This window comes from Yersinia artesiana (assembly GCF_902726545.1).
GTDB lineage: Bacteria > Pseudomonadota > Gammaproteobacteria > Enterobacterales > Enterobacteriaceae > Yersinia > Yersinia artesiana.
The window spans coordinates 1-48,457 of sequence record NZ_CACVAD010000035.1; the positions used below are offsets into that span (position 1 = coordinate 1).

Sequence of the window (48,457 nt, forward strand, 5' to 3'; positions counted from 1 at the left end):
TCTTTAATATCATGCTGGATATTAAAATAGACAAACTTGAATAAACAGCATGAGCAATTGATATTAGATCAATAACTGTCATTCCATTTCGCTGCGTTCAGAAGAAAGTGAGCGAAATACCTGCGGTGTCACGTTGTAGGTCTGACGGAACACTTTGCAGAAATAGCTGGTCTGGGAAAAACCCAGATTCTTGGCAATGCTGGCAATGCTCCAATCGCTGTGTTGTAACATCTCTCTGGCATTGGCCATCCGCTGCTGATTGACCCAGGCATTAAATCCGATGCCCTGATATTTTTTAAACAATTTGCTGAAGTAGTACGGGCTGAGATACACCTTGGCCGCCACTTCTTCCAGCCGTAGTTCTTCCGATAAATGCGTATCAATATAGCGCAATGCTTTTTTCATTTTGCTGTCATGGGGGTGAACTGGCCGTATTCTGCCCGGTTCTTTGCTGCCCATATTGTCGTTGATCACCACAAAATTGAGATGTTTTTTGAGGCAATTCTCAACAATCAACTTCAATAAATCTGCCGATGCAATCACTCGTGAAAAATCCATAACCGGCACATTATGGAACTCATCCATCAGTGCCGGGTTCTGCTGCCAGTGATTATCGACATTAAGTATATCAATCAGATAAACATCTGAGTGCAACCGCACCTGACCGCATAACACAAAACCCACTAAATGACCGGCAATAACCAGCGGAATAGAGAAATCGGTTAACCCAGCATGACAGCGATAAATGCAAGGCTCATTTGATTTTGAGGCTTCAAGGCCCCCGCAACGATCACTCATTCGGCAACGAAGATGGTTCACCGGGTCCTGGCGCATCAACTGACAAAATGGCGTAAAGTTAAAAAGATCAGAAATCTCTTCGCCGTGAATATTCACTACCACCACGGCCAGCCCTGTGGCCTGAGCAAAATCCTGCGCGATTTTATTTATGAGCTCTGAGTTTAGAGAACTGGCAGAAATCATGATAAAACCTCTCAGTTAATTTTAATTTATTGTTATTAAATTTCGCTTGTTGCTATAAATCATCCCTGCAATAAACCCTATGTTACTAATTTGTTATATTTACATTCCTATCAGCAAGTGGAAAACCTATTTCCCTGTGAAGGTTTAGCCTCTGGAAAAAATGAAGGAAAATAACAATTCACCTTACCAGAGTCATAATCAACAGGGGACTATAATCCGTCCATTAACCAGAATAGATCACGAAATTTCCTCATCTCGTTTCATAGATTCAAGATGAGGAAACTCACATTGATTTATAAACTGGCTTTTTCATCCTCTAATTTACAGGTATTGCAAGGCAGGTTTTTGCCAATGAAGAAGCGATAAACCGCCGCACCGAGGCAAGCACCAATAATAGGGGCGACAATCGGGATAATGAAATAAGGGATATCACGCCCACCCGTCATTGAGATTTTTCCCCAGCCGGCAAAGAAGGTAAATAATTTAGGGCCAAAATCACGCGCCGGATTCATGGCAAAACCGGTTAATGGCCCGGTTGAAGCCCCTATCACCGCCACCAGGATACCAATCAATAGCGGCCCTAATGCACCACGCGGTACCCCATTACCATCATCCGTCAACGCCATAATCAGCCCCATCAGAATGGAGGTAATAATGATTTCAACAAATGCGGCTTGCCATACACTGATAGCCGGTGAAGGGAAGGTACTGAAAATACTGGCCAGTTGCAGACTTTCCAGACTGCCACGTACCATCTGATGGGCGGTTTCAAAATCAGTAAATAAGTTGTGATACAACATATAAGACAGCGCCGCACCACCAAAAGCACCGGCAATCTGTGCAATGCTATAGGGAATGACTTTGCGCGCGGGGAAACAGGCAAACAACCATAAAGCAATGGTAATCGCGGGATTGAGGTGAGCACCGGAAATACCCGCGGTCAGATAAACTGCCAGTGAAATCCCCAACCCCCACACAATACAGATTTCCCACAAACCAAAACTGGCACCTGCCACTTTCATCGCCGCGAGGCAACTAATACCAAAAAACAAAAACAGCCCGGTGCCGAGAAATTCTGCTACACACTGAGCCTTAAGTGAGTCGTTCATAGGGTTACCCTGCTTGCGGTTAAATTAATACGTTATATACCCTAAATAATTCGAGTTGCAGGAAGGCGGCAATTGAGTAAATCCCCAGGAACTTACATAAGTAAGTGACTGGGGTGAACGAAAGCAGCCAACGCATATGCAGCTTGAAGTATGACGGGTATGGTATTGCACGGCCCTTGACCTGATCACTATAAAGAGACGGAAAATGAAAGTGTTGTCGTGATTAGCCATTAATTAAACAAAAAATAGAGTTCCTATAGCAAATTATTGCTATTACCTGGCCCAGAACCCCCTCAAAACCCGGTAAATAAGCAACTTATTGTCTAATTAATTAATGTGACTTTCTTGTCATTTATTCTTTCCGTTATTGTTATCAAGCTCGCAGTTTCTATTTTAATGTGAGCCAGCTTTCATCTTTATATTTGTGTGCGCGGGTAGCAAATAAAACAGGCGTTGTCACCGACTTATTTGTAATTATGAATATGCAAAAACCAATTATTATCACCAATCCATTAATAAATAGGCTTATAAAATAATCAGTTAAATGTTTTCATGACAATATTTTGTTATTTCGTCACTAACCATTCCCGCCAGTAAATTCAATACAGCCATTCTTTTTCATTGCTTGTTTGTATATTCAGTCTCAGCACGAACCTGACAACGTTATTACTGAATATAACAACATTATTTTTGAACATGCTATTTGTCGAGGTACTTATGCAACAAGAAGCACTAGGAATGGTGGAAACCAAAGGGCTGGTTGCAGCCATTGAAGCTGCTGACACCATGGTGAAATCGGCCAATGTGACGTTGGTAGGCTACGAAAAAATTGGCTCAGGTCTGGTCACTGTCATCGTCCGTGGTGATGTGGGAGCGGTTAAGGCAGCCACTGATGCAGGCGCTATCGCCGCTGCCAACGTCGGTGAAGTGAAATCAACCCATGTGATCCCACGGCCACATACCGATGTTGAGGCCTTTCTTCCCAAGGGAAACTTACCAAAGGGAAATAGCTAATGAAAAGCAATGACCTGGTCGACCAAATCATGGCGCAGGTGATAGCAAAAGTCAGTGAACACGCTCCGGCGTCTTCCGCACAACCATCTTATAAACAACCATCCTATAAACAACGAGATACGGCTATGGCTGAGAAAACTTGCAGTTTAACGGAATTTGTTGGAACCGCGATCGGTGACACGGTCGGACTGGTGATCGCCAACGTCGACAGCGCCCTATTGGACGCAATGAAGCTAGAAAAACGCTATCGCTCCATTGGTATTTTGGGCGCTCGCACCGGTGCTGGCCCGCACATTATGGCCGCCGATGAAGCAGTAAAAGCCACCAATACCGAAGTGGTCAGCATTGAATTACCGCGCGATACCAAAGGCGGTGCCGGTCATGGCTCGCTGATTATCTTCGGTGGTGATGATGTTTCCGACGTGAAACGTGCCGTTGAAGTGGCGCTGAAAGAGTTAGACCGCACATTTGGTGATGTTTACGCCAATGAAGCGGGTCATATCGAATTGCAATACAGCGCGCGTGCCAGCCATGCACTGGAAAAAGCATTCGGCGCACCGCTGGGCCGTTCTTGCGGCGTAATTGTCGGCGCACCGGCTTCCATTGGTGTTCTGATGGCCGATACCGCAGTGAAATCCGCCAATGTTGATGTGGTGGCTTACAGCTCTCCCGCACAGGGCACCAGCTTTAGTAACGAAGTGATTCTGGTTATCTCCGGCGATTCTGGCGCAGTCCGTCAGGCAGTGATTTCTGCCCGTGAGATCGGCAAAACGGTATTAGCAACGTTAGGTGCTGAACCGAAAAACGACCGCCCTTCTTATATCTGACGCCACAGTGAGGCTGTTTCATGAAATCGAAAAGATTTGAAGCGTTGGCGAAACGCCCGGTTAATCAGGACGGCTTTGTCAAAGAGTGGATCGAGGAAGGCTTTATTGCCATGGAAAGCCCGAATGATCCGAAACCTTCCATCAAAATTGTGAATGGTGTGGTGACTGAACTCGACGGTAAACCACAAAGCAGTTTCGACCTGATCGACCACTTTATCGCGCGCTACGGTATCAATCTGGCCCATGCGGAAGAAGTGATGAAAATGGATTCCATCAAGCTGGCCAATATGTTGTGTGACCCAAATGTGTCGCGCCGCACCATTGTTCCGCTGACGACCGCCATGACACCGGCCAAAATCGTCGAGGTGGTGTCGCACATGAACGTGGTGGAAATGATGATGTCGATGCAGAAAATGCGCGCTCGTCGGACACCATCACAACAAGCTCACGTCACCAACGTGAAAGATAACCCGGTGCAAATTGCCGCCGACGCGGCGGAAGGCGCATTCCGTGGTTTCGATGAGCAAGAAACTACGGTAGCGGTGGCTCGTTATGCGCCATTCAATGCCATTGCGCTGTTGGTCGGTTCGCAAGTTGGCCGCCCAGGGGTGCTGACTCAATGTTCTCTGGAAGAGGCCACTGAACTGAAACTGGGGATGTTGGGCCACACCTGTTATGCCGAAACCATCTCGGTTTATGGCACTGAACCGGTGTTTACCGACGGTGATGACACTCCGTGGTCGAAAGGTTTTCTCGCCTCATCCTATGCATCACGCGGTTTGAAAATGCGCTTCACCTCCGGTTCTGGCTCCGAAGTACAAATGGGCTATGCCGAAGGCAAATCCATGCTGTATCTCGAAGCGCGCTGTATTTATATCACCAAAGCCGCCGGGGTTCAGGGGCTGCAAAACGGCTCCGTCAGTTGCGTAGGTGTGCCGTCTGCGGTGCCATCGGGCATTCGCGCCATTTTGGCCGAAAACCTGATTTGCTCCGCGCTGGATTTGGAATGTGCATCCAGTAACGACCAAACCTTTACCCACTCGGATATGCGCCGTACCGCTCGCCTGCTGATGCAGTTCCTGCCGGGCACTGACTTCATCTCCTCTGGTTATTCCGCGGTGCCGAACTACGACAACATGTTCGCTGGCTCCAACGAAGATGCCGAAGACTTTGACGATTACAACGTTATGCAGCGCGACCTGAAAGTCGATGGCGGCCTGCGCCCGGTGCTGGAAGCCGACGTCGTGGCAATCCGCAATAAAGCTGCGCGCGCTCTGCAAGCAGTATTCGCCGGAATGGGCCTGCCGCCAATTACTGACGAAGAAGTGATTGCGGCGACCTACGCCCACGGATCGAAAGACATGCCGGAACGCAACATCGTTGAAGACATCAAGTTCGCGCAGGAAATCATCAGCAAAAACCGCACCGGCCTGGAAGTGGTGAAAGCCTTGGCGCAAGGCGGCTTTGAAGATGTGGCGCAGGACATGCTCAACATCCAGAAAGCCAAAATTGCCGGCGACTACCTGCATACCTCGGCGATCATCAAAGGGGATAACCAGGTGCTGTCAGCGGTGAATGACGTCAATGACTACGCGGGGCCAGCTACCGGTTACCGGCTGGAAGGTGCACGTTGGGAAGAAATTAAAAATATTCCAAACGCGCTTGATCCGAATGAGCTTGGCTAAGGGGTTCACGAAATGGTGGATATTAACGAAAAACTGTTACGCCAAATTATTGAAGGCGTATTGCAGGAAATGCAGGGAGACAACCATACCGTCTCCTTTAAGCAAGATACCCAACCTACGGCAACGGCTGCCGTGGCGTCAGGGGATTTTCTCACTGAAGTGGGTGAAGCCCGCCCCGGTACCCATCAGGATGAAGTGATTATTGCTGTCGGCCCGGCATTTGGCTTGTCGCAAACAGCCAATATTGTCGGCATTCCGCACAAAAACATTCTGCGTGAAGTGATTGCCGGTATCGAAGAGGAAGGGATCAAAGCGCGGGTTATCCGCTGCTTTAAATCCTCCGATGTGGCTTTTGTTGCCGTCGAGGGCAACCGCCTGAGTGGCTCCGGGATCTCTATCGGTATCCAGTCAAAAGGTACCACGGTCATTCATCAGCAAGGCCTGCCGCCACTTTCTAACCTGGAGCTGTTCCCACAGGCCCCGCTACTGACGCTGGAAACCTATCGGTTGATTGGTAAAAACGCCGCTCGCTACGCCAAACGGGAATCACCACAACCGGTTCCGACCCTGAATGATCAAATGGCACGGCCGAAATATCAGGCCAAATCCGCGATTCTGCACATTAAAGAAACCAAATATGTGGTGACCGGCAAGAATCCTCAGGAACTCCGGGTGGCGCTTTAACAAAGGAAAACACAATGAATTCCGAAGCTATTGAATCCATGGTTCGCGATGTGCTGAGCAAGATGAACAGCTTGCAAGGCCAAACGCCAACTACCGCTTGCGCTCCAGCGGCCAGCTCGCGCAGTGATGCCAAAGTCTCTGATTATCCATTGGCGAATAAACACCCTGACTGGGTGAAAACCGCCACCAATAAAACACTGGATGATCTGACGCTGGCGAACGTTTTAAACGGCAGTGTGACTTCACAAGATTTACGTATTACCCCGGAAATCCTGCGTATTCAGGCATCTATTGCCAAAGACGCAGGCCGCCCGCTGCTGGCAATGAATTTCGAACGCGCAGCTGAACTGACCGCCGTGCCGGATGACAAGGTACTGGATATCTATAACGCCTTGCGCCCATTCCGCTCAAGTAAAGAAGAGCTGAATGCTATCGCCGATGATCTGGAACAGACCTACAAAGCGACCATTTGTGCCGCCTTCGTGCGCGAAGCCGCCGTGTTGTATGTCCAGCGCAAAAAGCTCAAAGGCGACGATTAATCAATTTCTCAGAGGGTTATCACAATGTGCCCATGGCAGAGAGAACAGGCAGATCGTAAAGACGCCGTAAACCCTTTCCTGGGGGCTCGAGCCGCGCCGTCCTGGCGCGGACGCTTTACTCTTCTGCCTATCCTCTCTGCTCCAGATCGAGGCCTCGGAATATGTCAGCAGTATGGATTAATCAATTGGCCAATTGTTATACCCAATAGATTTCGTGTTGCAGGTAGGCGGCAAGGGAAAGCATCCCCAGGAGCTTACTCAAGTAAGTGACTGGGGTAATTGAGCGCAGCCAACACCGCTGCAACTTGAAAGATGAAGGGTATAGAGGAACGGGATATGGATTACATCGTCGGAGTCGACATCGGCAACTCATCAACGGAAGTGGCATTGGCACAATGTGCGGCTGAGGGTCAGTTGCACTTTGTTACCAGTACCCTAACCGAAACCACCGGTATCAAAGGGACGCAGCGCAACATCTTTGGCATCACTAAGGCGCTGAATATGTTGGTGGAAAAGGCCGGTATCGCACTCAGCGATATCAATCTTATCCGCATCAACGAGGCGACCCCGGTCATTGGTGATGTGGCGATGGAAACCATAACTGAAACCATTATCACTGAATCCACCATGATCGGTCACAATCCTAAAACTCCCGGTGGACTGGGGTTAGGTGTTGGCCTGACCATCACGATTGATGAGTTAGTCACGCGAGACCCTAACCAGCCTTACATTCTGGTGGTGCCCTCTGCAGTTGATTTTGCCGATGTGGCGGCCGTGGTCAATGCGGCTAACGGCGCTGGATACCGCATTACCGCGATTATCCTGCAACGGGATGATGGTGTACTGGTCAGCAACCGCCTCACACACCCCCTGCCCATCGTCGATGAGGTGCTGCATATCGACCGTATCCCAATGGGGATGTTGGCAGCGGTTGAAGTTGCCATGCCGGGTCAGGTGATTGAAACCCTCTCTAATCCTTATGGCATTGCCACGGTGTTCGGGCTGAGTGCAGAAGAAACCAAAAACATCGTTCCGGTGGCACGGGCTTTGATTGGCACGCGCTCTGCGGTGGTGGTGAAAACCCCAGAAGGCGATGTTAAAGCCCGCGCTATTCCGGCTGGGCATCTGGAGCTATTTGCTAACGGCCGCACAGTACGGGTGGATGTCGCCACCGGTGCTGAAGCCATCATGACCGCCGTCAACAGCTTCCGACATCTGGATAATGTCAGTGGCGAAGCGGGCACGAATATCGGCGGCATGCTCGAACACGTCCGTCACACTATGGCGGAACTGACCAACAAACCGACCAATGAGATCTTCATTCAGGATCTGCTGGCCGTTGATACTGCGGTGCCGGTCAACGTCATTGGTGGCTTGGCGGGTGAATTCTCGCTCGAACAGGCGGTGGGTATTGCCTCGATGGTGAAATCTGACCGCTTACAAATGGCACATATCGCCAGTGAAATCGAAAAGACGCTGAATATTGATGTACAGGTCGGGGGAGCGGAAGCCGAAGCGGCGATACTCGGCGCGCTGACCACGCCAGGGACGCGACGGCCACTCGCCATCCTCGATTTAGGGGCCGGTTCTACCGATGCCTCAATCATCAATGCACAAGGTCAAATTGTTGCCACCCATCTGGCGGGTGCTGGCGATATGGTCACGATGATAATCGCCTCTGAGCTGGATCTCCAGGACCGCTATTTAGCCGAAGACATCAAAAAATATCCCTTAGCAAAAGTGGAAAGTCTGTTCCACCTGCGCCACGAAGACGGCAGCGTTCAGTTCTTCCCACAACCGCTACCACCTGAAGTTTTTGCCCGATTAGTGGTGGTTAAACCGGAAGGGTTGGTGCCACTGCCGGGAGATTACGCACTGGAAAAAGTACGCAATATCCGCCGCAGCGCGAAAGAGCGGGTGTTTGTCACCAATGCGCTTCGCGCGCTACGTCAAGTCAGTCCGACCGGCAATATCCGCGATATCCCCTTCGTGGTGCTGGTTGGCGGCTCGTCGCTGGACTTCGAAATCCCGCAATTGGTCACCGACGCCCTTTCTCACTACAAGCTGGTGGCCGGTCGCGGCAATATCCGCGCCAGTGAAGGCCCGCGTAATGCGGTCGCCACCGGATTGATTCTGTCCTGGCAACGGGAGAATCACGCATGAACTTTACCCAAGATGCACCCGCCATTGTTATCAGCCTGACCTCGCCAACACCCGAGGCGGTCTGGCACCAAGTGTTACTAGGGATTGAGGAAGAAGGCATTCCCTGGCAGTGGCAGCAAGACGATGACACGGATGCCATTCTCCGCGCCTGGCAGGCGGCGACCCGCTCCCCACTATTGGTAGGGCTGGCGTGTTCTGCCGACGAAGTTATCGTGCATTTTCGTCATTTACCCCCCGCCAGCCCGCTGTTCCGGCAGCCACTGGCACAAGACGGAGACCCATTACGGCGGCTAGGCAACAACGCCGCCCGATTAGTCAAAGGCTTACCGTTTAAATAAGCACTTTCAAATAGCAGGGCGTTATCGGTGCAGGCAGTTTGGACTCGGCCAGCGCACAGCCACCGGAGCGTACACCTGGTGTTGTAAAAGCCAAGGTACGTGAGGATGGCGAGCACTGCACGTGTTCAAAATGGCAAACAAGATAGCCCTAACTTAATTATAAGGAACTCATATCTATGAACAACGCACTGGGACTCATCGAAACCAAAGGGCTGGTCGCTGCCATCGAAGCGGCTGATGCCATGGTCAAATCTGCCAACGTACAGCTCGTGGGCTACGAAAAAATCGGCTCCGGCTTGGTGACGGTCATGGTTCGCGGCGATGTTGGCGCAGTTAAAGCGGCGGTTGATGCCGGTTCTGCGGCAGCCAGCGCAGTGGGTGAAGTGAAATCTTGCCATGTGATCCCACGCCCACACAGCGATGTAGAAGCCATTTTACCGACCTCTGCCTAAGGGTAAGAAGAGGAGCACCGCGTGAAAACGTCACTGGGTTTACTTGAAGTTAGCGGTCTGGCGCTGGCGATTGGTGCAGCGGATGTCATGGCAAAAGCGGCATCCGTCACCCTGATTGGCATAGAAAAAACCAACGGCTCCGGCTGGATGCTAATCCGTCTGACCGGTGATGTGGCTTCCGTTCAGGCGGCAATCAGCACCGGAGCCGCCTTTGCCCAACTGCATCAAGGGCTGGTCTCAAGTGCGGTGCTGGCCCGTCCGGCAGATCCCCTAATGGCGTATTGGCAAGCGCCACACATTGAGCCAGCCGCTACTGAAACCACCACCTTGAGCGAACCTGCGCAACAGGTTGTCGCCGAAAGGGTTATGACAGCAAGCCCCACCATCGACGAGTGCGATGAAGCAGAAGCCCCACGACCTGCCGCTACCGCCACCGACGATGAACCAGAAATTGCCTTGGGTGTGGCAATAATGGATTTGGATGTCGCAAGACAAAGTGCAGAAAGTGAGGCCCCGCCAGCTCCTCGTGTGAGCTGCAATCTCTGCCTCGACCCGGCTTGCCGACGCCATAAAGGTGAGCCTCGCTTTCGCTGTCTTCACTTGGGTAAACGAGGAAAAGTCTGATGGAAAAAGCGTTACTGGAACCCGTTGTCAGTAAGATCCTCGACGAAATGCGTCTTCGTCCGATCCCGCTTGGGGTTTCCAATCGACACCTGCACCTCGCGGTGCAGGATTACCAACAATTGTTCCCCGATCAGCCGCTGATTGAGAAAAAAGCACTGCTCCAGCCCGGCCAGTTCGCCGCAGCTCAGACGGTGACCTTGGTTGGGCCGAAAGGCAGCTTGAAGAATGTCCGTATTCTGGGGCCACTGCGCAGCCAGAGCCAGGTTGAGATCTCCCGTACCGACGCCCGCACACTGGGTATCAATGCCCCTTTGCGGATGTCGGGCAATCTGGACGACACGCCCGCTATCCGGCTGGTCAGCCCCTATGGTGAGCTGGAATTGCCACAGGGTGTGATTGTGGCATTGCGCCATATCCATATGTCGCCACTGGATGCCCTTATCTATCGGGTCAAACATGGCGACCGGGTGCAAGTGGCCATCCACGGCAGTGGCCGTCGGTTGATCATGGATGATGTTGCTATCCGCGTTTCACCCCAAATGAAACTGGAAATGCACATTGATACCGACGAGGCCAATGCCGCCGGAGCCGATGACCCGGCGGCTTTTGCGACGCTGCTCCCCCCTGCACGGACAACGCAGCCATGAATCTGACTCAGGCGCAAACCGAACAGCTGGTCAGCCAGATTGTCACGCGGTTGGCTGAGCGCGAACGCCGGGTTCACGCCCTGTTATTGCCTCAGCTACGCGCCGGGCTGGATACATCGGTATTCCTGCACCATGCCACGCTGCATTTAATGTTGCCGGATTTGGCGTTTATCCATCAGCTGGCGCAGTTCGATACCACCTGTCCAGCGGTGCTGGCCTTGAACGAGGCCTGGTCGTGGGGCATGAAAGTGCATATCAGCCTGCACCGTCAACTGCTACCCGCCCTGCCCATGACGGCACTGCGCCCGTTGCCGCTAACTTTCAGTGACAACCAAGGTCTGGCGGTACGGCTACATACAGGCAAAGTATTGAGTTATCGCGATATTGCCACACTTGACCCCGGCTGGTTGCTGATTGCCAGCTCTACGTTGGTTACACCGCTGGCGCAGGAAACACTGTCAGCCCGTCACATTCAACTGTTAAGGCAGGAGTAAATCATGCAACTGGCCCGAGTGGTAGGTTCGGTGGTTTCAACACAAAAGTCGCCGACGCTGATCGGTAAGAAACTACTGTTGGTGCGCCGTGTCGCCGGTGATGGCTCACTGCCTCCGGACAGCAACACGCCGGATGAAGTGGCGGTCGACTCTGTTGGCGCAGGTCAAGGTGAACTGGTGCTGCTGTCCGGTGGTTCCAGCGCGCGGCGCGTTTTTGCCGAACCGAATGATGCCATCGACCTGGCGATTGTCGCTATCGTCGATGAATGCTCTTACTGATTACGCGGTGATTTTATGAGCATCTATACCAAAACAGGTGATGCGGGCACTACCGCCCTGTTCACCGGTCAACGCGTCAAAAAAAGTCATCCTCGGGTGGAAACCTACGGCGCCCTGGATGAACTGAATGCGGCACTTAGCCTGTGTGCCCGCGTGGCACAAGGTGAAGAAAACCTTCAGTTACTCGATGCCGTACAACATCAGCTGTTTTATTTCAGCGCCGAACTGGCCAGTGAGGGCAGCGAAACCCCACCCAGTGGGCGAAAAAGTATTAGTGAAACCGATATTCAAGCACTGGAACAGGCGGTGGACCGCTGCATGGCGCAACTGCCACCGGTGCACGGTTTTATCCTGCCCGGTAACACTGAAGCTGGGAGCCGCTTACATTTTGCCCGCACCTTGGCGCGGCGCTGCGAGCGGCGGTTAATCGAACTGGCCGAGCAAGTGCCGGTGCGTCCGGTGTTATTGCAGTATCTCAACCGGCTATCGGACTGCTTGTATGCCCTGGCCCGCGATGAAGACCAACGCCAGACATTGCAACAAACAGCACAAACCGTGCTGGCACGCTATTTAGCCGCAACCACGGAGAAACCCGTAGCGGCCATTCAGCCCGCGCGCGCTGGACTGGGATTTTCTGATGTTCATCAACTGGTTAAGTTAGCGGTTGAAGCCGCCATGCAATTACAAATTGCCGTAGTGGTGGCACTGGTCGACCGCCACGGCAACATGATTATGACCTACCGTATGCCAGATACCCTGCTGGTCAGCAGCGAGCTGGCACCGAAAAAGGCCTGGACCGCTGTCGCCATGAAAACCGCTACCCACCAACTCAGTGCAGCCATTCAACCGGGTGCCGACCTATTCCAGTTAGAAGCCAGCACCGGCGGCAAAGTGGTGAGTTTTGGTGGCGGCTACCCACTGTGGCGTGACGGCCAATTGGTGGGAGGTTTAGGGATAAGCGGCGGTAGCGTCGAACAAGATATGCACATAGCAGAAGCGGCCATATCGGCTTTACATCTGAGGAATGAATAATGAATACCAATGACCTTGAATCGCTCATTCGCACTATCCTCACCGAGCAACTGACGCCGGTCACGGCCCCTGCCTCCAGCGCCATTTTTGCCAGCGTGGATGAAGCCATTAATGCCGCTCACCGCGCGTTTTTACGCTATCAGCAAAGCCCGATGAAAACCCGCAGCGCCATTATCCGCGCTATCCGTGAGCAATTAAAGCCACAACTTGTCTCTCTGTCCGAGCGCGGTGCCAGTGAAACCGGCATGGGTAATAAAGAAGATAAATTCCTGAAAAACAAAGCGGCACTGGAAAACACTCCGGGTATTGAAGACTTATCTACCACCGCCCTGACCGGTGATGGCGGCATGGTGTTATTCGAATATTCACCCTTCGGCGTTATTGGTTCAGTCGCCCCCAGCACTAATCCAACCGAAACCATTATTAATAACAGTATCAGTATGTTGGCAGCGGGTAATGCCGTCTATTTCAGCCCCCACCCCGGTGCTAAAGCCGTGTCATTGGATCTCATCGCCCAAATTGAAGCGATCATTTTCAACAGTTGCGGCATTCGCAATCTGGTGGTGACAGTAAAAGAACCGAGTTTCGCAGCCACCCAACAGATGATGGCACACGACAAAATTGCCGTACTCGCTATTACTGGTGGCCCGGCCATTGTGGCGATGGGCATGAAAAGCGGTAAGAAAGTGATTGGTGCCGGTGCGGGTAACCCACCTTGTCTGGTGGATGAAACCGCCGAGTTAGTTAAAGCGGCGCAGGATATCGTGGCGGGCGCTTCATTTGACTACAACCTGCCGTGCATTGCCGAGAAAAGCCTGATCGTGGTGGAAAGTGTTGCCGACCGTTTATTGCAACAGATGCAGGCCTTCGATGCATTACTGATAAGCAATCCGCAACAGGTCGACAGCTTACGCAAAACCTGCCTGACGCCGCAGGGTCATGCCAATAAAAATCTGGTGGGTAAAAGCCCCATTGAACTGCTGAAAGCCGCTGGCATCACCTGCCCGGCTAAAGCCCCGCGCCTGTTGTTGGTCGAAGTGGCTGGTGATGATCCACTGGTCACTACCGAACAATTGATGCCGCTGTTACCGGTGGTGCGGGTAAAGGATTTCGATGCGGCCCTGACATTGGCACTGCACGTCGAGGGCGGCCTGCATCATACCGCAACCATGCACTCGCAAAATGTCTCGCGCTTGAATCTGGCTGCTCGTTTGTTGCAAACCTCCATTTTTGTCAAAAATGGCCCGTCCTATGCCGGGATAGGTGTCGGCGGTGAAGGCTTTACCACCTTTACTATTGCCACCCCGACTGGTGAGGGTACTACCTCGGCGCGTACCTTTGCACGTCAACGCCGCTGTGTACTGACTAATGGCTTCTCTATTCGCTGAGCGAGGATGTATGAAAACTTTTTTCCTGCAAACACGCATTTATAGCGGGGAAGGCAGCCTCAAGGTGCTGCAACGCTTTCATCAGCGCAAAATCTGGATAGTTTGCGATGGCTTTTTAGCCACCTCTCCGCTGCTGGATAAACTGAGACAAGCCTTGCCCGCCGACAACCAGATTACCCTGTTCAGCGATATCACGCCGGATCCGAATATCGCCACCGTGGTGAAGGGGATTGAGCAGATGCAAGCGCTGCGCCCCGACATAGTGATCGGTTTTGGTGGTGGTTCGGCACTGGATGCCGCCAAAGCCATTGTCTGGTTTAGCCGTAAACAAGGGCTGGAGATAGAAACCTGTATCGCCATCCCGACCACCAGCGGCACTGGCTCTGAGGTCACCAGCGCTTGTGTGATAAGTGATCCGGAGAAAAGCATTAAATATCCCATCTTTGACGATGAAATTTATCCTGATATCGCCATTTTGGATGCCGCACTGGTGGCGAGTGTGCCCGCCGTCATTACCGCCAATACCGGATTGGATGTGTTGACTCATGCGCTGGAGGCCTATGTATCACCGCGCGCCAGTGATTTTACCGATGCACTGGCAGAAAAAGCGGTGCAACTGGTATTTCGCCATCTGGCAACCGCCTGCCGTAAAGGTGACTGCCTGATAACCCGCGGCAAAATGCACAATGCCTCGACGCTGGCCGGCATAGCATTCAGTCAGGCGGGTCTGGGTATCAATCATGCCATCGCCCACCAATTGGGGGGGCAATTCCACATTGCTCACGGCTTAGCGAATGCCCTGTTGCTGGTGCCGGTGATTCGCTTTAACGCCGCAGATGCGCGAGCGCGTAAGCGCTATGCAAGATTGGCGAAGCTGTGCCATTTCAGCCCGGCCAATGGCGATGATCGCAGTGCAGTCAATCAGTTGGTTCACCAAATTGAGCAGCTAAAACGCCAGTGCGGGTTACCTCAGCCGTTGGCGGCAATGAAAGTTAATGAGCGCCAATTGCAGCAACATCTCCCCGACATGATTGCAGCAGCCCTTGCCGACGTGACATTGCGCACCAACCCGCGCCCAGCCAGCGACCAGGATATCCGTGGGATTATCGAGGCGCTTTATGAGTGATATGCAGATGCCAGAGGCCAACATGCTGCGCTCGCCGCCCACTTATGGCGAACTGACGCCCTGTGATGCCGCGACTATCCAACAGCGTGTGCGTGACGCCGGTGTGGTCGGAGCCGGTGGTGCCGGGTTCCCCACCGCGGTGAAGTTACAGGCACAGGCCGAGATTTTCCTGGTCAATGCCGCTGAATGTGAACCGATGTTGAAAGTGGATCAGCAATTGATCCCACGTCAGGCGGCACGGCTGGTGCGCGGCGTGCTGTATGGCATGAAAGCCACCGGCGCATGCGAAGGCATCATTGCGCTGAAAGCTAAATATGAGGAGGCCATTGCAGCGCTGACGCCGCTGCTGCCACCACAGATTCGGCTGCATATTTTACCCGATGTTTACCCCGCCGGAGATGAAGTGATCACCATCTGGCTGGCAACCGGTCGCCGGGTTCCACCTGCGGCGCTGCCCATCAGCATTGGGGTGGTGGTGAATAACGTGCAAACCCTGCTCAACGTGGCCCGCGCCGTTGAACAGCAGTGGTCGGTCACCCGCCGAACGCTCACAGTGAATGGTGCCGTAGCCCGGCCATTGACCTTGACGGTGCCACTGGGCACGTCACTGCGGGAAGTGTTGGCTTTGGCGGGTGGCGAGACCATTAATAACCCTGCTTATATTAATGGTGGCCCGATGATGGGCCATGCCCTGCATGACCTTGATCAGCCCGTCACCAAAACCACTGGCGGCCTGCTAGTGTTACCCGCTGACCATCTGCTGATCACCCGCCGCGCCCGCAGTGATAAGGATGTGCTTGCCATCGCCCGCACCGTCTGCGAACAGTGCCGCATGTGTACCGAACTCTGCCCGCGCCACCTTATCGGCCATGAATTACCGCCGCACCTGTTGGTACGGGCGATTATCTACCAGCAAGTCGCCACGCCAGATATTTTGCTCAGCGCCCTGACCTGCTCGGAATGCAGTCTGTGTGAAAGCTATGCCTGCCCGGTGGATATCTCGCCGATGCGCATTAACCGCCTGCTGAAAACTCAGTTACGTGCGCAGGGTGCCCGCTATCAAGGGGAGCTGCGCGCAGCTGACCCGATGGCGAAATACCGCATGGTGCCAACAGCTCGGCTGATCGCCCGCTTGAATTTAACCGACTGGTATCAGGCGGCACCCTTTAGTGAGAAGCCCTATCAGCCACAACAGGTGATATTGCCATTGCGCCAGCATATCGGCGCTGCCGCAGAGGCCATCGTCGCAGTGGGTGATCAGGTAGAACAGGGCCAATTAATTGGGCAAATCCCGCATAACGCCTTGGGTGCACCACTGCATGCCAGTATCAGCGGCGTGGTTACTGCCATTAGTGGCAGTGCCATCACGATAAGTCGCGGCTGACCGTGTTTTTTAAAGAGGAATCGGCATGTCACAAGCCATTGGAATTGTTGAATTAAGCAGTATTGCCAAAGGGATGGAAGTCTGCGACCTGATGCTAAAAAGTGCCAACGTCGACCTGTTGGTCAGCAAAACCCTGTGCCCCGGCAAGTATTTGCTGATAGTGGGAGGTGATATCGGGGCGGTAACTCAGTCGGTACAAAATGGTGAACGGCACAGCGGTCACTTATTGGTCGACAGCATCGTTTTGCCCAATCTTCATCCGTCAGTATTGCCCGCCATCAGCGGCCTGAACCCGGTGGAAAACCGTCAGGCGGCAGGTGTGGTGGAGACCTGGAGTGTTGTGGCCTGCATTACCGCCGCCGACCGTGCAGTGAAAGCCGCCAATGTCACTCTGGTACGTATTCATATGGCTTTTGGTATCGGTGGCAAATGTTATCAAGTGCTTAGCGGTGACATTGCCGATGTGCAAACCGCCGTCGAGGTCGCCAGCCAATGTGCTGGTGAAAAGGGATTATTGATATACAGCTCAGTTATCCCACGGCCCCATGAGGCGCTGTGGCGTCAGTTAGTTCAGGAGGCATGATGGAAGCGAATAGCACCCCCGAGCGCGTGATCCAGGAATATGTGCCCGGTAAACAGATAACCCTGGCGCACCTGATAGCCAACCCTAACAAGGCGCTTTATAAAAAACTGGGGCTAAACGATGTCAGCAGCGCCATTGGCATTTTGACCATTACCCCCAGTGAAGCCTCGATTATTGCCAGTGATATCGCCACCAAATCCGGCGCAGTCGAGATTGGTTTTATTGACCGATTTACCGGTGCCGTGGTGTTTACCGGCGATGTTTCCGCGGTGGAATACGCATTGAAACAGGTGATTCACACCTTGGGTGACATGATGAAATTCACTGCCTGCCCGATGACCCGGACCTGATGCCATGCAACGCATCATGTTGATTGGCCCCAGTCAGTGCGGCAAAACCTCGCTGATTCAGCGCTTACGCGGCGAGACGCTGAATTACCAGAAAACCCAGTCCATTATCTGGCAGGACAATGCCATAGATACGCCGGGTGAATATCTGGAAAACCGCTGTTTATACAGTGCGTTATTAGCCAGCGCTTGTGAAGCCGATGTGGTGGGGTTGGTACAAAATGCCGATGCCACGCAGAGCTGGTTTGCGCCAATGCTGGCGCAGGTTTTCAACAAGCCGGTGATTGGCATCATCAGTAAAGCCGATACCGTCAGCCACACCGAGCAACTGGGCTGGGCGGCGGATTGCCTGACCCAAGCGGGCGCACAACATATTTTTATCACCTCGGCGCAAACCGGCGAGGGGTTAACTGACCTTATGACTTATTTAAAACATTGTGGAGCGTCGCATGCCCGGTAAGATTATGGCGATTAACGCCGGCAGTTCTTCGTTGAAATTTCAGCTATTTTCCATGCTAAATGAACAGACCGGCCAACATCACGAGCAGGTGCTATGTCAGGGATTAATTGAACGCATTGGGATGGATGATGCGATATTTAACCTGCGAGTCGGTGATGTACAATGGCGAGAAACCTTACCCATAGCGGATTGCCGTCAAGGCGCTGAATACCTGCTTAGGGCGCTGATTGAGCACAATATTATTGACTCATTGGACGAAATCATTGGCGTCGGTCATCGTGTCGCCCACGGTGGTGAAACCTTTGCCGATTCGGTACTGATTACCCCGCAAGTGCTGGATAAAATTGAACAGCTTGGCACATTAGCGCCGCTGCATAACCCGGTGAATGCATTAGGTATTCGCGTGTTCCAGCTTGCCCTGCCCCATGCCAGCGCCGTGGCAGTATTTGATACCGCATTCCATCAAACATTGAGTCAGACCTCATACCTATACCCGCTGCCGTGGCGCTATTACGAAGAGTTGGGCATTCGTCGTTACGGCTTTCACGGCACCAGTCATAAATATGTCAGTGCGGTCTGTGCTGAGCGGATGGGCCAGCCCTTGGCAGCGTTACGTATTGTCTCCTGCCATCTCGGCAATGGTTCCAGTATTTGCGCTATCGGCCACGGGAAGTCCGTCAATACCTCGATGGGATTTACCCCCCAGGCAGGGGTAATGATGGGCACCCGTAGCGGCGATATTGATCCGTCAATCCTGCCTTTTATTCAGCAAACAGAAGGCAAAAGTGCGGTTGAAATTAACCACCTGATCAATAACCAATCCGGTTTGCTGGGTATCTCCGGTATTTCTCATGATTATCGTGATGTAGAACAAGCCGCCGATAACGGCAACCGCCGTGCAGCATTGGCTCTTGAACTGTTCGCTGAGCGGATCCGCGCCGTGATTGGCAGCTATATCGTGCAATTGGGGGGAATTGATGCGCTGATCTTTACCGGCGGTATTGGTGAAAACTCACGCAGCGCCCGCCAGCAGATATGCCGGGAGCTGGCATTCCTGGGGATTGAACTGGATCAAGAGAAAAACATGAGAAATCAGTTCTTTATTCAGCAAGACACCGCACCGGTACAAATTGCCATCGTCAATACCAATGAAGAATTAATGATCGCCCGTGATGTCCTGCGCGTGGCACTGAACCTGCCGGTACAACCGGCCCTCGCCACACAATGAGAGGCAATATGAAAAGTGGAAAAGTTTGGCTAGTCGGAGCGGGGCCAGGGGATGCAGCGCTGATTACAGTAAAAGGCTTACAGGCCATTCGTCGTGCTGAAGCGCTGGTCTATGACCGGTTAGTCTGTGCGGAATTATTGGCCGAGGCACCAGAGGGTTGTGAAATGATTAATGTGGGCAAAACCCCCAACCATCATTTGGTGCCACAACCGCAAATCAATGAAATTTTGGTGGATTGTGCTCAACGCGGCTTGAATGTAGTGCGGCTAAAAGGCGGCGACCCTTATGTCTTCGGCCGTGGCGGAGAAGAAGCCGAAGCACTGGCTCTGGCGGATATTCCGTTTGAAGTGGTGCCGGGAATCAGCTCCGCCATCGGTGGATTGGCCTATGCGGGTATCCCGGTGACCCATCGTGATTATGCCTCCGGTTTTCATGTGGTTACCGGCCATTTACGTCAGGGCAATGAGCCACAGGATTGGGCAACACTGGCAAAACTGGAAGGTACATTGATTATTCTGATGGGCATGGCGCAACTGACCACCATTTGCCAGCAACTGATTGCTGGAGGCAAAGCGCCCACCACACCTGCGGCGGTGGTGATGTATGCCAGCCACCAGCAGCAGCAAGTGGCCAGTGGCACTCTGACCACGTTAGCTGATCAAGTTGCGGCGCAAGGATTATCAGCCCCGGCACTGATTGTTATTGGTGATGTGGTGCGCCTGCGCGACCTACTGGCATTCACACCAGAAGTGTTGGCGCTAAACTCAATTCCCTCGCTTATGGTAATCTAAATGCACAACCTAAATAGGGGAATAACGCAGCAATGAGCGAACATGGCGGGAATGTGCTGGAAATGGCACTGAAAATTGGGACAAACGCAGAGAATATCATCGATTTCAGTGCCAATATTAATCCGTTGGGAATGCCAGACTCCCTAAAAATCGCCATTGTTGAACAGTTAGTGCGCGCGGAGCGCTACCCCGATGTGGAATATCGCCAGTTGCATGATGCACTGGCCCGCGCTCACCATTGTTTGCCGGAAAATATCATGGCAGGCAATGGTGCAACCGAACTCATTTATGCCGTAGTGCATTATCTGCAACCACGCACGGCCCTGCTGCTGACACCGGGTTTTGCTGAATACCGTCGCGCCCTGCAACGGGTCGGTTGCCAGATTGATGATTATCAGATGAGTGAAGCTGATGGCTATCAGCCCGATGAGCGGCTGCTGGCGGTATTAGAACAGCAGCGCCCTGACTGCCTGTTTCTGGCAACCCCCAATAACCCGACTGGATTAATGCCAGATGCTGATCTGCTGCAAGCTATTGTACGCTGCTGCCATCAATACCAAATTGCGTTAATTGTTGATGAAGCTTTTATTGATTTCCTTCCTGATGCGCCGGGACTTATCCCACAATTAGCTGATTTCCCGCACCTTTATGTATTGCGCTCACTGACCAAGTTTTTCGCTATTCCGGGGTTGCGGTTGGGATATTTGCTTAGCGGCGATTTGAAGGGCATCGAGCAGATGAAACAACAGCGCGAACCCTGGACCATCAATGCCTTCGCCGCGCTGGCAGGTGAGATTATTCTCGATGACCAGCCTTATATTCAAGCCACTCATGAATGGTTGGCACAGCAGCAGCATTGGCTATATCAGCAATTATGCACCATTCCCACATTGCAGGTGTGGCAAGGTTGCGCCAACTATCTTTTCCTGCGCTGTTTGATGCCGGAAATAGCGCTACAACCGGCATTATTACAGCACCATATTCTGATTCGCCATTGCGCTAATTACCCCGGACTGACCCGCGACCACTATCGTGTGGCCATCAAAAGTGCAACGGACAATCAACGACTGGTCACCGCGTTACAACAGGTTTTTAGCCATGGCTGAGGCCCGTTGCCCCGCCTCCTGTGGTGAGTTGATTCAGGGCTGGATACTGGGTGGGGAGAAGCTCATTTCTTGCCCGATAAACTGGTTTAGCACGGTATCAGTGACCGATGGTGTGCCGGGCAGCCACGAACGGCCACGGATGCGCCAAATGCTGAAAGCTGTATTGGCTTATTTTGACCAACCAGCAGAGATGGCCCGTGGCCTGCATATCAATTTTGATTCCACCATTCCGGTGGCAAAAGGGTTAGCCAGCAGCACCGCAGATATTGCCGCCACTGCTCTGGCAACCGCGCGTCACTTGGGGGAAACACTGGATGAAGCTGCACTGGCTGCCCTGTGTGTCAGCCTTGAACCCACTGACAGCACCCTGTTTCAACGGCTGACCCTGTTTGATCATCAAACCGCCGCCACACAAATTGCTTATGATTGGCAACCCAGCGTGGATATTCTGCTGCTGGAAAGCCCACAATGCCTCAACACCGAGGATTATCATCGTCGACACCGCCAGACAGCCCTACTGGCAAGCGCCCCATCGTTAGAACAAGCATGGCAACTGTTTACGCAGGCCGCTGAGCACCATGATTGCGCCCTGCTAGGCCAGTCCACCACACTTAGCGCACAGGCCAGCCAACATCTGCTAGTTAAACCCAACTTCTGCGCTCTGCTGGAATTAGTCGAAGAGCTGGATTTATATGGACTGAATGTGGCACACAGCGGCAGTGTGGTGGGGTTATTATTAGACCGTCAACTCCATGATGTAGAACAGCTTTATTGGCAATTACAACAGCGCAATATCACACAAAATTACCCAAACCAACACTTATTAACTATGGTGCCCGGCGGGGTGCGGTAACCCCATTTGGCTGCCGTTTAACACGGAAAACCATCAAACCAGAATGTCCATGTAAATAGCGCTGTTATTACCCTTTCCCCTACCATTTTTATGCAACTCTCGTTGTCTTTCCCCTCAGAATCATGACGCCAGTCACAAACAGGGAAAGCAGCTATTTTATCCATGTAAATAGCATTTATAGATATGGGGAAAATGGCTATCGAGGCAGTAGAGTCCACCTACGGGAAATGTAGTGCAGATGTGAAATTTGCTTCCCGCTAAATCTTCACTTTTTTAAAAACATAAATAAAACTTAATTAATACAGAATATTACGCCAACACCTAACTACGATAACCTCAACCTACATTAGCTCCGGGAGCCTTAGATGAAAAAACTGAGTGTAAAAACGTTATTGGCGGCCAGTCTGTTTAGCATGATGGTGTGCTCAGGCAGTGCTTTGGCGCAAGAAGTCGAAGTCGTCAATATTTCGAAAATAGCCGGAATGCCTTGGTTCAACCGTATGGGCGAAGGGGTAGAACGTGCCGGTAAAGATCTCGGGATCAAAGCCTATCAAGTCGGCCCATCCAGCACCGATGCCCCACAACAAGTGAAAATCATTGAAGATTTAATCGCCAAGAAAGTCAGCGCCATCAGTATCGTGCCAAACGATGCTGATGTGCTGGAACCAGTATTCAAGAAAGCGCGCGATGCTGGCATCGTGGTATTAACCAACGAATCTCCGGGGCAGCCTAGCGCTAACTGGGATATCGAAATCATTGATAACGCCAAATTCGCTGCCGACAACGTGGAAGAAATGGCAAAAGCTATGGGTGGTAAAGGCGGCTATGTGATTTATGTCGGTAGCCTGACCGTGCCGCAACATAACCTGTGGGCCGATTTGTTTGTTAAATACCAGAAAGAGCATTACCCGGAAATGTTTGAAGTGACCAGCCGTATGCCTGTTGCCGAGAGCATTGATGACTCACGCCGCACCACACTGGATTTGATGAAAGCGCATAGTGATTTGAAAGGTATTGTGGCTTTCGGTTCACAAGGCCCGATTGGTGCAGGCCGTGCAGTGAAAGAAAAACGGGCGAAAAATAATGTCCATGTGTTCGGCATGATGATCCCATCTCAGGCTGCATCGCTGGTTAAAAGTGGCGATATCGCCATGGGCGTAACTTATGACCCAGGTTCTGCTGGTTATGCCATGACTGCCGTGGCTGACAAGGTACTGAAAGGCGAGAAAATCGAAACAGGCATGGAGATCCCTGGAGTAGGTAAAGCGGAAGTTGATCAAGCTAAGCACCTGATTCAGTTCCACAATGTGTTGCGAGTTACCAAAGATAACGTGGATTCGCTGTATTGATTCACTGAGTTATTGCAGAGCCTGGCTCCAGTTTGGCTCTGCAATTAATAAAAAAACCAGCCAATAAGTTTAGAAGATAGAAGGGGTTAACGCTCCCAGGGGCACTCCGGCGGCTTACGCCGCTACGACCCCAACGGAACGCTTCCCCTTCAATTAATATTGCTACAGCCTCATTGCTGCAGTGCCTTGTCTGGTTTTTATGGTTTAGGTAGTATCTATTTGTATCCAGAGGATCTATGCAGCCATTTATTACCCTGGAAAATATCAGTAAAACCTTCTATGGCGTCAAAGCGCTGGATAAGGTGGCTATGACCCTGTTACCCGGTGAGGTGCATTGCCTTGCAGGACAAAACGGTTGCGGCAAATCCACACTGATCAAGATTATCTCCGGTGTTTATCAACCCGATACCGACGCCACGATGACTATCGATGGCAAAACCTATTCCACCCTGACTCCCATTGAATCTGTCCGGTTGGGGATTCAGGTGATTTATCAAGACTTATCGTTATTCCCCAATTTGACCGTGGCTGAGAATATCGCCATGAACCATTATCACCATCATCTGTGGGTGAACAAACGCCAGATGCGGGAAACTGCCGAGCGTGTCATCAAGAGCATTGGTGCCCATCTTAATCTGGATGAATTGGTTGAAGACCTCCCCATCGCCCAGAAACAGTTAGTCGCCATCTGCCGTGCGCTGGCGCAGGATGCCCGGCTGATTGTGATGGATGAACCCACCGCATCTCTAACCCGGCAAGAGGTTAACGGCTTGCTGCGGGTGGTGCATGAACTGAAATCACGCAATATCTGCGTGGTATTTGTCAGCCACCGGTTGAGCGAAGTGCTGGAAATTTCAGACCGTATTACCGTGCTCAAAGATGGTCATTGGGTCGGAACTTACCCTGCCGCTGAAGTTGATAATGCACGGCTGGCCTGGCTGATGACCGGTATGAAGTTTGATTTTCAGGTGCTGCCACCCTATAGCGCCTCACTTGCACCCGTGCTGGCAGTGGAAGAACTTTCCCGTGGCAATGAATATCACGATATCTCACTGACATTGCATCCCGGTGAAATTGTCTCACTGGTTGGCTTACTGGGTTCTGGCCGCACAGAATTGTGCCTTAGCCTATTTGGTTTGACTACACCAGAGTCAGGCACCATTCGTATCAATGATAAACCGATGTATTTTACCAGTAACCGCGATGCTATTGCCGCTGGCGTGGGTTATGTCTCAGAAGATCGCATGAGTACCGGACTGATTATGGAGCAATCAATCCGTGACAATATCAGCGCCACTGTTTTACATCGGCTTAAAAACACTTTCCACCTGATGCGTACCGAGCGAGTCGATACATTGGTCGAAGACATGGTTAAGCACCTGTCTATCAAAATTGGTAATAGCGATTTGCCGGTCAATACCTTATCTGGCGGTAATGCACAGCGTATTGCTATTGCCAAATGGCTGGCAACCGACCCACAAATATTGATTCTCGACTCACCAACCGTTGGAGTAGATATCGCCAATAAAGCCGGTATTTATAATATTATCAATGCACTGGCAGCACGGGGAATTGCGGTATTAATGGTTTGCGATGAAATTGATGAAGCCTACTTTAACAGCCACCGTATTTTAGTAATGCGGTCTGGGCGGCTGGTGCAGGAGTTCTTGCCAGGTAACAGCAGCGAAGCAGCCATTGCGGAGGTAGTAAATGGCTAATCCCCATGCACTTAATAAACCTGATGTCGGTAAAAAAAGTTTATTCAATAAAGAACATCTGAAACGCCATGAAGTGATGCTGGCTTTCACTATATTGATTATTTCGACTTATCTTGCTTTCACCAGCCCAGATTTTCTGACGCTCGCCAATATTTATGACTTGATAAATAACTATGCCATGTTGACCATCTTGGCCTGTGGTTTATTTATCGTATTGATTTCTGGCGGTATTGATATTTCATTCCCGGCGATGACCATTATCTCGCAATATGTCATGGTGACATTAATTGTGAAGTTTGGTGGCAACTTCCCGGTGGCTTTCGCACTAGCCGGTGGTATCGGCTTATTATTAGGGTTAATTAATGCGCTGTTGGTTAATCGCCTGCGCGTACCGTCTATCATTATCACCATTTCCACGCTGAATATATTCTACGGATTACTGCTGTATCTCAGTCGTGGTGTCTGGCTATATACCTACCCGGAATGGTTCGAACATGGGCCGATGCTGTTCTCCTTCACCGCCGCCGATGGCTATGACTATGGTCTTTCGTTACCCATATTGACATTGCTGGCGACCATTATTGTCACGGCTCTGCTGATGACACGCACCAGTATTGGTCGGCAAATTTATGCATTAGGCGGTAATCAGGAAGCAGCTTCCCGTATGGGGTTCAGCATCCTCAAGCTGCAACTGTTTGTTTATGGCTATATGGGCTTTCTATCCGGCATCGCCGGTGTGGTGCAATCCTATACCGTCTTGACGGTAGCGCCCGACTCATTGCTCGGTTATGAACTCACCGTGCTGGCCGCCGTGGTGCTGGGTGGCACCAGTATTGTTGGCGGACGCGGCACCCTAACCGGCACTCTGCTGGGGGTGATTTTGCTGGCAATATTGCAAAATGGTTTGAATTTACTGGGTATTTCGTCGTACTGGCATACCGTGGTTATCGGTCTGGTGATTGTCATCAGTATCAGTGTGACCGCCTGGGGCCAACGTCATAAGGTAGGGATATAACCATGTCGAAAACAACTCAACGTGATCATACCGAGCACTGGTTACTGGCTTTATTGGTGCTGGTTTCTATCGGGTTTAGCCTGTTTATTCCTTACGTGTTCTGGTCGACGGCTAACTTTCAATCTATCGCTTCACAAATCCCGGTCGCCGGAGTATTAACACTGGCGATGGCGATTACCATGCTGACCGGCGGTATCAACCTGTCAATTATTGCGACTGCGAATGCCAGTGCACTGGTAATGGCCTGGGTGTGTACCCATCTGGAACCCACATTCAGCTCAATGGTATTGATGTTGCTGGCAGGAGCTTCGGTCGCTTTGGTGGTGGGGCTTATCAATGGGGTGCTTATCTCGGTGGTGCGGGTCTCCCCTATTTTGGCGACACTGGGCATCATGACCTTGCTCAAAGGCGTGAATGTGCTTATTTCCAAAGGATCGGCGATTTCTAATTTCCCTAACTATGTGCTGGCGTTGGATCGTAGCTATTTTCTCGGGGTTCCGGTACCACTTTATCTGTTTGCTGCGGTGGCGTTGCTTATCTGGCTTATTTTGGCCAAGACCCCGCTTGGCCGCCAGGTATACCTGTCCGGCTCCAATGAAAAAGCCACTTTCTTCTCCGGAATTAATACTCGCCGCACGTTGATTTGGGTGTACGTGATTTCATCATTACTGTGCGCCGTCGCGGCCTTATTGATGATGTCCAAGCTCAACTCCGCTAAAGCCTCCTATGGCGAGTCACTGTTACTTATCACTATCCTGGCAACGGTGTTAGGTGGGGTTAACCCTGATGGCGGGTTTGGTAAGATTGTCGGCATTGTGTTAGCGCTGTTCCTGCTGCAAATGCTGGAGAGTGGGCTGAATATCATGGGCGTGAGTAGTTATATCACCATGGCCCTGTGGGGTTCATTACTGTTGGCATTTATCTTTGTCAAAGGTGCGAAGATCCCAGCGTTTCGTTTCTTACGGCAAAATAAACCGTCAAACTAAACACAATTTAGCCAAAAGAAAAGGCTGGCGATTAATGCCAGCCTTTCTATTAATAGCGGTAAAATACGCTATTTCACGTTGCGCTAAAGTTACTTAACTTCGCCCATCGCTTTCAGTTTTTTCGACAATTCACGGCGTTCTTTAGACAGATCTGCGTTTTTGATGATGTATTCATCGACACGATCTTCGTAGTCAACACGCATGTTAGCGATAATGGCTTGAACCTCTTCGATGCTCATCCCTGGCTTGATGTATTCACTCAGGTTATCGAGCAACAGAACGCGTTTTTGGTTATCACGAATTTTCTTTTCGTTATCAACGATTTCACGCTGCAACTTGTTTTTGCGACGGAACATACGCACAAACTCCAAAACGTCCTGGAAAGTTGGCTTACTTGCATTATCCATTTTCACACCTTCACTTAAGTTTTACACAAATTCAATTGCTGGTGACCAGGCTAGGTGAACCATACCGCTTTGTTATGCCTGATGACAAGATTCATTGGCTAAGCTTATCTTACCTGCTTTACCCGCCAGACAGAAATATCATCTGCCTTATAGCTCGACTGATTACCTGCTTAAGGTCATATTAATCAGATCGTCCAACTCCTCAAGCTGTTTGGTTAACTCCATACTCAACCAAACATAGCCATAAATCGGCGTTTCTATCTGCTGCTCTTGTGTCACGGCCAACATCAATGATTTCAGCTCAGTAGAGATTTCACTCAACTCAGCGGCCACCTCCCGTTCACGGGCAGGAGATCCATCACGCAAGCTGTCACTTAATGTATTCAAAGTGCGGATCGTCATCAACTGAGTACTGCGCAAGCCTTTGGCATTGAGCATAATAAAATGGCTTTCCCGCGATGACCAATAAGCATCCACCAGCAATTCCAGCGTGCAGATCAGGTTGCGGCTCAGTGTCTGAATAGCCTCAAAAACGTCTTTATTAATATGGGATTCTTTACTGGCAGGCGCAATAAAAGTACGCATTTTAACCGACTGACTGAGTGCAGCTTTTAATTTAGGTTCTAACCGTGGACGCTCGATAACATTGGGCGATAAATATGCCGCATAGATTTGGCTGATGGCCCGCAGATTATCACTCATCTGCATACGCCAATGGGTGAAGGCACGTTGTGGATAGATACTGGTGAAGACCAATGCCAATAATGAACCAAAAATAACATCACCGCTGCGCCACAGGGCGGTGGTCATATCCCCCGGCGCTGACCCACAAACCACCGCCAAGGTAATACCGATGAGCAAAGCCATATAGGGGCGCTTGCCCAACGTTAGGTAGCCGCACAAAAACATCACAACCCCACACCAAGCCAGCATAAGTGTTAAGGAATAAGACTCCAGATACAGAGCAATCAAGCCGGATATCGCACCAAAAACAGTACCGCCAATACGCTGCATCGCTCTGGTCAGCACATTGCCCCAATAGGATATCGGCCCCATCACCACCACTAATGTGATCAGCGGCCAGGTACCTTCCGGAATAGCCAGTAAGCGAATAATCAGAAATGTTAAGATAAACGCTAATGTAATACGTAAAGCGTGAGTGATGCGGTAATGGGTGTAGATCAAGTTATCCAATGGCGATATTTTTTTATTCAGGCGCACACATACCTACTTCCAATAAGATACCAAAATCTAAGTTTAGCTGAGTTATTACCCGCTGGCATCGGATTAACCGTTACCAAAAGTAGCAGGAATAAATGGGGGGAATAAGTATTCCCCGGTTGCCAGTTGGGAAATAAGCTTATTTAAAGTCAACCGCCATTTGTTGCACAATAGACATGCCCAAGCTGGACTCGACACAACAAGCAATATAATCGGTGAAGCGTGGCGACGGCGGCATTCCCAAGCGGAGCAAACGTTCATTACTGAACCGCACGTTAAGCAGGGCAAATGCACCATATAAGCGCATGGCTTTGAGCATTAAACGCTCATTACAGGGGCCAAAAATCCCTTTCAGTTGGTTACGCATTTGTACCAATGCACCGTATTCTACCTGGCAATAATCCGCCCCCATAGGTTTCTGCCGGGCAGCAGTTGACATCGCCTGATCAATCTGGGCAAAACTGACACTGCCCTTCTCTCCGGCTGAAATATGATAGATATTTTCGGGTAAGTTTGGATGCAGTAAAATACACACTAAAGCATCCGCACAATAATCGACGGGAATAACATCGATATAATCATCCAGAGAGCACATGAACTTGCGTAGCATTAATGCCATGCGAAATACCCAAAAAATGCTGCTGGATGGCTGACAGCCCAGCCGGGTATGACCAACCACAATCGATGGTCGGGCAAATACCAAGGGTAGCCCAGGGCATTCTTCAGCTAATAAGCGCTCAATTGCTGATTTAGATTTAGTGTATTCCACCAAATGCGCGTCGTCCTTTGCGGATAAAACCTGCTCGCTCACCACAGAATCAGCATCAGGCGTGCAAGACATGGCGGTTCCCACATGGATGAATCTTTGTAAACCAGCAACCTGCGACATTCTTTTGCCAAAGGCTAATGTGCCATCGACATTCACTTTCCAGATTAGCGGGTTATTACCGAAGGACGCGACAGCAGCACAATTAATAACATGCGTCACCCCATCAATACGCGGGTCATTAATAAAACTGTCCGGTTCAGCTAAATCTCCTAATAAAATATGGCTAACATTAATTTTATTCAGTCGCCCATTAGGGAGATAAAACTTCGCCATATTCTCTCGAATACGAGTCAGCCCCTGTTCCGGTGTATTGGCCCGGACTAATAATAAATAATTAAAATCTGAGTTTTCCAACAATAGCTTTTCGAGCACAGCTCCGCCAAGAAAACCAGTGGCACCGGTTAACAGAAGTGTTTTCACCATGAGTCCTACTTATTATATTCAGTAGGCGGATTGTATGAATAGCTGAGTAAACGGCAGGTAAATATTAGTTGGATCGACACATTTTGGCTGAAACATAATTATTTCAAAATAAATCCTGACGTCCCGCCCCGCCTGAAATGATATTCTAGTGCTAATGCCGTGGGGCACTGCGACTTACCGCGGGCAGTGCCCCATCATAAAGAATGACCATAAGAATTAAGGGTTAAACCGCATAATGTCAGATAACAACAAGCAACCAACATTCTACATTCATGATTACGAAACCTTCGGTCAGCGCCCTGCATTAGATCGCCCGGCACAGTTTGCCGGGGTACGTACCGATTTGGATTTCAATATCATCGAAGAACCGCTGGTGGTTTACTGCACCCCCGCAGATGACTACCTGCCGCAGCCGGAAGCCGTGATGATAACCGGCATCACCCCGCAACATGCCTTAGCCAAGGGGGTGAATGAAGCCGAGTTTGCCCGTCAAATCCATCAGGCTTTTAATGTGCCCGGCACCTGTATTCTTGGTTACAACAATATTCGTTTTGATGATGAAGTTAGCCGCAATATTTTCTACCGCAATTTCTATGATCCCTATGCCTACAGTTGGCAGGGGGGCAATTCTCGCTGGGATTTGCTTGATGTGATGCGCGCCTGTTACGCCCTGCGCCCAGAGGGTATTGTTTGGCCGGAAAACGAAGAGGGTTTACCCAGTTTCAAATTGGAGCATTTGACCAAAGCCAACGGTGTTGAGCACTTGCATGCCCATGATGCGATGTCTGATGTGTATGCCACTATCGCCATGGCAAAGCGGGTAAAACAGGCTCAACCGCGACTATTTGATTACCTCTATCAGCACCGCAGTAAACACAAAATCAACGCATTGATTGATATTGCAGATATGACACCACTGGTTCATGTATCTGGCATGTTTGGTGCAGCACGGGGTAATACCAGTTGGGTTGCGCCGTTGGCATGGCATCCTGAGAATAAAAATGCGGTGATTATGTGCGATCTGGCGGGTGATATGTCGCCCTTGCTAGAGTTGGACAGCGATACACTGCGTGAGCGGCTCTATACCCGCCGCGATAAACTCAGTGCCCAAGATGCCGCCGTGCCACTGAAACTGGTGCATATCAATAAATGCCCGGTACTCGCCCCCGCGAAAACCCTGTTACCGGAAAATGCCGATCGTTTGGGCATTGATCGCCAACGCTGCCTGCAAAATTTGCAATTATTGCGGCAAAATCCGCAAGTACGTGAAAAAGTGGTTGCCCTGTTTGCAGAGGCCGAGCCTTTTGCCGTTTCTGATGATGTGGACGCCCAGTTGTATAACGGTTTTTTCAGTGATGCTGACCGCGCTACCATGAAAATCATCTTACAAACTGAACCGAAAAATCTGCCAGCACTCGATCTGACCTTTCAAGACCCACGGTTGGAAGCATTGTTATTCCGCTTCCGCGCGCGTAATTATCCAAATACGTTGACTGACAGCGAACAACAGCGCTGGTTAGAGCATCGTCGCGAAGCGCTAAGCCCAGAAAAAGTGCAAGACTATGTGCTGCAACTGGAGGAGTTATATAACCAGCATGAGGATGATAAAGAGAAGCTGGCACTGCTGAAAGCCCTGTTTGATTACGCCAGAGATCTGGTGAGCTAGCCTCAGCGGTGATAAGTAGCCAATAAAAAACGGAGCCATTTTCAGGCTCCGTTTGAGGTTAATAACAAAGTGCTTGTAGTGGTGAAAGCAGGCAGATCGTAAAGACGCCGTAAACCCTTCCCTGGGGGCTCGACCCGCGCCTTCCCTGGCGCGGACGCTTTACTCTTCTACCTGCCTTCACCTTGCAAGATCGAGTCCTCAGGGTTTGTCAGCAGTCTGAACGGAGCTATTTTCAGGCTCCGTTCTAGTCAACTATCACTTAATAGCAACACAGTTACTGTGCCAGTTCGCCATTAAACTGTGGCAGTGCCTGACGGAATGCACGAGTTTTCCAGACCATATAAAGCAGGCCAATTGCACCCCATACCAAACCCAACGTCATTGAACTGCTTTCCAGGTTCATCCACAGTACGCCGACTGTTCCTGCGCCAATCATAGGCAGAATCAGGTAGCTGAAATGATCCTTGAACGTTTTGTTACGGCGTTCACGGATATAGAACTGTGAAATCACTGACAGGTTAACGAAGGTAAAGGCCACCAGCGCGCCGAAGTTAATCAATGCTGTTGCGGTCACCAAGTCAAACGAGATAGCAGACAATGCTACGCCGCCCACCAGCAGTACGTTGATTGCCGGGGTACGCCATTTCGGATGCACGTAACCAAACACTTTCTCGGGAAATACTCCGTCGCGCCCCATCACATACAGTAAACGTGAAACGCCGGCGTGTGCGGCCATACCTGATGCCAGAACCGTGACACAGGAGAAACACAGAATAACTGACTGGAAGAACTTGCCCGCAACAAACAACATGATTTCCGGCTGCGACGCATCAGGATCAGTGAAGCGTGAAATATCCGGGAAATAGAGTTGCAGGAAATAAGACACCACAATAAAGATCACGCCGCCAATCAATGCCGTCAGGAAGATCGCTTTCGGGATCACTTTGCCTGCATTCGGTGTTTCTTCAGACAGAGAACTAATGCCATCGAAGCCAAGGAATGAGAAGCACAGTATCGTGGCCCCGGTTATCATCGGCACCAAATGGGCGTTTTCAGAATAGAATGGACGTGGACTAACCAATGTGCCCGCGCCTTCACCCTGATAAACACCATGAATCAGCAGCCCCATAAAGACCACCATGATAGCGACCTGAACCACAACAATAATCGAGTTCAGGTTAGCTACCACATTGATGCCGCGCAGGTTGAACAGCGTCATCAGGCTGACCAGCGCGCCAACAAAAATCCACGATGGCACACCAGGGAAAATCGCTTCGAGATAAATTTTTGCCAACAGAATGTTAATCATCGGCATGAACAGATAGTCCAGCAATGATGACCAACCCACCATAAAGCCGACATTTGGGCTAATGGATTTCTGGGCATAGGTATAGGCCGATCCCGCAGACGGGAAGCGTTTAACCAATTTGCCATAGCTGATGGCAGTGAACAGCACCGCTATCAACGCAATGGCGTAAGACGTCGCGACGTGACCATCGGTCAAGCCGGAAACAATGCCAAAAGTATCGAAAATGGTCATTGGCTGTAAATAAGCCAGACCCATCATCACAACTTGCACCAGCGTCAGTGTTTTTCTAAGTTGAACGCGGTTATTAGCGCCAGTTTGATTGGTGCCGACTGCAACGGTTGCATTATGCGTCATGATTCAGCCTCCCCATACCTTTAACCCAATTTGCAAGTGTCGCTCGCAGGTCAGAGGTGACGGGGAAACTTCGTATCTGCCTGGGATACGTAAGTGGGGAAACGAGAGCGGTGAAACGGGTATGTGCCATACCTGTTGCGCCATAATCGCTGCATGTGCAGCGCATACCGGTGGGCACCGGTGCCAGTGTGAATAATTGCCCCATCTTTCTTTCCTCATAACGGCGATTTTCGTATGTGAATAATCGCTCGCGGACCTGTTTATCTATCCGGATCGTTGTCCGGCCTCTTGATTTGTGAAAACACGAATGCAAAAAAATAACCGACGCGTTTAAACGTCGGTTATTGCATGGCGCGTATTTTGCCCTAACTTGGGAGCAAAAAACAAGATGTTAAACCGCTTGAAACAATATTCTTATGGCAGTTTGATCTAAACAGCTATTCCCGCGTGCTATCAGCGCTGAGCGGCAATTTCTACCCGCTCAATCGCTGCCCACATTTTGTCTGAATTCAGCTCAACAGGCAGATAATGAATTGACTCACTCGGCTTCAGAATTCGGCTAATCACCCGCTCAATGGCATCGCGGTCATTAATATCAACATCCAGTGCCGCCAGATGTGTCGGTAAGCCCAATTGATTAAATGCCACAATCAGTGATTGCAAGGCTTCATCCTGCTCCAACAAGGCAGTCTGAACCAATATCCCATAGGCGACTTTAGTGCCATGCAGGAAATGTTCAGTTTGTGGCAATAGTGTCAAACCGTTATGTACCGCATGTGCAGCCGCCACTCGGGTATAGCGCTCACCCAGCCCACCGACCATGCCGCCACCGGCAATAATGGCATCGACCACATCCAGGAAATCTTGTGTCAACTCACCCTGTTGCACCGCTTGCAATGCGGCTTCACTCTGTTTGAGCAGCACATTGCGAATCTCCAAAGCAGCCTGTAACCCCAAACGAACTGTCAAAGATAACGTTTCTGGTTGCGGACTCAGAACCACCGCTTCGTACCATTTCGCCAGGGTATCGCCAATCCCGGCCAGCAGATATTCCACTGGCGCTTGCAAAATAATGCGCGGCTCGACTAATACTAAGTGATTGGCATCTTTGAAAATTTCAAAATTCAGTGCTTGTCCGGCATCGCTATACCACACTGAAAGCGGTGTCCAGGCCGCACAGGTCGCGGCAATAGTCGGGATTGCCACCAATGGCAAGCCAAGTTTACGCGCCACCACCTTTGCCGTATCTAATACCGCCCCACCGCCAATGCCTATCACGACTTGGCGATCACTGCCCGCCGCACTCACCAAATCAGCAACCGTAGATTCACTGCAATGGGTCGAAAATGAAGCGCGCACCGCCCGAGGGTTGTTAAATTCTGCTGGCAGATAATCAATGGCCGCGGCCAAAGCGCGCTCACCATAGATCCACAGCGCATTTTCCAGTGCCGCCTGAGGATAAAACTCACTCAGTTTGTCGATAGCGTCCGGAAAAGAAAAATAGTTAGCAGGCCCCACCTGCACTCGGATTGCATTCGTGCTCATGCCCCTGTTCCTTTTAAATCATTATTTATTTTAAGTTGTGATGTCATCTGCGTTTTCCCATCTTAAGGGCATACTTATCATTGTTTAATAATTTTTTGATATACCTTAACTATTTTAGTTTGTTGCGAATAATAGAAAATGTGTTAAAAAAGAATGATATCAGCAGCATTATTGACTGCCTGTTTCGTCACAATCTTTTATAGGGCAGTCATCGAAATTATGTCTACCATCACACCCGCCCGCCTTGAGATGCGGAATATCTCTATCTCGTTTTCTGGATTTCATGCCCTGCAACAAGTTGATTTCACACTGGAAGGTGGTTCGACTCATGCCTTAGTCGGTGCTAATGGTGCGGGTAAATCGACCTTAATGGCGATCCTTTCCGGTGCTCACAATCACTATCGCGGTGAGATCTTTATTGATGGTCAGCAGGTAGATATTCACTCACCCCGTCAGGCAAAACAGCATGGTATTCATGTGGTTCAGCAAGAAGTTGATGTTGCGCTGGTTCCAACTCTGTCGGTAGCAGAAAATATTATGCTGGATACGCTGGCTGAACAGGGGCACCTGTTTAACTGGCCACAACTGTACCGTCAGGCAGAGGCCCTGCTAGGGCAACTCGATCTCAAATTGAATGTGCGCCAGCACCTGGAATCCTGCACATTAGCCGAAAAACAGCAGGTGCTACTGGCCCGCGCTCTTTCTCATCAATGCCGTTTTCTGATTCTGGATGAGCCCACCGCGCCACTGGATCAAGAAGAGAGTGCGCGTCTGTTTAGAGTGGTTCGCCGTCTGCAATCCGAAGGGATAGCCATCGTTTTCATTTCGCACCGCATTCATGAATTGCGGGAGGTTTGTGATCAATTGACCGTATTACGCGATGGTCGCAAGGTCAGCCATGATGCAATGGGTGATTTGAGTGGTGAACAAATTGTCGAAAAGATGCTCGGCCATACCTTGGATGATATTTACCCCCCTCGACGCACCGCTTTTAGTGACAAAATCTTATTGTCCGTTAAGGGGTTACATGACCAACACAAGTTACGCGATATCTCCCTGACATTACATGAAGGGGAAATATTAGGGATTGCCGGGTTAGCTGGCGCGGGTAAAACCGAATTGTGCAAAGCCTTGTTTGGTGCCACACCGAGCCGTGTTGATCAGGGTGAATTACAGGGCAAACCGTGGAAACCACGTTCGCCAGACCGCTCCGTCGCGCAGGGGTTGGCTTTGGTGCCAGAAGAGCGACGTAAAGAAGGCATTTTTATCCACGAAGGTATCCCGATGAACCTGAGTGTGGCCGCTGATGACAGTTTTTCCCGCTGGAGTATTTTTAGCCGCCGTCAGGAGTTGAGTTGGGCCAAAGAGCTGATTGCGCGACTGGGAGTACGCACCTCATCACCACAACAAAAACTGGCCCGTTTATCTGGCGGGAATCAGCAAAAAGTGGCGATAGGCAAGTGGCTGCGCGGGAATGCCCAAGTGTTGATTTTTGATGAGCCAACCAAAGGGGTGGACATCAAAGCTAAACAAGATCTGTTCAATCTGATTGATGGGTTAGCGCAGCAGGGAAAAGGCATTATTTATGCTTCCGGTGAATTCTCAGAATTGGTCGGTTTATGCTCTCGTATCTGTGTGTTGTGGGATGGGCGGATTGTGGCCGAATTGAATGCCGCCGATGTCGATGAAGAAACATTATTACTATTTTCAACCGGAGGAACCCCTCAGTGAGTAAAGAAATACCCCTGCCAGACGCGCAGCCGTGGCGTCACCAGTTGTTTGATTTTCTCTACAAATGGGGGATGTTACTCACCGTTGTGGCGCTAATCGCGTTATTTGGCCTGGCCTCAGACAATTTTCTTGATCCTAACAATATCATCAACATTCTGCGCTCCATTGCTATTGTGACGGTGATTGCCATCGGCGTGTCGATCTCCCTGTCGATTGGCGGCTTTGACTTATCAGTTGGCTCCACCGCGTCGCTGGCGAATGCCATCGTGGTATCGCTGTTTGTCTGGTACGGGTTTGGCACTACCGGAGCCATCATCCTGACCTTGCTTATTTGTACTCTGGTGGGGCTGTTTAATGCTTTTCTGATTGTGGTGCTGAAAATCCCCGATATGCTGGCAACCCTGGCCAGCCTGTTTGTGATTCAGGGCGTGGCCATGACGTACAGCTATGGCGGCTCTATCACGCAGAATATGCTGCTACCCAGCGGCGATATGGCGGAAGGCGTTATTCCTGAGATGTTTTCAGCGCTGGGTCAAGTGCCGGTGATAGTGCTTATTATGTTGGCGGTAACGATTGTCGTGCAGTTGTATTTGTCGCTGACCAAACATGGCCGTCGGATGTATGCCATCGGCGGGAATCCGGAAGCGGCACGTTTGGCTGGTATTCGAACGGTGCGTTATCGGGTGCTGGCTTATGTATTGTCATCTCTGCTGGCGGCACTGGGTGGAATTTTGCTGGCATCGAGGATTGGCTCATCACAAGTCAATGCTGGCGGCGGCTATCTGATGGATGCCGTGGCAGCAGCCTATATTGGCTTTTCACTCGCTGGTTCCGGCAAACCCAATGCTTTCGGTACCTTAATTGGCGCGATTATCCTTGGTGTGCTGCAAAACGGGCTGGTGATGCTGTCAGTGCCTTATTACGCGATGGATATCATCAAAGGATTGGTTCTGGCGCTGGCGCTGGCACTGACCTATATTCATCAGAAGCGGTGATATACAGATAAGTGAAAGGCTGTACGTAATGTGCAGCCCTTTCATTATAATTAATTCAAAGGCATTCGATTTGGGTCTGGATATTGATATTCAAACCCCAACTCACTGCAAATCTTACTGCCATCAATCTCGCGTGGTGCTTCCTCTGCCGCTTCTGGTGCAAACTCAGGGGGTGTCAGTTGTAACGCACGTGCGCATTCAGGGTAAAAATCGCGTTTGCGCGGATGGGCTGGTGCGCACAGGTTGTAAATATGACCGCCTCTGGGCAGATTGAGCAGCAATTCGATGGCGGAGATGACATCTTCCTGATGCACCAAATTAACGCCCTGCGAACCGCCTTTCACATTGGTTTTACCTGCAAGGAAACGGCCCGGATGGCGGTCTGTCCCCACCAGCCCCGCCAGACGCAAAATATCCACTGAGGTATTGGGTAATTTGTGCAACCAGAGCTCGAGTTCTGCCAGCGTTTTGCCCGCAGTGGTCACCGGTTGCAGGGGAGAATTTTCTTTGATTCGGCCACGAGTTTCGCCATAAACCGAAGTAGAACTGGTAAAAATAATGCGCGGTACACCGAACGCCAACGCGCTGTCGACCACCATCTGCACCGCTTGAAAATACTGTTCGCCCCCATCCGCTGTACGGCTAGCCGGCAAGGTGATAACCAGTGCATCCACCGTCATTAACTGTTCTAAGTCATCCGGGTCGCAAATCAGCTCCGGCGTCAGTTGCAGTTGATAGCAATTAATTCCGCTCATTCTGGCGGCTTCAACGCCATCTGGCGTGGTTTTACTTCCAACAACCTGCACGCCACGGCGGACCAATGATTGTGCCAGTGGCATACCCAGCCAGCCCAAACCAATAATGGCTACTTTCTTCATCTCAATTACCCTCGACCGGTTCATACCGACAACCCACTCCATACTAATAACCTACGCCAACCAATGTCACCTAACAATTGCTCGATATTATGCGCGTATTTTTATTTGTCGGCGTAATGACTATACGTAACAATTTCCTGCTTAAACTGACAGAAAAATAAGAGATAACCGCTGAAAAGAAAACAATTACTGGCCGATAAACCGCAACTTACTACCGAGGAATAAAGCCATCGGGTGAAAAAAAGGTTGCGTGCTACCCGCTGGATGGTTTACGTTGATTGACAGAAATTATGGCACGTCACAATTATGGCTATTTTGATTATGTCAGAAAGCCCAAACAGAGAAGCAACTATGAATCGCGTTCAATTTAATCACCATCATCACCATCATCCTGACTAGTCTTGCAGGCCGATGTGTGCTGGAAGACGGTTAACGAATCTTCCAGGTGGCGGTAGAACGCAATAGAGAAAGCCCTCGGAAGATAATCTTCCGAGGGCTTTTTTGTTGCTCACCATTTTATAAAGTTAAAAGAGAAGAGGATTACCATGCTGGATAAAACACGTTTACGCATTGCGATGCAGAAATCAGGTCGCCTCAGTGACGATTGCCATGAGCTGTTGTCGCGCTGCGGGATTAAAATCAATTTACAACAACAACGCCTGATTGCCTTTGCTGAAAATATGCCAATCGATATCCTGCGTGTACGTGATGACGATATCCCAGGGCTGGTGATGGATGGTGTGGTTGATTTAGGGATCATTGGCGAAAACGTACTGGAAGAAGAGTTACTGAGCCGCCGTGCTCAAGGCGAAGACCCACGTTACTTCACCTTGCGCCGTCTGGATTTCGGTGGTTGCCGCCTGTCACTGGCCGCGTCGCTGGATACCGAATATACCGGCCCACAATGTTTACAAAATAAACGTATCGCTACCTCTTACCCGCACATTTTAAAGCAATACCTTGATAAACAAGGTGTGACTTTTAAATCCTGTTTGCTGAACGGTTCAGTTGAAGTGGCACCACGTGCCGGTTTGGCCGACGTCATCTGTGATCTGGTGTCAACCGGTGCCACGCTGGAAGCTAACGGCCTGCGCGAAGTCGAAGTGATTTACCGCTCTAAAGCCTGCCTGATTCAGCGCGATGGCGAAATGCCAGCCGCGAAGCAAGAGCTGATTGACCGCCTGATGACCCGAATTCAAGGTGTGATTCAAGCGCGCGAATCCAAATACATCATGATGCACGCGCCAAGTGAACGTCTGGACGAAATCATCACGCTGCTACCGGGTGCCGAGCGCCCTACCATTCTGCCATTAGCCGGTGACAAGAGCCGCGTAGCGATGCACATGGTGAGTAGCGAAACTCTGTTCTGGGAAACCATGGAAAAACTGAAGGCGCTGGGTGCCAGCTCTATTCTGGTATTACCGATTGAAAAGATGATGGAGTAAGTAATGCAGCCGACGAATTTCAATACCTTAATCGACTGGCAGCAATGCAGCGAAGAGCAGCAAAAAGCGCTGCTGAGCCGCCCGGCTATTAATGCTTCTGAGCGGATCACCGCGACCGTCAGTGAAATCCTTGACCGGGTAAAAGCTGAGGGTGACAGCGCCTTGCGTGATTTTAGCCAACGCTTTGATACCGTGCAGGTGGCTGATATTCGCATCAGTCGCGATGAAATAGCCGCTGCTGCCGGGCGCTTGAGTGACGACATCAAGCAAGCTATGGCGCAAGCGGTACGTAATATTGAAATCTTCCACCACGCGCAAAAAATGCCCGTGGTGGATGTTGAAACTCAACCGGGCGTGCGTTGCCAGCAAATCACCCGCCCGATTGCCTCCGTCGGCCTGTATATTCCCGGTGGCTCTGCTCCGCTACTGTCTACCGTGTTGATGCTCGGCACCCCGGCGCGCATTGCCGGTTGCCAGCGCGTTATTTTATGTTCTCCTCCGCCTATTGCTGATGAAATTCTGTATGCCGCGCAATTGTGCGGTATCCAGGAAGTGTTCCAAATTGGCGGAGCGCAGGCGATTGCTGCCATGGCATTTGGTAGCGAATCAGTGCCGAAAGTGAATAAAATCTTCGGGCCGGGCAATGCTTACGTTACAGAAGCAAAACGTCAAGTCAGCCAACGTTTGGACGGTGCCGCAATAGATATGCCAGCAGGCCCATCTGAAGTATTGGTGATCGCTGACAGCGGCGCGACACCGGCGTTTATCGCCTCAGACTTGCTGTCTCAGGCCGAGCACGGCCCCGACTCACAAGTGGTGTTACTGACACCCGATGCCGCGATAGCTCAGGCCGTTGCAGTCGAAGTTGAGCAACAACTTAAGCAGTTGTCGCGCGCTGACATTGCCCGTCAGGCACTGGAAAGTAGCCGGTTGATCATCACCAAAGACTTGCAGCAATGTATTGATATCAGTAATCAATACGGGCCAGAGCACTTGATTCTGCAAATACGCCAGCCGGAAGATATTATCGATAAGATTGATAATGCTGGTTCAGTGTTTATGGGGGACTGGTCGCCAGAATCAGCGGGTGATTATGCCTCCGGCACCAACCACGTATTACCGACTTATGGTTACACCTCAACCTATTCCAGTTTGGGACTGGCTGATTTTGTTAAGCGCATGACCGTGCAGCAATTAACCCCGCAGGGCTTACTGGGTCTGGCATCAACCATTGAAACGCTGGCTCAGGCTGAACAACTGACCGCCCATAAAAACGCCGTTACCCTACGCGTCGCTGCCCTGACAGCCGCCCAAAAGGAGCAAGCATGAGCCAATCTACCAATGTCACTGAGCTGGCCCGCGCCAACGTCCGCGCCCTAACCCCATATATGTCTGCCCGCCGTCTGGGCGGTAATGGCGATGTATGGCTCAATGCCAATGAATACCCATTAGCGACGGAATATCAACTAACGGCGCAGACCTTCAACCGCTACCCTGAATGCCAGCCTAAATTGGTTATCGAGCGTTACGCTGCTTATGCCGGTTTAGCAACGGAACAAGTCTTGGTCAGCCGTGGAGCTGATGAAGGGATTGAGCTGCTCATCCGCGCCTTCTGCGAGCCGGGTCAGGATGCCATTCTGTTCTGCCCACCGACCTATGGTATGTATGCCGTCAGCGCCGAAACCTTTGGTGTTGAATTGCGCACCGTACAAACGAAAGCGGATTGGCAGCTAGATTTACCGGCGATTAAAGCCAGTCTGGATCGAGTGAAACTGATCTATATTTGCAGCCCGAATAACCCAACCGGTAATTTGATCAACCCGGCTGATTTGCGCGAAGTACTGGAGTTGGCACAAGGCCGCGCTATTGTGGCTATCGACGAAGCCTATATTGAGTTCTGCCCACAGGCCTCAGTGAGCGGCTGGCTAAAAGATTATCCGAATTTAGTTATTTTGCGCACCTTATCGAAAGCCTTTGCATTAGCTGGGTTACGTTGTGGCTTTACCCTGGCGAACAGCGATATCATCCAATTGCTGCTTAAAGTGATTGCACCTTATCCATTATCGACACCGGTGTCGGATATCGCCGCGCAAGCACTCAGCCCGCAGGGTCTTGAGCAAATGCGCCAGAGAGTCAGCGAAGTAACAGCCAATCGTGCATGGCTGCAAAATGAACTGCAAAAGTGCGCCTGTGTTGAGCAAGTATTTACCAGTGAGAGTAACTATTTACTAGCGCGCTTCACCGCTTCCAGTAGCGTATTCAAAACACTGTGGGATCAGGGCATTATTTTACGCGATCAGAACAAGCAACCAGGTTTGTCCAATTGTCTGCGTATCACAATAGGTACCCGTCAGGAATGTGAGCGTGTGATTACCGCCCTTGCTCCCCTGCCAGGCGTTGATAGTCCGAATAACACCAATACCGCCAGCCTCCGTAAGGAAACGATATGAGCCAGAAATTTCTTTTTATTGACAGAGACGGCACCCTAATTGCCGAGCCGCCGGAAGACTATCAGGTTGACCGGCTGGATAAACTGGCGCTGGAGCCAGATGTGATACCGGCATTATTAGCGCTGCAAAAAGCGGATTACCGTTTGGTCATGATCACTAATCAGGATGGCTTGGGTACCGCCAGTTTCCCGCAAGAAACCTTTGATCCACCACACAACCTGATGATGCAGATTTTCAGCTCTCAGGGGATCAATTTTGAGCAGGTCTTGATTTGCCCACACTTACCGGCGGACAACTGCGCTTGCCGCAAACCTAAAACCGCCTTAGTTGAAAGCTATTTGGCCGAAGGCGTAATGAATAGTGCCAACAGCTATGTTATCGGCGACCGCGAGACTGACCTGCAACTGGCGCAAAATATGGGCATCAGTGGCTTGCGCTATCAGCGCGATGGCTTGAATTGGTCACAAATTGCTAAGCAACTGACCCAGCGTGATCGCCATGCTCACGTTAACCGCGTCACCAAAGAAACTGCCATTGATGTCGATGTCTGGCTGGATCGCGAAGGCGGTAGCAAGATAAAAACTGGCGTCGGCTTCTTCGACCATATGCTGGACCAAATCGCCACTCACGGCGGCTTCCGCATGGATATCCAGGTCAGTGGCGATCTGTATATCGATGATCACCACACCGTAGAAGATACCGCACTGGCCTTAGGCGAGGCGATTAACAACGCCTTGGGCGACAAACGAGGTATTGGCCGTTTTGGTTTTGTACTGCCAATGGATGAATGCCTGGCTCGCTGTGCACTGGATATTTCTGGTCGACCACATTTGGAATACAAAGCGGAGTTTAACTATCAGCGCGTTGGCGACCTGAGTACCGAGATGGTCGAGCACTTCTTCCGCTCCCTCTCTTATGCTATGGCCTGCACCTTGCACCTGAAAACCAAAGGCCGTAATGATCACCACCGGGTAGAAAGTCTGTTTAAAGTGTTTGGCCGAACCTTACGCCAGGCCATCCGTGTTGAGGGTAATACCCTGCCAAGTTCCAAAGGGGTGCTTTGATGGATGTGGTGATTCTGGATACGGGTTGCGCCAACCTCTCCTCTGTCACCTACGCGGTGCAGCGTTTAGGTTATGCACCGGTTATCAGCCGTGACCCGGAAATCGTTCTGCGCGCCGATAAGCTGTTTTTACCCGGTGTGGGCACCGCTCACGCGGCGATGGATCAGTTGAAGCAACGCGATCTTATTGAGCTTATCAAGAGTTGCACCCAACCGGTGCTGGGTATCTGCCTCGGAATGCAATTACTGGCAACCAGCAGTGAAGAGAGCGGCGGTATTGAAACGCTCGGTATTATTGATACACCGGTAAAACAGATGATGGACTTCGGTTTGCCACTGCCGCATATGGGTTGGAATCAGATTACTGCGCAAGCGGGCAATCATCTGTTCCGTGGTATCCCAGACGGAACTTATTTCTACTTTGTGCACGGATATGCAATGCCAATATGCCCAAATACCATCGCCCAAGCCAATTACGGCGAGCCGTTTACCGCCGCAGTCGAAAAAGACAACTTCTTTGGCGTGCAGTTTCATCCGGAACGCTCCGGAGCGGCTGGAGCCCAATTGCTGAAAAACTTTCTGGAGATGTAAGCACCATGATTATTCCCGCTTTGGATTTGATCGAAGGCAAGGTGGTGCGTTTGCATCAAGGCGATTACGGCCAACAGCGCGACTATGGCAATCACCCTTTGCCGCGCTTGCAGGATTATCAGCAGCAAGGTGCTCAAGTATTACATCTGGTCGATTTGACCGGTGCTAAAGATCCCGCCGCCCGCCAGATCCCGTTATTGCGTGAGCTACTGGCCGGTGTTGATGTCCCGGTGCAAGTTGGCGGCGGTATTCGTAATGAGCAAGATGTTGTCGCACTGCTGGAAGCTGGCGCAACACGTGTTGTCGTTGGCTCAACCGCCGTTAAACAGCCGGAAATGGTGCAACAATGGTTTGAGCGCTACGGTGCTGAAGCCATTGTATTGGCACTGGATGTGCGCATTAATGATGCGGGCCGCAAAGAAGTGGCGATCAGTGGCTGGCAGGAGAACTCCGACACCACACTGGAGCAAATTGTCGAACAATATCTGCCTTTCGGCCTAAAGCATGTGCTATGCACAGATATCTCCCGCGATGGCACCTTAAGTGGCTCGAATGTCGAACTGTATCAGGAAGTGTGCCAACGTTACCCACAAGTGGCATTCCAGGCCTCTGGCGGCATTGGTTGTCTGGATGATATTGCCCGTTTGCGCAGCAGCGGTGTGCAAGGTGTGATCGTCGGCCGTGCACTGTTGGACGGCAAATTTAACGTGAAGGAGGCGATTGCATGCTGGCAAAACGTATAATTCCTTGTCTGGATGTAAAAGACGGCCAAGTAGTTAAAGGCGTCCAGTTCCGCAATCATGAGATCATTGGCGATATCGTGCCGTTGGCACAGCGCTACGCGCAGGAAGGCGCTGATGAGCTGGTATTTTACGATATCACTGCCTCCTCTGATGGACGGGTGGTTGATAAAAGTTGGGTATCACGAGTTGCGGAAGTGATTGATATTCCGTTCTGCGTCGCAGGTGGCATTAAGAGTGTGGAAGATGCCGGTCAAATCCTGACTTTCGGCGCGGATAAAATCTCTATCAACTCACCCGCACTGGCTGATCCGACGTTAATTACCCGCCTGGCCGATCGCTATGGCGTACAATGCATAGTGGTGGGTATTGATACCTGGTATGACGAGGAAAGTGACAGCTATCAGGTTTATCAATTTACCGGCGATGAGAAGCGGACCAAAGCCACCACCTGGCAGACTGAAGATTGGATAAAAGAAGTCCAGTTACGCGGAGCCGGTGAGATTGTGCTGAATATGATGAATCAAGATGGCGTGCGTAACGGCTATGATTTGCGCCAATTGAAACAGATGCGGGCCATCTGCCATGTTCCGCTTATCGCCTCTGGCGGTGCCGGAACACCAGAGCACTTCCAGGAAGCATTCCGTGATGCGGATGTCGATGGTGCGCTAGCCGCCTCTGTATTCCATAAGCAAATCATTAATATCGGCGAATTGAAAAAGTATTTGTCTGAACAAGGCGTGGAGATAAGAGTGTGTTAAGCGAACAACAAATTAACCAACTGGATTGGGAAAAAGTCGACAATCTGATGCCAGCCATCGTTCAGCATGCCGTATCTGGCGAAGTTCTGATGATGGGGTACATGAACCAAGAAGCGCTGGCGGTGACAGAAGAAACCGGCAAAGTCACTTTTTTCTCTCGCACTAAACAGCGTTTATGGACCAAAGGCGAAAGCTCTGGCCATTTCCTCAATGTCGTTAATATCTACCCAGACTGCGACAATGATACCCTGCTGATTCTGGTCAATCCTATCGGCCCAAGCTGTCATTTAGGCAATAATAGTTGCTTTGCACCGGCTGCCAGCGACTGGGGCTTCTTGTATCAACTGGAACAGTTGTTAGCCTCACGTAAATCAGCAGATCCAGCCAGTTCTTACACCGCAAAACTGTATGCCAGCGGGACTAAACGTATCGCGCAGAAGGTGGGTGAAGAAGGGGTAGAAACTGCCCTCGCTGCAACAGTGAATGACCGCGAAGAGCTAACAAATGAAGCATCAGATCTGATGTATCACTTGCTGGTGTTATTGCAGGATCAGGACTTGGATCTGAGTAAAGTGATAGGCCGCCTGCGCGAACGTCACGAGAAGTAATTACCTGATTGCCTTTCTTATCAGCAAAAAAACGCCCTCGACTCAGCATCGAGGGCGTTTTTATTAAGGCAAATATCAAATACTGAAGTTTTGCTTGCCCGCAGTAAGACAGGAGAAACACTCAGATCGTAAAGACGCCATTAATCCATCCCTGGAGGCTCGAGCCGCGCCGTCCTGGCGCGGACGCTTTACTCTTCTGAGCATTCCACCTGTTTTAAGTCATCGAATCCTCTTTGCCAAAAAAATTAAGACAAAGCGTAATCTGTTAAAAGGATTACTCCATCCACTCGGTGTGGAACACGCCTTCTTTATCAGTACGTTTGTAAGTATGCGCACCAAAATAATCGCGCTGCGCCTGAATCAGGTTGGCTGGCAGCACAGCTGAGCGGTAGCTATCGTAGTAGTTAATCGCCGCAGAGAATGTTGGTGTTGGGATACCGTTTTGAACAGCGTAAGACACCACATCACGCAATGCTTGTTGGTATTCATCAGCGATTTGCTTGAAGTAAGGTGCTAACAGCAGGTTCGCAATATCCGCATTTTCGGCATACGCATCAGTGATTTTTTGCAGGAACTGAGCGCGGATGATGCAACCAGCACGGAAAATCTTAGCGATTTCACCGTAATGCAGATCCCAGTTATTTTCTTCAGAAGCGGCTTTCAACTGAGAGAAGCCTTGCGCATAGGACACGATTTTACCCAAGTACAATGCGCGACGGATTTTCTCGATAAACTCAGCTTTATCACCCTCGAAAGGTTTCACTGTAGGGCCAGTCAACACTTTAGAGGCCGCAACGCGTTGATCTTTCAGGGAGGACAAGTAACGGGCAAACACAGATTCAGTGATCAGTGTTAATGGCTCGCCTAAGTCCAGAGAACTTTGGCTAGTCCATTTACCGGTGCCTTTGTTCGCTGCTTCATCCAAAATTACGTCAACCAGATATTTACCGGCTTCGTCTTTTTTGGTGAAGATATCCTTTGTGATATCAATCAGGTAGCTATTCAGCTCGCCTTTGTTCCACTCAGCAAAGGTGCTTGCCAGCTCTTCGTTGCTCAAGCCCAAAGACTGTTTCAACAGAGAGTACGCTTCTGCGATCAACTGCATGTCGCCGTATTCGATGCCGTTATGAACCATTTTAACGTAATGACCAGCACCATCTGCACCGATATAAGCAACACAAGCATCACCATCGTCAGCGCGGGCGGCAATTTTTTCAAGAATAGGTGCAACCAGCTCGTAGGCTTCTTTCTGCCCACCAGGCATGATAGATGGGCCTTTCAATGCCCCCTCTTCACCACCAGAAACACCGGTACCGATAAAGTTGAAGCCTTGCGCAGAAAGTTCGCGGTTACGGCGGATGGTGTCTTTGTAATATGTATTACCACCATCAATCAGAATGTCACCTTTATCAAGGTGCGGCGTTAGTGAAGCGATGGTCTTATCAGTAGCTTCACCCGCTTTCACCATCAGCAGGATACGACGCGGCTTTTCTAGTGAATCAACAAATTCTTCCACGGTATAGCTCGGCACCAGATTTTTACCTGGATTTTCGGCAACGACTTCGTCAGTTTTGTCTGATGAACGGTTAAAAATAGAAACGGAATAACCACGGCTTTCGATGTTGAGCGCCAGGTTACGGCCCATCACCGCCATACCGACAACGCCAATCTGTTGTTTGGACATTAAAAAAACTCCTGTCTGAGAGATGACACCTGTTATCAGCCTTGAAGCCAACAGGTTTTTGCTGTGGGAAACATGTTAACTCAGGATTATGTCAGCTGGGTAGTGATTGGTGCGATAGATAGCACAACTGACCAGTTGCTGTTCGCGCACGTTTGTCAGGGTTTTCTGTCTAGCCGAAACAAAATGATGTACCAGCCAGAAATGAGCATAAAATCACCTAACCATTCATTATTGCCCACAAAGACAGCTATTCAATACAGATAGGCTTTTAAAGACGCAATTCGCTTCTCCTGGTCCCATTCGATAATATCCACGCCACTCACTAAATCATCATTTAACTTCAGGGTAAACTCTACAATTGTAGTATTTCCATCAACAAAGATATCTTTAGATTCAAACTGAAGACTTTCATATTTATCAAATAATACCTTAAGCATTTCAATGACACTATCCTTGCCAGTTATATCAACATCTGGGTCTATAAGCTTGATGGTATCTGACATCATGTTTGCAAGAGCTACAATATTTTTGGCATTAAAAGCATCAATATATAAT

At 50.5% G+C, this 48,457-nt stretch carries 49 protein-coding genes and 1 other annotated feature; of the genes, 39 read left to right on the plus strand and 10 right to left on the minus strand.

The window, feature by feature from the left end; genetic code table 11:
• Window positions 1-78: 78 nt before the first annotated feature.
• Complete coding sequence (pocR, locus tag HU019_RS13005; RefSeq protein WP_005168458.1) at window positions 79-981, minus strand: transcriptional regulator PocR; 903 nt, start codon at window positions 979-981, stop codon at window positions 79-81.
• A gap of 293 nt (window positions 982-1,274) precedes the next feature.
• Window positions 1,275-2,090 carry a propanediol diffusion facilitator PduF gene (gene pduF / locus HU019_RS13010; protein WP_004699353.1) on the minus strand — a complete coding sequence of 272 codons (816 nt, stop codon included), beginning with the start codon at window positions 2,088-2,090 and terminating at the stop codon, window positions 1,275-1,277.
• A 717-nt stretch (window positions 2,091-2,807) separates the two neighbouring features.
• Here pduF and pduA point away from each other — a divergent pair.
• The 27 genes from pduA to HU019_RS13145 all read left to right on the plus strand — a co-directional run bounded on the left by pduA (window position 2,808) and on the right by HU019_RS13145 (window position 27,202).
• A complete protein-coding gene (gene pduA / locus HU019_RS13015; RefSeq protein ID WP_005157689.1) occupies window positions 2,808-3,104 on the plus strand; it encodes a propanediol utilization microcompartment protein PduA in 297 nt (98 codons plus the stop codon).
• Complete coding sequence (pduB, locus tag HU019_RS13020) at window positions 3,104-3,931, plus strand: propanediol utilization microcompartment protein PduB (RefSeq protein ID WP_019080985.1); 828 nt, start codon at window positions 3,104-3,106, stop codon at window positions 3,929-3,931. Before pduA ends, pduB begins: the two co-directional genes overlap by 1 nt.
• A gap of 20 nt (window positions 3,932-3,951) precedes the next feature.
• Window positions 3,952-5,616, plus strand: coding sequence for a propanediol dehydratase large subunit PduC (gene pduC, locus HU019_RS13025; RefSeq protein ID WP_005168448.1), 1,665 nt, complete (start codon window positions 3,952-3,954; stop codon window positions 5,614-5,616).
• A gap of 15 nt (window positions 5,617-5,631) precedes the next feature.
• Window positions 5,632-6,300 (plus strand): propanediol/glycerol family dehydratase medium subunit, encoded by a 669-nt coding sequence (locus HU019_RS13030; RefSeq protein WP_174847382.1) that lies wholly within the window; start codon window positions 5,632-5,634, stop codon window positions 6,298-6,300.
• A gap of 14 nt (window positions 6,301-6,314) precedes the next feature.
• Window positions 6,315-6,839 (plus strand): propanediol dehydratase small subunit PduE, encoded by a 525-nt coding sequence (gene pduE / locus HU019_RS13035; RefSeq protein WP_011816692.1) that lies wholly within the window; start codon window positions 6,315-6,317, stop codon window positions 6,837-6,839.
• 336 nt (window positions 6,840-7,175) lie between these two features.
• Window positions 7,176-9,002 carry a diol dehydratase reactivase subunit alpha gene (locus HU019_RS13040; RefSeq protein ID WP_174847334.1) on the plus strand — a complete coding sequence of 609 codons (1,827 nt, stop codon included), beginning with the start codon at window positions 7,176-7,178 and terminating at the stop codon, window positions 9,000-9,002.
• Window positions 8,999-9,340 (plus strand): glycerol dehydratase reactivase beta/small subunit family protein, encoded by a 342-nt coding sequence (locus HU019_RS13045; RefSeq protein ID WP_174847335.1) that lies wholly within the window; start codon window positions 8,999-9,001, stop codon window positions 9,338-9,340. Before HU019_RS13040 ends, HU019_RS13045 begins: the two co-directional genes overlap by 4 nt.
• 176 nt (window positions 9,341-9,516) lie before the next feature.
• Window positions 9,517-9,792, plus strand: coding sequence for a propanediol utilization microcompartment protein PduJ (pduJ, locus tag HU019_RS13050; RefSeq protein ID WP_004388818.1), 276 nt, complete (start codon window positions 9,517-9,519; stop codon window positions 9,790-9,792).
• A 21-nt stretch (window positions 9,793-9,813) separates the two neighbouring features.
• Window positions 9,814-10,416 (plus strand): BMC domain-containing protein, encoded by a 603-nt coding sequence (locus HU019_RS13055; protein ID WP_174847336.1) that lies wholly within the window; start codon window positions 9,814-9,816, stop codon window positions 10,414-10,416.
• The gene (locus tag HU019_RS13060; RefSeq protein ID WP_174847337.1) at window positions 10,416-11,063 is read left to right on the plus strand and encodes a phosphate propanoyltransferase; all 648 of its coding nucleotides are present in this window, start codon (window positions 10,416-10,418) and stop codon (window positions 11,061-11,063) included. Before HU019_RS13055 ends, HU019_RS13060 begins: the two co-directional genes overlap by 1 nt.
• A complete protein-coding gene (gene pduM, locus HU019_RS13065) occupies window positions 11,060-11,557 on the plus strand; it encodes a microcompartment protein PduM (protein ID WP_174847338.1) in 498 nt (165 codons plus the stop codon). Before HU019_RS13060 ends, pduM begins: the two co-directional genes overlap by 4 nt.
• A 3-nt stretch (window positions 11,558-11,560) precedes the next feature.
• On the plus strand, window positions 11,561-11,836 hold the full coding sequence (locus HU019_RS13070) for a EutN/CcmL family microcompartment protein (RefSeq protein WP_004699362.1): 276 nt from the start codon (window positions 11,561-11,563) through the stop codon (window positions 11,834-11,836).
• A 15-nt stretch (window positions 11,837-11,851) separates the two neighbouring features.
• Window positions 11,852-12,868 (plus strand): cob(I)yrinic acid a,c-diamide adenosyltransferase, encoded by a 1,017-nt coding sequence (locus HU019_RS13075; protein ID WP_174847339.1) that lies wholly within the window; start codon window positions 11,852-11,854, stop codon window positions 12,866-12,868.
• Complete coding sequence (locus HU019_RS13080) at window positions 12,868-14,256, plus strand: aldehyde dehydrogenase family protein (protein ID WP_174847340.1); 1,389 nt, start codon at window positions 12,868-12,870, stop codon at window positions 14,254-14,256. Before HU019_RS13075 ends, HU019_RS13080 begins: the two co-directional genes overlap by 1 nt.
• Before the next feature lie 10 nt (window positions 14,257-14,266).
• Window positions 14,267-15,382, plus strand: a complete 1,116-nt coding sequence (locus HU019_RS13085; RefSeq protein ID WP_174847341.1) for a 1-propanol dehydrogenase PduQ — start codon at window positions 14,267-14,269, stop codon at window positions 15,380-15,382.
• Window positions 15,375-16,766, plus strand: a complete 1,392-nt coding sequence (locus HU019_RS13090) for a 4Fe-4S dicluster domain-containing protein (RefSeq protein WP_320407017.1) — start codon at window positions 15,375-15,377, stop codon at window positions 16,764-16,766. Before HU019_RS13085 ends, HU019_RS13090 begins: the two co-directional genes overlap by 8 nt.
• 25 nt (window positions 16,767-16,791) lie before the next feature.
• Window positions 16,792-17,349 carry a BMC domain-containing protein gene (locus tag HU019_RS13095; protein ID WP_174847342.1) on the plus strand — a complete coding sequence of 186 codons (558 nt, stop codon included), beginning with the start codon at window positions 16,792-16,794 and terminating at the stop codon, window positions 17,347-17,349.
• Window positions 17,349-17,699 carry a propanediol utilization microcompartment protein PduU gene (pduU, locus tag HU019_RS13100; RefSeq protein WP_005157716.1) on the plus strand — a complete coding sequence of 117 codons (351 nt, stop codon included), beginning with the start codon at window positions 17,349-17,351 and terminating at the stop codon, window positions 17,697-17,699. The genes HU019_RS13095 and pduU overlap by 1 nt, the downstream gene beginning before the upstream one ends.
• 4 nt (window positions 17,700-17,703) lie before the next feature.
• On the plus strand, window positions 17,704-18,156 hold the full coding sequence (locus HU019_RS13105) for a EutP/PduV family microcompartment system protein (protein ID WP_174847343.1): 453 nt from the start codon (window positions 17,704-17,706) through the stop codon (window positions 18,154-18,156).
• Window positions 18,146-19,384: an acetate/propionate family kinase gene (locus HU019_RS13110; RefSeq protein ID WP_174847344.1), complete on the plus strand. Its 1,239-nt coding sequence runs from the start codon at window positions 18,146-18,148 to the stop codon at window positions 19,382-19,384. The genes HU019_RS13105 and HU019_RS13110 overlap by 11 nt, the downstream gene beginning before the upstream one ends.
• Before the next feature lie 8 nt (window positions 19,385-19,392).
• The gene (gene cobA / locus HU019_RS13115) at window positions 19,393-20,175 is read left to right on the plus strand and encodes a uroporphyrinogen-III C-methyltransferase (RefSeq protein WP_174847345.1); all 783 of its coding nucleotides are present in this window, start codon (window positions 19,393-19,395) and stop codon (window positions 20,173-20,175) included.
• A gap of 32 nt (window positions 20,176-20,207) precedes the next feature.
• Window positions 20,208-21,281: a threonine-phosphate decarboxylase CobD gene (gene cobD, locus HU019_RS13120; RefSeq protein WP_174847346.1), complete on the plus strand. Its 1,074-nt coding sequence runs from the start codon at window positions 20,208-20,210 to the stop codon at window positions 21,279-21,281.
• Window positions 21,274-22,134 (plus strand): GHMP family kinase ATP-binding protein, encoded by an 861-nt coding sequence (locus tag HU019_RS13125; RefSeq protein WP_174847347.1) that lies wholly within the window; start codon window positions 21,274-21,276, stop codon window positions 22,132-22,134. Before cobD ends, HU019_RS13125 begins: the two co-directional genes overlap by 8 nt.
• A 413-nt stretch (window positions 22,135-22,547) precedes the next feature.
• Window positions 22,548-23,483, plus strand: a complete 936-nt coding sequence (locus tag HU019_RS13130; protein ID WP_223300574.1) for an autoinducer 2 ABC transporter substrate-binding protein — start codon at window positions 22,548-22,550, stop codon at window positions 23,481-23,483.
• 236 nt (window positions 23,484-23,719) lie between these two features.
• A complete protein-coding gene (locus HU019_RS13135; RefSeq protein WP_174847348.1) occupies window positions 23,720-25,201 on the plus strand; it encodes a sugar ABC transporter ATP-binding protein in 1,482 nt (493 codons plus the stop codon).
• 76 nt (window positions 25,202-25,277) lie between these two features.
• Entirely contained in the window at window positions 25,278-26,216 is a 939-nt protein-coding gene (locus HU019_RS13140; protein WP_026018016.1) for an ABC transporter permease, read from the plus strand.
• Between the two features lie 2 nt (window positions 26,217-26,218).
• On the plus strand, window positions 26,219-27,202 hold the full coding sequence (locus HU019_RS13145; protein WP_174847350.1) for an ABC transporter permease: 984 nt from the start codon (window positions 26,219-26,221) through the stop codon (window positions 27,200-27,202).
• An 89-nt stretch (window positions 27,203-27,291) separates the two neighbouring features.
• Here the strand turns inward: HU019_RS13145 and tmaR are convergent, their stop codons facing one another.
• From tmaR to HU019_RS13160, 3 genes are all read right to left on the minus strand, one after another.
• Window positions 27,292-27,609, minus strand: coding sequence for a PTS system regulator TmaR (gene tmaR / locus HU019_RS13150; RefSeq protein WP_005157740.1), 318 nt, complete (start codon window positions 27,607-27,609; stop codon window positions 27,292-27,294).
• A gap of 162 nt (window positions 27,610-27,771) precedes the next feature.
• Window positions 27,772-28,830, minus strand: a complete 1,059-nt coding sequence (locus tag HU019_RS13155) for an FUSC family protein (protein WP_174847351.1) — start codon at window positions 28,828-28,830, stop codon at window positions 27,772-27,774.
• A 139-nt stretch (window positions 28,831-28,969) separates the two neighbouring features.
• Window positions 28,970-30,079 (minus strand): SDR family oxidoreductase, encoded by a 1,110-nt coding sequence (locus HU019_RS13160; protein ID WP_174847384.1) that lies wholly within the window; start codon window positions 30,077-30,079, stop codon window positions 28,970-28,972.
• A gap of 238 nt (window positions 30,080-30,317) precedes the next feature.
• On the opposite strand from HU019_RS13160, the gene sbcB reads away from it, so the two are divergent.
• Window positions 30,318-31,748, plus strand: a complete 1,431-nt coding sequence (gene sbcB, locus HU019_RS13165) for an exodeoxyribonuclease I (RefSeq protein ID WP_174847352.1) — start codon at window positions 30,318-30,320, stop codon at window positions 31,746-31,748.
• Between the two features lie 274 nt (window positions 31,749-32,022).
• Here sbcB and HU019_RS13170 read toward each other — a convergent pair whose 3' ends face one another.
• Together HU019_RS13170 and HU019_RS13175 are read right to left on the minus strand one after the other, a co-directional pair.
• On the minus strand, window positions 32,023-33,411 hold the full coding sequence (locus HU019_RS13170; protein WP_174847353.1) for an APC family permease: 1,389 nt from the start codon (window positions 33,409-33,411) through the stop codon (window positions 32,023-32,025).
• A gap of 453 nt (window positions 33,412-33,864) precedes the next feature.
• Complete coding sequence (locus tag HU019_RS13175; RefSeq protein ID WP_174847354.1) at window positions 33,865-34,956, minus strand: oxidoreductase; 1,092 nt, start codon at window positions 34,954-34,956, stop codon at window positions 33,865-33,867.
• 219 nt (window positions 34,957-35,175) lie between these two features.
• Between HU019_RS13175 and HU019_RS13180 the strand changes: the two genes are divergently transcribed.
• Window positions 35,176-36,687 (plus strand): sugar ABC transporter ATP-binding protein, encoded by a 1,512-nt coding sequence (locus HU019_RS13180; protein WP_174847355.1) that lies wholly within the window; start codon window positions 35,176-35,178, stop codon window positions 36,685-36,687.
• Complete coding sequence (locus HU019_RS13185; RefSeq protein WP_174847356.1) at window positions 36,684-37,682, plus strand: ABC transporter permease; 999 nt, start codon at window positions 36,684-36,686, stop codon at window positions 37,680-37,682. Before HU019_RS13180 ends, HU019_RS13185 begins: the two co-directional genes overlap by 4 nt.
• Window positions 37,683-37,732: 50 nt before the next feature.
• On the opposite strand, the gene HU019_RS13190 is transcribed toward HU019_RS13185, so the two are convergent.
• Entirely contained in the window at window positions 37,733-38,560 is an 828-nt protein-coding gene (locus HU019_RS13190; RefSeq protein ID WP_174847357.1) for an SDR family oxidoreductase, read from the minus strand.
• 351 nt (window positions 38,561-38,911) lie between these two features.
• Between HU019_RS13190 and hisL the strand changes: the two genes are divergently transcribed.
• The 9 genes from hisL to hisIE all read left to right on the plus strand — a co-directional run bounded on the left by hisL (window position 38,912) and on the right by hisIE (window position 46,218).
• Window positions 38,912-38,959, plus strand: a complete 48-nt coding sequence (gene hisL / locus HU019_RS13195; RefSeq protein ID WP_002231208.1) for a his operon leader peptide — start codon at window positions 38,912-38,914, stop codon at window positions 38,957-38,959.
• Window positions 38,935-39,065 (plus strand) — a sequence feature (His leader region). (Overlaps the previous gene by 25 nt.)
• Window positions 39,066-39,105: 40 nt before the next feature.
• Window positions 39,106-40,005, plus strand: coding sequence for an ATP phosphoribosyltransferase (gene hisG, locus HU019_RS13200; RefSeq protein ID WP_050075240.1), 900 nt, complete (start codon window positions 39,106-39,108; stop codon window positions 40,003-40,005).
• A 3-nt stretch (window positions 40,006-40,008) separates the two neighbouring features.
• The gene (hisD, locus tag HU019_RS13205) at window positions 40,009-41,334 is read left to right on the plus strand and encodes a histidinol dehydrogenase (protein ID WP_174847358.1); all 1,326 of its coding nucleotides are present in this window, start codon (window positions 40,009-40,011) and stop codon (window positions 41,332-41,334) included.
• Window positions 41,331-42,455, plus strand: a complete 1,125-nt coding sequence (gene hisC, locus HU019_RS13210) for a histidinol-phosphate transaminase (RefSeq protein ID WP_174847359.1) — start codon at window positions 41,331-41,333, stop codon at window positions 42,453-42,455. The genes hisD and hisC overlap by 4 nt, the downstream gene beginning before the upstream one ends.
• Window positions 42,452-43,519 (plus strand): bifunctional histidinol-phosphatase/imidazoleglycerol-phosphate dehydratase HisB, encoded by a 1,068-nt coding sequence (hisB, locus tag HU019_RS13215; protein WP_019081011.1) that lies wholly within the window; start codon window positions 42,452-42,454, stop codon window positions 43,517-43,519. Before hisC ends, hisB begins: the two co-directional genes overlap by 4 nt.
• Window positions 43,519-44,109, plus strand: coding sequence for an imidazole glycerol phosphate synthase subunit HisH (gene hisH / locus HU019_RS13220; RefSeq protein WP_174847360.1), 591 nt, complete (start codon window positions 43,519-43,521; stop codon window positions 44,107-44,109). The genes hisB and hisH overlap by 1 nt, the downstream gene beginning before the upstream one ends.
• Window positions 44,110-44,114: 5 nt before the next feature.
• Entirely contained in the window at window positions 44,115-44,852 is a 738-nt protein-coding gene (gene hisA, locus HU019_RS13225; protein WP_050122611.1) for a 1-(5-phosphoribosyl)-5-[(5-phosphoribosylamino)methylideneamino]imidazole-4-carboxamide isomerase, read from the plus strand.
• A complete protein-coding gene (gene hisF, locus HU019_RS13230; protein WP_174847361.1) occupies window positions 44,834-45,610 on the plus strand; it encodes an imidazole glycerol phosphate synthase subunit HisF in 777 nt (258 codons plus the stop codon). Before hisA ends, hisF begins: the two co-directional genes overlap by 19 nt.
• Window positions 45,604-46,218: a bifunctional phosphoribosyl-AMP cyclohydrolase/phosphoribosyl-ATP diphosphatase HisIE gene (gene hisIE / locus HU019_RS13235; RefSeq protein ID WP_174847362.1), complete on the plus strand. Its 615-nt coding sequence runs from the start codon at window positions 45,604-45,606 to the stop codon at window positions 46,216-46,218. The genes hisF and hisIE overlap by 7 nt, the downstream gene beginning before the upstream one ends.
• A 274-nt stretch (window positions 46,219-46,492) precedes the next feature.
• On the opposite strand, the gene gndA is transcribed toward hisIE, so the two are convergent.
• Window positions 46,493-47,902, minus strand: a complete 1,410-nt coding sequence (gene gndA, locus HU019_RS13240) for an NADP-dependent phosphogluconate dehydrogenase (RefSeq protein ID WP_050162624.1) — start codon at window positions 47,900-47,902, stop codon at window positions 46,493-46,495.
• Between the two features lie 251 nt (window positions 47,903-48,153).
• Window positions 48,154-48,457, minus strand: a 304-nt coding sequence (locus HU019_RS13245; RefSeq protein ID WP_174850493.1) for a nuclear transport factor 2 family protein, incomplete at its 5' end; no start/stop codon positions are given.

Coding starts and splice junctions, on each gene's coding strand:
- HU019_RS13190 (WP_174847357.1), bottom strand. CDS start 38,560: ATGAAGAAAGTAGCCATTATTGGTTTGGGCTGGCTGGGTATGCCACTG.
- pduC (WP_005168448.1), top strand. CDS start 3,952: ATGAAATCGAAAAGATTTGAAGCGTTGGCGAAACGCCCGGTTAATCAG.
- pduJ (WP_004388818.1), top strand. CDS start 9,517: ATGAACAACGCACTGGGACTCATCGAAACCAAAGGGCTGGTCGCTGCC.
- pduE (WP_011816692.1), top strand. CDS start 6,315: ATGAATTCCGAAGCTATTGAATCCATGGTTCGCGATGTGCTGAGCAAG.
- hisF (WP_174847361.1), top strand. CDS start 44,834: ATGCTGGCAAAACGTATAATTCCTTGTCTGGATGTAAAAGACGGCCAA.
- pduF (WP_004699353.1), bottom strand. CDS start 2,090: ATGAACGACTCACTTAAGGCTCAGTGTGTAGCAGAATTTCTCGGCACC.
- HU019_RS13070 (WP_004699362.1), top strand. CDS start 11,561: ATGCAACTGGCCCGAGTGGTAGGTTCGGTGGTTTCAACACAAAAGTCG.
- HU019_RS13045 (WP_174847335.1), top strand. CDS start 8,999: ATGAACTTTACCCAAGATGCACCCGCCATTGTTATCAGCCTGACCTCG.
- HU019_RS13110 (WP_174847344.1), top strand. CDS start 18,146: ATGCCCGGTAAGATTATGGCGATTAACGCCGGCAGTTCTTCGTTGAAA.
- pduU (WP_005157716.1), top strand. CDS start 17,349: ATGGAAGCGAATAGCACCCCCGAGCGCGTGATCCAGGAATATGTGCCC.
- HU019_RS13180 (WP_174847355.1), top strand. CDS start 35,176: ATGTCTACCATCACACCCGCCCGCCTTGAGATGCGGAATATCTCTATC.
- HU019_RS13060 (WP_174847337.1), top strand. CDS start 10,416: ATGGAAAAAGCGTTACTGGAACCCGTTGTCAGTAAGATCCTCGACGAA.
- HU019_RS13075 (WP_174847339.1), top strand. CDS start 11,852: ATGAGCATCTATACCAAAACAGGTGATGCGGGCACTACCGCCCTGTTC.
- tmaR (WP_005157740.1), bottom strand. CDS start 27,609: ATGGATAATGCAAGTAAGCCAACTTTCCAGGACGTTTTGGAGTTTGTG.
- HU019_RS13080 (WP_174847340.1), top strand. CDS start 12,868: ATGAATACCAATGACCTTGAATCGCTCATTCGCACTATCCTCACCGAG.
- HU019_RS13140 (WP_026018016.1), top strand. CDS start 25,278: ATGCTGGCTTTCACTATATTGATTATTTCGACTTATCTTGCTTTCACC.
- hisB (WP_019081011.1), top strand. CDS start 42,452: ATGAGCCAGAAATTTCTTTTTATTGACAGAGACGGCACCCTAATTGCC.
- hisC (WP_174847359.1), top strand. CDS start 41,331: ATGAGCCAATCTACCAATGTCACTGAGCTGGCCCGCGCCAACGTCCGC.
- HU019_RS13090 (WP_320407017.1), top strand. CDS start 15,375: ATGAGTGATATGCAGATGCCAGAGGCCAACATGCTGCGCTCGCCGCCC.
- cobD (WP_174847346.1), top strand. CDS start 20,208: ATGAGCGAACATGGCGGGAATGTGCTGGAAATGGCACTGAAAATTGGG.
- gndA (WP_050162624.1), bottom strand. CDS start 47,902: ATGTCCAAACAACAGATTGGCGTTGTCGGTATGGCGGTGATGGGCCGT.
- HU019_RS13170 (WP_174847353.1), bottom strand. CDS start 33,411: ATGACGCATAATGCAACCGTTGCAGTCGGCACCAATCAAACTGGCGCT.
- sbcB (WP_174847352.1), top strand. CDS start 30,318: ATGTCAGATAACAACAAGCAACCAACATTCTACATTCATGATTACGAA.
- HU019_RS13175 (WP_174847354.1), bottom strand. CDS start 34,956: ATGAGCACGAATGCAATCCGAGTGCAGGTGGGGCCTGCTAACTATTTT.
- pocR (WP_005168458.1), bottom strand. CDS start 981: ATGATTTCTGCCAGTTCTCTAAACTCAGAGCTCATAAATAAAATCGCG.
- pduM (WP_174847338.1), top strand. CDS start 11,060: ATGAATCTGACTCAGGCGCAAACCGAACAGCTGGTCAGCCAGATTGTC.
- HU019_RS13130 (WP_223300574.1), top strand. CDS start 22,548: ATGATGGTGTGCTCAGGCAGTGCTTTGGCGCAAGAAGTCGAAGTCGTC.
- cobA (WP_174847345.1), top strand. CDS start 19,393: ATGAAAAGTGGAAAAGTTTGGCTAGTCGGAGCGGGGCCAGGGGATGCA.
- HU019_RS13085 (WP_174847341.1), top strand. CDS start 14,267: ATGAAAACTTTTTTCCTGCAAACACGCATTTATAGCGGGGAAGGCAGC.
- pduA (WP_005157689.1), top strand. CDS start 2,808: ATGCAACAAGAAGCACTAGGAATGGTGGAAACCAAAGGGCTGGTTGCA.
- hisH (WP_174847360.1), top strand. CDS start 43,519: ATGGATGTGGTGATTCTGGATACGGGTTGCGCCAACCTCTCCTCTGTC.
- pduB (WP_019080985.1), top strand. CDS start 3,104: ATGAAAAGCAATGACCTGGTCGACCAAATCATGGCGCAGGTGATAGCA.
- hisD (WP_174847358.1), top strand. CDS start 40,009: ATGCAGCCGACGAATTTCAATACCTTAATCGACTGGCAGCAATGCAGC.
- HU019_RS13125 (WP_174847347.1), top strand. CDS start 21,274: ATGGCTGAGGCCCGTTGCCCCGCCTCCTGTGGTGAGTTGATTCAGGGC.
- HU019_RS13105 (WP_174847343.1), top strand. CDS start 17,704: ATGCAACGCATCATGTTGATTGGCCCCAGTCAGTGCGGCAAAACCTCG.
- HU019_RS13040 (WP_174847334.1), top strand. CDS start 7,176: ATGGATTACATCGTCGGAGTCGACATCGGCAACTCATCAACGGAAGTG.
- hisA (WP_050122611.1), top strand. CDS start 44,115: ATGATTATTCCCGCTTTGGATTTGATCGAAGGCAAGGTGGTGCGTTTG.
- HU019_RS13095 (WP_174847342.1), top strand. CDS start 16,792: ATGTCACAAGCCATTGGAATTGTTGAATTAAGCAGTATTGCCAAAGGG.
- hisG (WP_050075240.1), top strand. CDS start 39,106: ATGCTGGATAAAACACGTTTACGCATTGCGATGCAGAAATCAGGTCGC.
- HU019_RS13145 (WP_174847350.1), top strand. CDS start 26,219: ATGTCGAAAACAACTCAACGTGATCATACCGAGCACTGGTTACTGGCT.
- HU019_RS13135 (WP_174847348.1), top strand. CDS start 23,720: ATGCAGCCATTTATTACCCTGGAAAATATCAGTAAAACCTTCTATGGC.